Raw genomic sequence first — 57,671 nt, 5'->3', positions numbered from 1 at the left:
GCAATCGACTGAAACACCAGATCGACCGGCGCACCTTTTTCGATGGCGGCAATCGTGTTCGTGACATGGGTCAGCACACACGATTGCGTCGGCACCTGATAGCGCAGGCGGAAATCGTCGATCATCAGCAACAGCTTGGTGATCGCGGCGAGATTGTCGCTGGCGGGGTTGATGCCGATCATCGCGTCGCCGCAGCCGTACATCAGGCCGTCGAGCATTGACGCGGCGATACCTTTGACGTCGTCGGTTGGATGATTCGGTTGCAGGCGCACCGACATGCGGCCGGGCAAGCCAACCGTATTGCGAAACCGTGTGATCACCGGACGTTTGCGCGCCGCCGTGATCAGATCCTGATTGCGCATCAGCTTCGAGACCGCAGCAACCATCTCCGGTGTGAGCCCGGCGGTAATACGCGTGAGCGCATCCGCATCGGTCGTGCTGCTCAGCAGCCAGTTGCGGAAATCGCCCACCGTGAGATGCGAGATCTCAGCGAACGCTTCCGGCGAGTGATCGTCGATCACCAAACGCGTGACCTCGTCGCTTTCGTACGGAATTAGCGCTTCGTTGAGAAACGTGCGCAAAGGCACCTGCGCGAGCGCCATCTTGGCCGCGACGCGCTCTTCTTCGCTCGCCGCCGCGACGCCCGCGAGCTGGTCGCCTGAACGTTGCGGGCTGGCTTTCGCCATTAACGTTTTCAGATCGGCGAAACGATACGTGCGGCTGCCGATTGTCTCGGTGTAGCTCATTTTACGACTCCATCGCCGCTGCTTGCGCAGCGGCTCGTTCCGTCACTCTTCGAGCAAAGCGTCTGCCGGTGCTGCTTCGCGTTGATGGCGCGTCAACAGGAAGTAGACGTAGCCGAGCGCGAGGAAGATCGCGAACACGACGGCCACCACAAAATTGAAGTAGATCATCGTTGCCAGACAAATCACCGCGGCCACCAGTGCGAACGCCGGAAAGAACGGAAACAGCGGTGCGCGGAACGGGCGCTCCATGTTCGGGTCCGAGCGACGCAGCTTGAACAGCGACAACATGCTGATGATATACATCACGATAGCGCCAAATACGGACATCGTCACGATGTTCGCCGTCAGCGTCTGCCCGCCAAACTGGATCAGCTCGTCGCTATAGATCGCGGCGATACCCACCACCCCACCCGCGATGATCGCGCGATGCGGTGTTTTGAAGCGCGGATGCACCTTGGAGAGCCACTCCGGCAGATAACCCGCGCGGGCCAGCGCGAAGATCTGACGCGAGTATCCGAGGATGATGCCGTGAAACGACGCGACGAGCCCGAACAGGCCGAGCCACACCAGCATATGCATCCAGCCGCTATGCTCGCCGACGATGAATTTCATGGCCTGCGGCAACGGATCGTTGATGTTCGCCAATTTGGTCCAGTCGCCAGCGGCGCCTGCGAACACCATCACGCCGACGGCGAGCACCACCAGCGTGAGAATACCGGTGATGTAGGCGATCGGAATCGAACGCTTCGGATTCTTGGCTTCTTCGGCGGCCATCGCCACGCCTTCAATCGCGAGGAAAAACCAGATGGCGAAAGGAATCGCCGCGAACATGCCGTGGAACGAGCCCATGCTGAAGGTGTCCGCGCCGGACCAGCCGCCTTTCGTGAAGTTCGACCACTGAAAACCGGGTGACACCACGCCCATGAACACCAGCAATTCGAAGATCGCAAGCAGCGTCACGCACAACTCGAAGGCCGCGGCAATCTGCACGCCGACGATATTCAACGCCATAAAGACGAGATACGCGCCCATCGCCGCGTGTTTGGGTTCGAGACCTGGAAACTGCACGTGCAGATACGCGCCGATCGCGAGTGCAATCGCGGGTGGTGCGAAGACAAATTCGACTAACGTCGCCGCGCCCGCCAGATAACCGCCGGTTGGGCCAAAAGCGTGGCGCGCATAGGCGAACGGGCCGCCCGCATGCGGAATCGACGTGGTGAGTTCGGTGAAACTAAAAATGAAGGTGGTGTACATCGCGGCAATAAAAACCGCCGTGATGACGAAGCCAAGCGTGCCGGCGCTCGCCCAGCCATAGCTCCAGCCGAAATACTCGCCGGAGATGACCAGACCGACCGCGATCCCCCACAGTTGCCACGTACCGAGCGTTTGCGTCAACTCATGATGCGTGACCTTACCGACGTGCTGACTTTTGGACTCTGATTTCATCGGGCGCTCCTGATGTTGCCGCTTGCTCGACGCCGCAAGGTTTTGCGGTGCATGAGCGGACAGGCTTCAGCCGATGGTAGTGAGCCATTATTCGAGGTGTTATCGAAATTCGGCAAAGTTCAAGCGCGATTGTGTCAGTGGACGCTTAACTCCGTTTGCGTGCGGTGTGTGAAGTTCGCAGGATTTGGTAAATGGGAACGTGATACTTTGGTTCGCATCCTTACGCAATCTTCTCCTGGTTAGCCACTTAATATGAACCCAGCAGACAACCGCGCGCGCTACGAAACTCGGCTGGGCCGCGTGCTGGACCATATTTACGATCATCTCGACGAACCGCTGGATATCGATCGTTTAGCGGAAATTGCCTGCATGTCGCCGTATCACTGGCATCGCATCTATCAGGCGATGTATGGCGAGACAGTGGCGACGACCGTACGTCGCTTGAGGCTGCATCGGGCGGCGGGATATCTGGCGAATGGTGCAATGCCGATCGCGGAGATTGCCGTGCGCTCGGGTTACAGCAGTTTGCAGTCTTTCTCTCGCACCTTTCGCGCGGCGTTCGGCGTTCCGCCGGCGCTGTATCGCAAGCAAGGCACACATAGCCGGTTTCGTCCGGCGCTTTCTGGAGACGATCAAATGACGATGCGTGAAGTGGTGATTCGTCACGTGGAGCCGATGGAGGTTTTGTCGGTGGATCACGTGGGACCGTATATGCAGATCGGCAAGGCGTTCGATGGGTTATTCGGCTGGTTGGCGAAACACAATTTGCTGGCGGGGCAGATGCGCATGATCGGGATTTACTACGACGATCCGGATGTTGTTGCGGAGAATGAGTTGCGGTCGAAGGCAGGGGTGTTGTTGCCGCATCCGGTTCAGGCTTCGGTGACCGTGAGTCCGCCGGTTTCGGTGGTGCACGTGAAAGGCGGTGAGTACGCGGCGTTGCGCCACAAGGGGCCGTATAGCGATATGCGTGCGGCTTATGAGTGGCTGTATGGGACGTGGCTAGTGCAGTCGGGGCGCGAGGCTGCGGATGCGCCGGTGTTCGAGGAGTATCTGAATAGCCCTAAGGAGACTGCACCTGCTGATCTGTTGACCGAGATTTGTTTGCCGTTGGTTTGATGGCTTTGGCCTGGTTCTGTTTGTTTTGCCTGCTTTGTGCGTGTTTATGCAGCGGGCTTTCCGGATGCCTCTCTGGTTTTTATAGTCTTTGTATATGTATACGTAGTAATAGTTAACAAGCACCGCGCCTAGTTGTGGATAACTTGAATCTTCGTTTACGGATCAAGGGACTGTGGAATCGATAACCCTGCGGAGCGCGGGCGGACAGGGGCAAGGAGCCAGGGACAACTTTCGGCTGACCTGGCGTGATCGCGGATTTATCAAAGTTTCGCCCACAAGGTGTCAGATGGCTTGTACAAAAGTTGTCCAGAGGGGGCTGTGGATAAGTGAGTGACTTATCCAGTGCTCAATCTGCGAGTTCGTACGACGTGCTGCGGCCCGGCTGCCGCTGATTTTTTCGACACCCCGAGTGCGACGCTGATCCCACTCATTCTCCCCTGCAGGCACCAATCATCCGCCGCAGAAAACGCGGAGAATAGTGCGCTATTCGCCGCTTGAGACAGTGCGCTCCTCACGAACGACTGATTTCTCGAACGGATCGGGTTGAGTAAGGCAAAAGCGGTTGGGGCCGCGCTGCAAGACACGTAATAGCTGCGGCAAAGTCAAATCAGAATAGGTTGTCGCACTTATCGGATACCGCCTGTGCAATGGTGAGACCGTATCCTCGCCTATTGCCGATTTTGCTGCTGCCCGTCGCTGACTGTGAGTTATCGTGCCTTCTGGATCAATCAGGTGCCTCGGCAACACTTTATTGCAGAATTGATTCGTACTGCAGATGCGTTGACAACACTTAGCCGCGTCGCTTATCTTCGACCCGCGGGTCGGCTGGTCAAGCTTGCCAAGGTACGGGCAGTATTCGTTCCAGGCACTACGGGGCTACCCCGTGGATCAGAAAGACCTCCGCAGTTCGTCGCATGAGCGTCAGTTGCGCGTTGCGCAAAGGAGCTCACGCAGCACAAGACGCGTTGACTGGCCGCCCCGCCCCTCTCTTTGCTCTATGCCCTTATCTTCTCTGCAATTCGTCACCTACGCGATCGCCGATGCCATGTTGGCCGGACCGCCCGACGCCGTCGCGATAATCGAGCGGATGACGCTCGTATTGGGTGAACGCTCGGATTGGATGAATGGATTGTCGCGTGGGGTCGAGAAGCGATTTGGCGCGCGTTGGGACAGCGTCGACAGTAAAGAATTGTCGAAGGTCGTGGCTGAGAACACGGGTTTTGTTTCGGCATGGAGGAGTGAAAGCCGGCCGAGGGTTGTTCGTATGTTGCCTCGCCCTCCTGTTCAGCGGCCGCCTCCACCCTGGTTGCATGACGTGGCGCTACCGCAGTTGCCGACGCTCGGCGATCTGGCCGCGTGGCTGGAAATCGAGTCAAACGAACTGGACTGGTTTGCCGATCGCTGGCGTGTGCAAGCGCAGAGTGCGGCGACACCGCTTCATCACTATTCGTACAAGGCGATCGAGAAACGCGACGGTCGGTGTCGGATCATCGAAGTGCCGAAATCGCGCTTGCGGGCTTTGCAGAGAAAAGTGCTGCATGGCTTACTCGATCGAATTCCTGCTCACGATGCGGTGCATGGTTTTCGACGTGGACGGAATACGGTTACGTTCGCGGCGCCTCATGCTGGGAAGGCGCTTGTGATTCGCTTCGATCTGACGGATTTCTTTGCGTCGGTGCATGAGGGACGTGTTTACTCCACGATACGTGCTTTGGGTTATCCCTTGGAGGTTTCCCGAGCGCTGACTGCGTTGTGTACCAATCGTGTGCCGAGTGGCAGGTTGCTGGCGCCGGATGTGCGCGACAAGATCGATTGGTTGGAGCGGCAGCGGTATCGGAGCCGGCATTTGCCGCAAGGGGCGCCGACTTCCCCGGCGTTGGCGAATTTGTGTGCGTTTCGGTTGGATCTGAGGTTGGCTGGGTTGGCGCGTTCGTTAGGTGCGACGTACACGCGGTATGCCGATGATCTGGCGTTTTCCGGTGGTGACGATCTCGCGCGGATGGCTCAGCGGGTTGAAATTCGCGTGGCGGCGATTGCTATTGAAGAAGGGTTTGCGGTTAATTTAAGGAAGACGCGGGTGATGCGGCGGGGGGCGAGGCAGCATCTGGCTGGGGTGGTGGTGAACAGTCATCCGAATCTTGCGCGGACTGAGTTTGATGCTTTGAAGGCGGTGCTGACGAATTGCGTTCGACTTGGAGCGGCTTCACAGAATCGCGACAATTATTCCGACTATCGAGCTCATCTCATGGGTCGCGTCGCGCACGCTGCGATGCTGAATGCGACGAGAGGCACCAAGCTGAAAGCGATTTTCGAGCGGATCGTGTGGGATGAAGATAGCGATGCCGGAGCAGAACCACGCATGTGAGGTCCGATCGCCGCGATCCTTGCGATGTTGAACGCTTCGACCGCTACCCGTGGAGTCTGTCTGTTCCTGTTCCTGCTCCCGCTCGTCGCGACGATCGCAACTGCCGTCGGGCTATTCGCTAGCGGCGTTCACGGCCACGCGCTACCAATCGTTCCCATCGGCGCCGTGCTCAGCAACTGGTTGTGTTTCAGGGTGATGGCGTGGTTGCGCCTTCGTCCTTAACGGCGTGGCCGCTTCGACTGATTCCCTCCGCGTCGCCCACGCGCTCGCTCGGCGGTATTCGCGAGATCAAACGTCCATAAACTGACTCGCCGTCAACGTCGTTCCCAGAAAATTCGCCACGCTGGTCATAACACTGAGCAATTCGAAGGCGACCTCGGCAGTCCATCGCTCGCCGAAATAAAATGTGACTTCTTCGACGTTGCGGCGCCAGGCATGAATTCCCGGCTCTGCTCGTAGTACGCAAACGGCCGACACCTGGAAATATCCCGACGAGCGTGCCGGGATCGCTGATTCGACTACGAAGCCCAAGAGGGACGCGCGTCGAAAGCGGAAACTTTCGTGATGCCACCGGAAGCCAGCCCACTCGGCATCGCGCGAGCGGAACGCGAAAAAATGCGCAGGGTCGTCAATTGGCGGAACCCATCGCCGGCTAGCGAATGTGGCAAATTCGGCTTCGGTCGTCATCGACGCGGGTGAGAGGGTGTGTCCGACTTCGATATCGGTTATTTCGCCAAACACGTTCTTTAAGCCTGAGAATATTTCGTCGTTGAGACGTCCGCCGAAAGCCCTTACTTCGTCTGAAGTCGTCGCCTTGATGCGAGGGCGAAGCCCGATGTGCTCGAACACCGCCTGGTCTCCCAGCAGCCCATAAAGGCGGTTGTCGTCGGGGGGATCGTCAACACGGCGCAGGCCTAGTGGATAAGGCAGATCCTCGGTCGGCATGCGCCTGTCGGTCGTACGGGTAGGCGGCTGATCTTGCGGCGCGGTCGGGTCAGAGCTCATCGGTATGTCTTCATACGTGCCCCAGAAGTTACACCTGGTCGTTAGGGTTGTAACTCCAGATCACGCGCCCCCAATCAGTCATTTCTGTGTCGGGGAATTTTTGCCCAGCTTCGAAATAACGTCGGCCTTGTTCGCTCCCTAAGGCAGGGCTCATCCACCAGCCGCTTTGAGGCACGAGTTCCCCCGGATTACCTTTCAGTCTGGACGAAGAGGATGGAAGCACGGGAGCATTCGTGTCCGGAACCAGGGAGCACCACTCAATGCAATCCTGCTTCCCTGTGTTGCTCATGGCAACCACTCGCCGCGCCTCCGGGGTATCGTCAAACTTCGTTCGTATCACAGAGCCTTGATGCACATCCCCAAAGGTGCCGCCACGAAAGCGCGCCCCGTTGAGCTTCACCCTTCGGAAATCCATACCACGCAAGTCGCAATTGTCGAAGGAGGCATCGGTCAGATTCCCTTCGCTCACCTGCGACGCTCTTAAATCGCAATCAACGAATCTGACACCTGAGAAGTTGCAACGTTGCGCAACGTTCCAGCTGAAGTCCCCTTTTTCGATCAGCGCATCAGAAAAATCGCTACCCGCTATCTTCGACTGATTCAAATTGCCACCTCGCATCACGATATGCGAGAAATTGCAATTTTCTATCTGTGCATGATCAATATGGGACCTATTGAACTCCGAACGGGAGAAATCGATTTGCTCGCCAAAGATCGGTATCATCTGCACCGAATGAAATTTACAGCCTCTAAACGATGCACTCGTCAAAATCGACCACTGAAAATGGGCTTCATTGAATTCGCAGTGGTCAAAATTTGCGAAATCAAGGAGACTGCTTCCTAGGTCCAGATTCTTTAGATCTTTCCCGGATATTCTGATCCCTCGCAAGTCATTTGCTAGCTTCTTGTCAAATGGATGGATGATGGCGTCGCACGTATCCATCCACTGTTCCTGCGGCAAAACACTCTCGAGTGCCTCAAGGACTGCCTTATATTTCCCGTCACTCCATCGCGTGTGCAATTTTTGCAACTCAATATCATCAGGCGACATACTGACCCCTTAACAAACCTTAGTTACCTGTCCAGTTCAACGGCTTTCAGGCGGCCACGACTATCTGTGATGACCTCAAACACTTTATTCACCTGTTCGGGCTTGATTCTGCCCGGCACCGCAATCTCTATTTCCCCATGAACCGCGTTGCCACCAAAGCTGCCATCAGGTTTCAGAACGCGGCCTTCAAGCGCAGCATTGACGTCATAGCCTTTCACATTTTGCAGCTGAATCACAAAGCCGCCTTCGTCTGCCCACAACATTGCGCCGGCCTCCCTATCTTGCGTCAGCATCACCTCCGTTGTCCCGCGAAAAGCTCGATCAGGCGCGTTCGCAGCATGCTGAATCAAATCAATATTGTCGCCTCTTCCGGGCAAACCTTCGGCATAAATCTTCGCCGCGACTTCCTTGGCCGGCGTCTCCGCACCGACCCCCAACGTGGTCCTGTCCGCGCCATGGAATAGTCTCTCGTAAAGAACCGGTTTGACTTTTAACCCATTCACCAACGCATAGTCTTCGCCTGGGCTATGCACTTCCTCGATTTTCACATTCGGCCGTCCGTCCGGCGCCGGCGGCACATCTGGTTTGTCTTTTCGCGCCGAAGCACCACCGCTCGTCGCGTGTCCATCAGCGCCAGCGTTGCCTGCCCCTTCATGCTTGCGAATGGCCGCGCCGGGCGTGTCATTGATTTCCTGCCTGAGCGGCGCGACAGGCGGAGGCTTATTCGCCGTCACCCCTGCGGAAACCATGTGGCTCTCCTTCGGTGCCTCCTGCATCAGCAATTTGTCGAGCCGCTGCTGCAATTCCGCCACCGCCCTCGGGATCTGTTTGACCCCTTCCTGCTGCACCGCGTAAAACCGCTGCTCCCACATCGACAGTTTGTTGATCAAGTTTTGAACCGACTCCAGATGATCCGCAATCCTGACGCTGAGTATCCGGGCGTTCATCAGCTTACCTCGGACTTGCTGCACGATGCCGATCAGCTTGCCCGTAGTCTGCTCAAGGATTTCCAGCAGTGACTTTTCGTATTTGGCAAACTTCACGTCCTCCAGAAACTGAAGGATGTTGCCTTTGACGAATTTATTGAGGAAGCGAACCATCTCGGCCAGCTTCCCCGATTCCTCGATCAGCATCAGCATCGAAGCGCGCAACGTGGCGGCTAGTTCGTCCCCCATGATGCCGGTGACAATCGCTCCGACACCCGCTGCTGCCGCGCCGGCAGCGGCCATTACCAGCGGCAATGCCAGTGCGATCAGGCATGCGCACAGCAAAATCCATTCGGAAACCTGTTCGCGCCGTTCAGGATGCGTGGCAAGGCGAATGATGATGGCAACCGCGTCGCGCGCACTGGTGAAGATGATGACGCCCGGCACGAAGTTCGCCAGCATCTCTGCCACGATCACTGAGAATGGACGGTCGGGAACGAACTCACCAAACAGGAGATCCTTCAGCCAATTGAGGCTGGCGGCCGCATCGCCGACAACTTCTTCCCAGATCCTATCCAATAGGCCGTTGCTCGATGAATCGCTCATGCTGTTGTATTCGGATCGCTATCGTTAGAGTTGGAATCGTTGACCACAGGCTTGGGCGTGACATTGATCCCCATGAACTGATTCCAGTCGGAGTCCGCTTTGATACCCACTTCAGACGTGGGCGGATTCTTGTCCGTCAGATATTGGACTTTCGCGCTGGCGCCTGTCGGCACGCCACTGATCTTCGCGTAGCCGTCGGCATCCAGTGCACCTGTTTTCACGCTGCCATCGCTCAAGGTCGTTTTATATTCGACGCCGGGACTAGCGCGCCCGTATGGATCGACCAAACGAAATTCCAGGTCCGTTGGAGCCGGCTCGCCTTGCGGTAAATGTGGCATGACGACGTTCGTGCTAGCCGGCCCGGCGAAGGCATGCTCTGCGCCCTTGACATCGATCTTTCCCGGCGCATGAATTTCGATGTTGCCGCCCTTCAAACGGATATACGCGCCTCCCGACGTGAGGAGGATTTCGTCTTTTGCCATCGCTTCAATGTTTTCTGTTGCGGCGACGAGTTTGATGCTCTTTTGGCTCGTCACTTCGATAGCGTCCAATTGCGCCAGAACCTCGACTTTGCCTTTCGCTGCAAACAACTTCATACCGGCGTTCTGGACAAACAGGCTGATCTTTTCGGTAACGCTCGCAATCAGCGACTTACCGGTCGCGATATAGGTACTCTGACCGCTTACGAGGTTCGTCTGTGCATCGCTAGCAAGGTGAACGGATTTCTGCGTGGACAATGCGATACCGGAAGGGCTGCCCATTAGGATGATGGGCTCCTTGAACGCATTTGCGTTTCCAGTTCCGCCACCGGCCGTGTTTCCGCCCGAGGCGTTTCCGGAAATACTATTCTGTGTCGCGTCGGTGAATGCCTTCAGCGAATCGTAGCCATCTTTGAGACTTTCGGCCTGATGCGTGGTGCTGGCACCGGACATCGCTTCAAGCACGCTTTCTGAATTGACCAGTTGCGATCTCGCCACGCGCGCATCTAGCGGCTGGCTGGCCGCAGGATAGGTTGTGACATACAGACCGCGACCTGCACGGAGGGCACCAAATGCGTCAGACTTCAGATCGAAGCCGCTGCCCAGATAGCTTCCTCTGGCGTTCCCAGATTGGTCGATCAGGTAGCCTAAATGCAATTGCGCGTTGGTACTGGTTGAATTGAGTTGAACGCGATTCTGACCCGTCGCGTCATCCATCACCATCTGGTTGTAGCCGCTGCCTTGATATTCCTTCGACTTGTATCCCGAAAGCAGGCCAGTGGAATGCCAGTGAGGTTGCGTTTGGCTGTTGTAGACACGGCCCGTTACAAGCGGCCTGTCGCAATCGCCGTCAGCCCAGCTAATCAGGACCTCTTCTCCGACTCTCGGTACGTGTACGCCGCCGTAGCCGCCACCCGTATCGGACATGGCGACCCGCACCCAGCACGACGCTTTTTCATCGCCCTCATTGACTCGGTCCCAATGAAAACGCACCTTGATACGATTGAGCTGGTCGGTATAGACCTCTTCGTTTGCCGGTCCGACAACAATTGCCGACTGCAAATGCATTTCCGGCTTGTGATGTTCAAACGGGCTGCGAAAAGGCACGATCTTGCGCTGTGCTTCGATTTCAACAAGGAAGAAGCCTTCGCTGCCATCTGCGGACGCAACGTTCAACGCGCTTGTTGTACTTGCGTGATTCGCTTTGATCGTTGCCAGTCTGTCTTTCAGACTGTGCGGGAAATCTGTCGACAGGCTCGACACCGGCAGATTGTTTTCTATGGACCACGAGGTTTCAATAACAGCGAACTGTCGGTTCTGGTCACTATCCGTGGGGTGATCAACCAGTTCAAACCATTGCCCGGCATCCGCCTGCCTCACGCCGCCTGCGCCGAAGAAGCGCTTTGCGCGCGATTCCCACTCTTCCATCCGGATTCCCGACAGCGCAACACCACGGTCTTGATCGCCGTAGGTGTAGGCGCCGGTGTATTCGTACACTTCGGCTTGTTGCGGCAGGTTTCCTTGAGTGGCAAGCGTGGGGATGTTGGTGCCCTTCGGATTCGCTGGATCAGTGGGGGCCTTGTAATCGAAAGTACGGGTAGTCAGCGTCGTGCTTTGCAGGGTTCGCGTACCCGACCACTGAACCAGGGCATCGGTTTCGCTGTTTGTGCCAGCTCGATAGAACTGCACTGTCTGCGGCGAAAGCGGCGGGAAGGTATCCAGACTATCTGTCACGACAAACGTGTGAGATTTACCGTCGCTAGCCTGCTCGACGTATCCGAACAACCCTTCGCTTTCCATCAGCCGATGAACGAAATTCCAGTCGTCCTCATACTGCATGCAGAACGAACGTGAGGGCAGAGGTTTACTTAAAGCAAAACGAAATGCGCCTTGGGCCTGGGGATGCATGTTGAAAACATCCGTCAGAATTTCGTCAGCTGGTCTGTCTTGCCAGATTCGCGCATCCTTGCGAAACCGCAGGAAATGCACCCACGACGCAAAGCCGATCTGGTAGCTTGTGAGCGCGCTATCCGACCCGAGCCGGCGAGCCGTGTGCACGTAGCCGTGATGGGGCAGGTAGGATTGGTCCGTCTGCTGGATCCACAACGTGACTGACTGGGCAATCAGTGTCTTGAGTTCTATTGTGCCGGACGTAGAAACAACATCAGCGATGAACTCGTAATGACGGCCAATTCGTGAACAGCCGACAATCCGCTGGGGGAGCAAAACATTATTCCCCAACGGACTATCCAGTTTCAGGAGGCGATCAGTCTGGGCGAGTCCACCCGCAATTACGCCGATTATGTCCTGCGCTTCCATACGGCCTCATCTTGTTAGCTGATCGAGCTACCACCGTTCGCGCGGTTCTACAAAAATTCATGTCAATCAGTCAGCCAATACTAATACGCATCGCACTTGTCGGAATTTAAAATATATATGTGACAGGCATATAAATAGTGTTGCAAGCGAGTTCCCAGGCCATCTTTTTCACCCAATCTGGACTAGGGAAGAACGCCGCATCGTCTAATGACTTGATGGACGGCGCTTGATCGACGCAGAAATTGCTTTCCCGATCTCATCGATTTCCTCGGCTGATACAGGAGGCTTGCCCTTGGCATTTGTTGCCGTGCGTTCGACCAGAAGAAGCAGATCGGGGGTATCGACAGATGAATTCGGATCACCTTGGACGGTCGCCAGATAACCAAAATCGGTCGCCCCGTCGTCGCGCGTGATGGTGGCGGATGTCGCGACGCCTTCCCGCCCGTCCAACGTCACAGAATGATAAGGCACCACCCCGTGCAGCTTGATCTGCTTACCTATGCCGTAATCGTAGCCCCAAACGAATTCGTTCTTTTGCCGTGAGGTGAGCTTTGGGTCGGTTGATTGTGTTTTGGCATCAAGCAGAAAAACCGTGACGTCAGGGTGATCGATCAGGCGGAATGTGACGCCAACCTGCCTGTTCGAATCCTTGTCGTTGTCTGCGATGAAAGCGTACGGCAAGCAAACACCGGCGCCGGTTGGAATTTCATACAGTGCACGACTTGAGAAATTCCCGCTGATTTTGCCGAAATTCCGCTTGGCATCGGTGAGGTCAGGGTATCCCGTATCGGTATAGGAATAAATGCGCCCGGCTTTGTAGACCACGAAACCAAGTGACTTCTTACCAATCCATGCGGTCGCCCCGGCAAGCCCGATCGGATACGAACCGAAACCGTTCGCATCCTGGGAATCCGTATCTGCCGTCAATTTTTTAAACGGCGTAACATACCCCTCGTAAAAATCACGCGTTACGTCGTTGGTGATGACGAAACCACCGTCGTAGATAAAACGCGAATGTTGGGCACGTTGGCCATCGCTGAATCGAATGGGGTCTTTGACGCCCCCATGCAAACTCTCGCGGGTAGAAAGGGCAACGTCAACCTCGCCAGGGAGCGCCAGATCGTATCGACCCACGCATTCAGTCCTGGTAAGAGAGATCGGACTTTGAGCGACGGCACTCGACGACAAGCACAACAGGCACGCAAGAAAAGCGCCGCGCTCACACCAATTACGTAAATTCACGAAACCTCACCTTTCGAATTGTCCGCGTCATTGTTGAGCGCGACCGGCTTCTGCGAAATGTCGTCTGCCTTTTGAGGGACGGTATTTTCCGCCACGAGCGACGTCGGGAATCCCACGTTGTTGTTTTCTCCCTTTGTCCATTCGATAGGCAACGTCACGATGTAACCTTGGACATCCGACAACTTCTCGGCGGCTCCCTTGGTGTGCTGCGGCCCAGCCCAGAATGCGGCATCAAAGGGCATTGGGCCATTCTGCCGGCGGGTTACCGTGTCCCATCGTGGCCAGATGGAGGCAGGTTCAGAACTGGCAGGGCCGGTCACGGTTCTATTGCGCGGAATGAAATCAAAAGCCGCTTCATAAAGGTCGCGATTCTTATTTGCTACGGTCTGAATAGCCTTCCAACTTGCGGGATTACCTGGCTGGTCGATCGCAATCTGAAGTGACGAAGCGGGTCGCACGCCGCCCGTGATTCCGAATATCTTCGACCAGACATCCCGTCGCAATTTGCGAGCAAAATCACGAGTGACTTTAACGCTGCCCGTGCCCTCGATATCGTGTCGATGCGTCGCCGTGTCAGACACAAGCATAGCGATCTCAGAGTCCCGCGAGCCCAGCATGCTTCGATCGTTGATATTCGCACTTCCAACAAGCGCAAACAGGTCATCAACGATCATCATTTTCGTGTGAATGTAAATTTGCTCGGTGATGTAGCGATCGCCTACTTTCGCCCAGTTGCGCAGGTTGAGCAGCGTCACGTACTCGTCGCAAGCTGAGATATCGATATCCTTGTATCGCACATCTTTCGCGTCGCTCAGGACTTTCTGCCAAGTGGGATCCTTCTTGTCTTTTAACGCTCTCGCCTTGAGAAATCTACGAATCCTGTTTAGCAGGCTGAAAGAACCGAACACCAGTGACTGCATCGTCCAATGGACCTGTGCCACGATGTTTTCGTTGTCCAATGTGCCCTCCGGATGTACCGGGAGCGTAATAATGACATGGAAGTGCTGCTTCGGACCTGCCATGATTGCCTTGCCTATCCGCTCGCCCAGCAGCTCGCAGATAAAATTCTTGGGGGCCTCGTCCGGGTGCGTCGAGATGGCGTGCGTGCTCTTTTCACCGGTGCCGAAGCCCTTGATTTTTTCCGCAGGACCTGACAACGGACCTTCTGCAGGGATATTCGGGGCCAGTGAATCCGGATCCGTTTGCGCTGAGCCAAATCCCGACACAAAAAACTGATTCTCGATATAGATGAACGACATCGACTTTGCAATCAGATTCCGCATAGCAATTGCGATATCGCACTGTTTTAGACCAGGCGCGGCTACCCCCTTCTTGGCAGCCGGATCCAGTTTTTCGTACTCAGCCTTGCGCATACCTAGCGGCGCACTTCTCAAGACCTGAACACCGCATTTATCCAAGTTTGCGTCCGGAACAGGTGTCTGCGGCAAAGGCAGAACTTCCGTCCCACCTTCGCTATTCCAGCGCATGACGAAATTGCGGGCGACGTCAGAGGCAGAAGGACCGTCAACGCGCAAATGCACATCCTGCCAAGGCATTCTCGGTTGCGTCTTCTCGTTCAACGTACTGTAATCCAACTGCAAACCCGCGGGACGTCTGACTCTGGACCAGTACGGCGTTTCGTCGCCGTACGCAACCTGAAAAGCACCAGCCTGAATTTTTGCTATGACGTCACTGTGATTGGACGAAATCAGTCCGCCAAATGTTGGATGGTCGTCGTACGCACCGGTTAGCAGATCGGGATCGACTACCTTGTCCTTGGAAACCTGACCCACGTGTTTGACACAACCGTTATAGCGATTCAGTGCTTCACGGCCCTTATCATTCGCGATGAGACTGTAACGTGCATCGTCGAACCGGCCATAGCAGAGATCCATGCCCCCCACATAGCCGATCTTTTCGTCGACAATCACGGTCTTCTGATGGTGACTGAAGAACCCGCTGTCTTCGTCGGCAAGCGATGACGCCAGTGTCACCCATACACACTTGCGACCGGCGAGATCGTTGATTGCTTCCAGGACCGATTTCGTTTGACCGTCATACGTCTGGATCGGCGGTGAATGTTTCCACGGCATCACATACACCTTGAGCTGTGGGTTCTTCTGCACCGCCAGCAATAGAAGATTGAACAGGCGCAAGCCCGGCTTAAGCTCCGCGTCCCAGTTAACCTGCCACCCGGTGATATAGACCGAGTGGCTCGCCCCCATTACCGAGGCCCATAGGTCTTCGAAATACGCCTCTCCCGTTGTGAACGGCGTAACCTGGTTTCCGTACCGAGGTGACGAAAAAACGTTGTATCCCCCTACCCAGATGTTTTCGGTCGAAACAGCCTGATATGGCACGCCGGTCTTATCGACAATCTGGTTGATGGTGATGGGGCTTCCGTCAAAGAGCTTGCCTGTCGGCGCCTCTCGCGCAATGGGTTCCTGCATCACGCGTCTCCCTTTAGTTTGCCCAGGATTGCACTGCCGCTATCGGCCTGGAGTTCCTGTTTTGCCCATTTCGTAAAACTCTGATCGATATCGTCCTGCTGAGCGACGAATGGCTGATCGCTATAGCCCATTGCATCGAGCGCTTCGTATAAACGGTCACGATCCGACCAATCATCCGATTCGCGGCTCAACGCCAACTGGCGCACTTGTCCCGGATACACAAGCCAGATCTGCCCCGGCGTGACGTTGTACGCGTCATGCAATGTCTTTTGGTCAGCGTCGGAGAGCGTCAGTTTTCCGTTCGTATCGCTCTTGCCTTGCAGAACAAAATCTGAGGACATTAGTGCTTCATCCGCGGTAGGCGCACTCACGATCCACCAATTGGTGTTGATATACGGATGCCCGCCTGGGCCGGCGGTATCGCTCAAAAGCATGTTAAAACGCACCGGCCCTTGCGTTTCCGGCTGCGGCCACTTCGGCATCGGAACGTTCATGCTCGCCGGGCCCGAGAACGCATGCTGGGTACCCTTCACGTCCACCTTTCCTGGTGCGTGGATTTCGATGTTGCCGCCAGACATTCGAATGTATGCGCCGCCAGAGGTCAGCAGGATTTCCTGTTTCGCTATCACCTGAAGCGAGTCTGTCGCCGAAAGCAATTTCAGCGTTTTCTGAGCGGTCAGTTCGATGTTGTCGGCGTGCGCCTGAATCTCGACCTTGCCCTTCGCGGCAAACAATTTCATGCCGGCATTCTGCACAAACAGACTGATTTTCTCAGTCACACCTGCGATGAACGATTTGCCCGTAGCGATGTGCGTGCTTTGCCCGCTTACGAGGTTGATATGTTGGCTTGCGGATATCTGCATGGATTTCTGCGTCGACATCGCGATCCCCGCCGGGCTGCCAAACAGCATGACCGGTTCCTTGAACGCGTTTGCATTGCCGGCGCCGCCACCTGCTGTGTTGCCACCGCTGCCTGTCGCGCCTGCCACGCTGTTTTGCGTTGCGTCGGTGAAAGTCTTCAAGGAATCTTGACCGTCCTTGAGACTTTCAGCCTGATGCGTTTCGCTCGCCTGCGATAGCGCTTCGATCACGCTTTCCGAATTCGCGAGCTGACCGCTTGCTTCGCGTACGTCGAGCGGCTGGCTCGATGCACCCGTGTTCGGATGCGTCGACACATACAACCCCTGCCCCGCTCTGAGCGCGCCATACGCATCCGACTGCAGATCGAAACCACTGCCCAGATACGACTCACGCGAATTGCCCGTTTGTGAAATCAGATACCCTAGATGCAACTGCGCATTCGTGCTGCTGCTATAAAGCTGCAGTCGATTCTGCCCCGTCGCATCATCCATCACCATCTGATTAAATCCGCTGCCCTGATACTCCTTCGACTTGTACCCCGACAGAATCCCGTTCGAATGCCAGTCCGGCTTCGTCGCGCCGTTGTAGACGCGCCCTGTTACCAGAGGTTTGTCGCAATCGCCGCCCGCCCAGTCGATTAGCACCTCTTCACCGATACGCGGTGTGTGCACCGCGCCATAGCTTCCGCCCGTATCGGACTGCGCCACACGCACCCAGCACGACGCGTTCTCGTCACCGGCATTGAGCCGGTCCCAATGCATCCGGACCTTGATACGATTCAGCTCGTCGGTGTACACCTCTTCGTTTTGCGGGCCGACGACCGTCGCCGTTTGCAAGCGCATGGTCGGCTTGTGATGCTCGAACGGGCTGCGGAACGGCACCGTCTTGCGCTGCGCCTCCACGCTCGCCATGAAGAAGCCTTCGCTGCCGTCGCTACCTTTGATCGTCAGTACTGCATTATCGGCACTGTGCTCTGAGCGGGCCCCGGCGATGACGGCTTTCAGGCTGTGCGGAAAATCCGTAGTGCCCGACGACACGGGCAGGTTGTTCTCGATCACCCACTCGACGCCGATCACCGCGAACTGCCGCTCCTGTTCGCCACCGGTGCTGTGGTGCGGATGATCGTCCATCTCGAACCAGCGACCCGCATCCAGGCGGCGCACTGCACCGACACCGTGAAAACGCTTCGCGCGCGACTCCCACTCTTCCATCCGGATCTTCGAGAGCTGGTCGCCGCGATCCTGTTTTCCGTACGTGTACGCGCCGGAGTATTCGTAGACTTCCGCCTGCTGAGGCAGATCGCCCTGCGTCGTGAGCGTCGGCACCGATGTGCCCTTCGGATTGTTCGACGTCGACGGCGACTTGTAATCGAACGTACGGGTGCTCAGCGTGGTGCTTTGCAACGTACGCGTGCCGCTCCACTGCACGAGCGCATCCGTTTCGCTGCTCGTTCCCGAGCGGTAGAAATTCACCGTTTGCGGGGAAAACGGCTGCAGGGAAGCAATATCATCGACGATAACCAGCGTGTGCGATTTGCCGTCGGCGGCCTGTTCAAAATAGCCGAACAGCCCTTCGGTTTCCATCAGCCGGTGACAGAAATTCCAGTCATCCTCGTATTGAACGCAGAAAGAGCGCTGCGGCAACGGATTACGCAATTCAAAGCGGAATGCGCCCTGCGCCTGGGGGTGCTGATTAAATACGTCGGTGAGAATTTCATCGGTGGCTTTATCCTGCCAGATGCGTGCATCTTTTCGGAATCGCAGAAAATGCATCCACGATACAAAACCGATCTGGTAACTGGTTATGGCGCTGTCTGAACCTAAACGCCGCGCGGTATGCACATAACCGTGATGCGATGCATACGACTGGTCGGTTTGCTGGATCCACAGGGTGACGGGCTGGGCGATCAGTGTTTTTAATTCGATGTTCGCGTTGGTGGAAACCGCGTCGAGCGTAAATTCGAAGTGACGGCCCAGGCGCGTATGACCCGTCAGCCGTTGCGGCAGCAGGACGTTGGCGCCGAGCGGCGTATCGAGTTTCAACAGCCGGTCGCTTTGTAAAGGCCCGCCGGTGATCGCTGCTATTAAGTCTTGCGCTCCCATACCGCCTCTTCTTTTGACACGCCCCGCGCGTAATGCGCAATTGTACAAAAGTCGGAAGAAAGATCGGGATTTTTAAGTTGGGACAAAAGTTAAATCGTGAAGCATTTTTGCGGCGATTATTTGGTTGATGGAAATTATTTCCACTCCCTTGCAATGCGCCGTGCGGGAAAAGTAAAAAGTACCCATTTCTGCGAGGCCTAGCGCATTGAATTTTATGCGCCATGGATTCATTGACGTCATTTTTCATGCAACTTGGGCGGCTCGACCGGTAGCTTGCACATCGTTCGACGGAGGCGAGGCCATGCACGTTTGGTCCGACTGTCGGTGCTCGAGAGCCCGCGAACCGCTGAATCGCGCCCAATACGACGGCCTCATCCGTCTGGTGGGCATTCTTACGAGCGTGAGAAACTGCCTTGACGCTCATGTGGTCCGTCCGAAGTTCAACACCTCCACAACCGACCATCAGTCGATACGATCTCGTGGCGCGGAAGGCGATAACGCCGAAACCGCAATGACGCCCTACCCTTATAAGGCGCCGCTTGCCGATGGAAACCGCCAGATCGAATTTATAATCCGTTTGCCATCAGTCCGGAGATTTATCGCATGCGTTTGTCTTTCACGAAAGGCTCCATCCTAGGAGCGATCCCGCTGGCCATACTGGCTTTTTTCTTTCCTGCGCGCGGCCAAACCGGCCAATCGCCGGAAGTCAAAGCGCTTGTTAAAAAATCGATTGCAGATATGGTCTTCGTGAAAGGTGGGACGTTCACGATGGGGGATTTCGGTCCACAAGTGACGCCAGAGAAACTCCCGTTCACGTCGCAGCAGGAAAACAAACCTGCTCATCCGGTGGCGCTCGATAGCTTTTCGATCGGCAAATACAAGGTCACTTACGCAGACCTCGATGTCTATACGACCGCTACCGGCAAGTCCTCGTGGCCGCAAGACAAAGCGGATCGGCCATACAAGGCTGCCGATAACCCAGCCGGTGTTCCCTGGCAGATGGCCAAAGACTATTGCGGGTGGCTTGGCAAGCAAAGCGGCGCGCCTATCGATCTGCCCACGGAAGCCCAATGGGAATATGCTGCCCGCTCGGGGGGCAGGCCAGTGATTTTCGGAACGAATAACGGCAAGTACGAAGCAGATCACAACCTGCCATCAGTCGATACGGTCGAACAAAAGTACACGCCCGACACGGCCGTTTCCCAATACATTTATCCGATCGGTAAATATCCACCGAACGCCTTGGGCCTTTACGACATTGGTGTCGATGGACGTGACTGGGTCAACGATTGGTTCGCACCCGACTACTATGAGCATTCGCCCGCTAAAAATCCCACTGGGCCTGCGAGCGGGACCATGAAAGTGATTCGGGGTGCGGAAGGTGACAACGCGGAAACCGCGATGACGGTTTACCGTTATAGGGCGCCGCCTGCCGGTTATGTCGTCAAGACCAAGGATGGCCGTACGCTGGGACCCACGGCCGTCACCTTGACCTTCCGTTGCGCGGTGCAGATGGCCGCCCCGCTCCGAGCGGCAAAGCTTTAGACCGTCCACTGCCCAGCCGCTTTATTGCCGTGGCTCCTTGTGGATCAATATACGATGCAGCGTTCGCGCCGGGTATGCCTGGCTTCACCCCGTCTCTGATAAGGCTCATTGCAATTGCAAACGGCTGAAACCGCCAAACCGAACTTATAATCCGTTTGTCCTCTGCCCGGAGATTTATCGCGTGCATTTGTCTTTCACGAAAGGCTCCATCCTCGGAGCGATCCCCCTGGCCATACTAGCTTTTTGCCTTCCTGCATGCAGCCAAACCGGCCAATCGCCCGAAGTCAAAGCGCTTGTTAAAAAATCGCTTGCCGATATGGTCTTCGTGAAGGGCGGAACCTTCAAGATGGGTGATTTCGGTCCCGAGGTATCACCGGAGAAGCTACCGTACACGTCGCAGGATGAAAACAAGCCGGGCCATCAGGTAACGCTCGATAGCTTTTCCATCAGCAAGTACAAGGTCACATACGCTGACTTCGACATTTACACAACTGCTACAGGAAAGCCTTCGTGGCCGCAGGACAAAATACCGCGCTCGTACCGAGTTTTAACTCATCCCGTCGGTGTGCCTTGGCAGATGGCGAAAGACTACTGTCAATGGTTGGGCAAAGAGAGCAACTTACCCGTCGATCTGCCCACTGAAGCGCAATGGGAATATGCCGCCCGCTCAGGTGGTAAGCCGGTTGTCTTTGCAACTGACAACGGCAAATACGAGCCCGATCGCAATTTCCCGAGCGCCGGTACGATCGCAGACAAACTCGCACCGGGCGTCGGAATTGTCCAGAGGTATCTGTATCCTGTTGGAAAGTACCCGGCAAATCCGCTCGGACTGTTCGATATGGGATTTGACGGACGCGACTGGATGAACGACTGGTTTAGCGCCGATTACTACGCGAACTCACCGGCGAAAAATCCCCAAGGGCCCGCGTCGGGTACAAAAAAGGTAATCCGCGGAGCCGAGGGCGGCAACGATGAAACCGCAATGACGATGTATCGCTACGGCACGGAGCCAGCGGGACATCCAATTCCCATGAACGGCGGAAAGACCGTGCCATCATCCTTTATCATCTACACGTTCCGCTGCGCGCTGCAAAGCCCTCAGCCGCAATAGCGACCTCGCGACGTCATGCCACCCGCACATCCGGCATATTTTGATAAAACGGGTGGGTGCCTGCCGCCATCTGGAACCCGTACTCGTGGGAGTCAACGGGCGAGACCGCGTAACCGGGAGTCGGTTCGGTCTTGAGCATCGCGGTCAGGCTGTCGTAATCGTTGTCCCGCGCTTGGACGTCTGGGGTCAGCGCGCCCGTTAGAGAAATCTGGCGAAATTCCCGCAGATGCATAACGTTCGCTTGACGAGAGTCACGACGAATCCCCGTTAGAACCTGTAATCATCCTGCTATCCGCCCGGAGATTGATCGCATGCATTTGCCACTGCCAAAGGTCTTTAAACTTACGACTGTTCCGCTTGCTGCATTCGCCTTTTCTGTCCCTGCGTGCGGCCAAACCGGTCAATCGCCCGAAGTGAAAACGCTCGTTAAAGAGTCGCTTGCCGATATGGTTTTCGTAAAAGGCGGAACCTTCATGATGGGAGACTTCGGTTCGCAAGTGACGTCGGAGAAACTCCCGTTCACGTCGCAGCAGGAAAACAAACCTGCTCATCCGGTGATGCTGGACAGTTTTTCGATCAGCAAGTACAAGGTCACTTATGCCGACATTGACATTTATACAGCGGCAACCGGCAAACCGTCCTGGCCGCAAGACAAAGCTGATCAGCCCTATAAAGTTGCCGGTAACCCTGCGGGCGTACCCTGGCAGATGGCAAAGGACTACTGCGAGTGGCTTGGCAAGCAAAGCGGCGTGCCTATCGATCTACCCACTGAAGCGCAATGGGAATATGCGGCGCGCTCCGGGGGTAAGCCTGTCGTCTTCGGTACTGACAACAGTAAGTACGAATCGGATCGTAACTTGCCTTCAATCAATACGATCAAGCACAAGTACACGCCGGCCTCTACGGTTTCCCAGTACCTCTATCTGGTCGGTAAATATCCGCCGAATCCACTGGGTCTTTACGACATAGGTCTGAACGGGAGGGATTGGGTCAATGACTGGTTCTCGCCCAGCTACTACGAACATTCACCCGAAAAAAATCCAACCGGCCCAACCAGTGGAACGACGAAGGTCATTCGCGGCGCGGAAGGCGATAACCAGGAGACCGCCATGACGGTTTACCGATATAACGCGCCACCACAAGGGTACGTCGTCAAACTCAAGAATGGGCGAACGCTGGGGCCTACGGCCGTGAACCTGACCTTCCGTTGCGCCATACAGAAATCCGATCACTCTTTTAAGTGACAGAATTTTAAGTCACCTACATGTCCGGTACTGCAGATACGAGGGATCAGTGTCCACGGTGGTTTTGCGATCGCGCCGTATGCCTGACGTTGCTCCCGCCAAAACAAAAGTTGTTGCAATTGCAAACACTGGAAATCGCCCGATCGAACTTAAAATATATTTGCCATCAGTCCGGAGATTTATCGCATGCGTTTGTCTTTCACGAAAGGCTCCATCCTCGGAGCGATCCCGCTGGCCATACTGGTTTTTTGCCTTCCTGCATGCAGCCAAACCGGTCAATCGCCCGAAGTCAAAGCGCTTGTTAAAAAATCGCTTGCCGATATGGTCTTCGTGAAGGGCGGAACCTTCAAGATGGGCGATTTCGGTCCCGAGGTATCACCGGAAAAGTTACCCTACACATCGCAGGATGAAAACAAGCCGGTCCATCAGGTAACGCTTGATGGCTTTTCCATCGGCAAGTACAAGGTCACATACGCCGACTTCGACATTTACACGGTTGCCACAGGGAAGCCGTCATGGCCGCCGGGCAAGTCACAGCGCTCGTACAGAGTTCCGACGCATCCCGTCGGTGTGCCTTGGCAGATGGCGAAGGATTACTGTCAATGGTTGGGTAAAGAGAGCAACTTACCCGTCGATCTGCCCACCGAAGCGCAGTGGGAATATGCTGCCCGCTCAGGTGGCAAGGACGTCGCCTTTGCCACTGACAACGGCAAATACGAGCCCGATCGTAACTTCCCCAGCAGTGACACGATCGCAGACAAACTTGCTCCGGACGTTGGACTTGTCCAGATGTATCTGTATCCGGTCGGCAAATATCCGGCAAATCCGCTCGGGCTGTTCGATATGGGATTTGACGGAAGTGACTGGGTGAACGACTGGTTCAGTGCCGATTACTACGCGAAGGCGCCGGCCAAAAATCCCCAGGGACCCGCGTCGGGTACGAAGAAGGTGATCCGCGGAGCCGAAGGCGGTAACGATGAAACCGCAATGACGATGTATCGCTACGGTACGGAGCCAGCGGGACATCCGATCCCCGTGAACGGCGGAATGACCATACCGTCAGCCTTTATCACCCTCACGTTCCGCTGCGAGCTTCAAAGCCCTCAGCCGCAATAGCGGCCTCGCGACGTCATTCCACCCGCACATCCGGCACGTTCTGATAGAGAGGGTGGGGTGCCCGCGGCAACCTGTGGCGCCATACAGGCCAAGGTCCTTGCGCTTTTCATCGCGATAATGTCCTGCGCACCCATACCGCTTCCTATTTATGCAATTTTTGCCCCAATGCGCCGTTCTCCTAATCGGCCACCAATACAGGCTTGCGATGTTCCTTCTCCAGCTTTCTAGGTAAGCTGACCATCACGAGATAAATGCGGACGAGCAGGCCAACAAACCAAAGCGACACTGGCATACCCAACACCGCCAAAGCGAACAACACGCCGTTTGTCCCAAAGTTTGACGACAGTAGTCGGCCGAGTATCAGATAGAACGGCGCGATACCGAAGGCGATATAAGAATAGATTTTTGGAAACGGCGAGCGCTCTTTATTGAGCCGCTCGAACAGTGCCATTCCGGCTTGGGTTCGATAACGAAAGTCAGATGCGTTCTCTTCGAAGGCCCGGTTGACGAAAGAGGTTTTCGTGATCGTATGCGTCACCGTTTTCCTCGACATGACTACCCAGTACAGCGTCAATGCAATCCCACCCAGTAGTCCCGGCCAACGCAGAACGGGTGACATTGGTGCAAACACGAAGTAGTAGAAGTAGGCAAATATGCCAAAGAAGAAATACGTGGCAAACGTCGTAATCGATAGTATCAGCCCGCATACCCACAGCAGATTCGAACGGCGGTACATTATCGAGATGGCGAATGGTACGAAGAAGCAAACCAGCGTAACAAGTAGTCCGATTTTCCATGGCCATCCGGATACCGCAAGATCGTCAGCATATGCCGCGTACGACACGCCGGCGCCCAGTAAAGGCAACAACAAATTCGCCGGTGCGGCTTTCTTCGTCATCTCCCAGATCGGGTCTTTCCGTTCTACTGGCAACATCGTGGGCGGTTTTGATTTCGGCATCGAGGGTCTCATTCCGGTGGAGGCGCTGGCACGACATGTACTTCACCCGATAGGCATCGTGGTCTTCGAGTATTCACTGTTCCAGGTATTTGGCCGCCGCATGTTCGGTAGACTTGCTGCGATTGAAGCCTAACCAATCAGAACGACGGATTTGCCCTACGAACACTCAAGCGTCAATGGCAGATGAATCATCAGCAGGCATTGCCTTACCAGTGGTCCGGCGACCCAAAGTGAGACAGGAAACATGATGATGGCACCGAGGTCTAGCTTCGCCTTCTCCGTTGCGCCGTACAGAAATCCGATCCTCTCTAAGTGACAAAACTTTAAGTCAGCTACATGTCCGGTACTGCGGATACAGGAGATCAGTATCCACGGTGGTTTTTCGATAGAGCCGTACGCCTGACTTTGCCCCCTCCAAAACAAAAGTTGTTGCAATTGCAAACACTGGAAATCGCCCAATTGAACTTATAATCTATTTGCCATCAGTCCGGAGATTTATCGCATGCGTTTGTCTTTCACGAAAGGCTCCATCCTCGGAGCGATCCCGCTGGCCATACTAGCTTTTTGCCTTCCCGCATGCAGCCAAACCGGCCAATCGCCCGAAGTCAAAGCGCTTGTTAAAACGTCGCTTGCCGATATGGTCTTCGTGAAGGGGGGAACCTTCAAGATGGGCGATTTCGGCCCAGAGGTATCACCGGAAAAGTTACCCTACACGTCGCAGGATGAAAACAAGCCGGTCCATCAGGTAACGCTTGATGGCTTTTCCATCGGCAAGTACAAGGTCACATACGCTGACTTCGACATTTACACAGCTGCCACAGGAAAGCCTTCATGGCCGCAGGACAAAATATCGCGCTCGTACAGAGTTTTAACTCATCCCGTCGGTGTGCCTTGGCAGATGGCGAAAGACTACTGTCAATGGTTGGGCAAAGAGAGCAACTTGCCTGTCGATCTGCCCACTGAAGCGCAATGGGAATACGCCGCCCGCTCAGGTGGTAAGCCGGTTGTCTTTGCAACTGACAACGGCAAATACGAGCCCGATCGCAATTTCCCGAGCGCCGGTACGATCGCAGACAAACTCGCACCGGGCGTCGGAATTGTCCAGAGGTATCTGTATCCCGTTGGAAAGTACCCGGCAAATCCGCTCGGACTGTTCGATATGGGATTTGACGGACGCGACTGGATGAACGACTGGTTTAGCGCCGATTACTACGCGAACTCACCGGCGAAAAATCCCCAAGGGCCCGCGTCGGGTACAAAAAAGGTAATCCGCGGAGCCGAGGGCGGCAACGATGAAACCGCAATGACGATGTATCGCTACGGCACGGAGCCAGCGGGACATCCAATCCCCATGAACGGCGGAAAGACCGTGCCATCATCCTTTATCATCTACACGTTCCGCTGCGCGCTGCAAAGCCCTCAGCCGCAATAGCGACCTCGCGACGTCATGCCACCCGCACATCCGGCATGTTTTGATAAAACGGGTGGGTGCCTGCTGCCATCTGGAATCCGTACTCGTGGGAGTCAACGGGCACAACCGCGTAACCGGGAGTCGGTTCGGTCTTGAGCATCGCGGTCAGGCTGTCGTAATAATTGTCCATCTCCTGGGCGTCTGGAGCTGGCGCGCCCGTTAGCGACATCTGGAGAAATTCCTTGAGGCGCTGTCGGCGTGTGACTAGGTCACCTTTCGCTCCGTTGGCGTCTATGTGCTGCACAACGTTGGCAAGATCATGCTTGGTGTGGGACCACTGCAGTATCTGTTTGACGGCGTCTTTGCGACGACCGTAATAGCGACCAAACGTGTGATTGGCCGGGTCGAGTCCGTCGGTGACAACCCAGTGGCGGGTCAGTTGAAAAATCATAATGCCCTTGGCCTCCGGCGTCGCATATTGAAGCATCCAGGGATTGCTTAGCACGCGGTTCATCAGCTGAACGCGCGCAGCTTCCTGCTCGTACGCGACGACCAACTGGGTGTACGCAGTCTGAATATCATCATACAGTTCGTCGACTGTCGAACTCAGATCCCTTAGTCCCTGGACGACCATCACCTGGATCTGCGTGAACGCGTCGAATGCTTCTTGGGCGACAAACTTCAGCCGCTGGAAATTCGCGTGATATAGCTGATAAAAGAACCACTTGAAGAACTCGGCGATGCGTAACGCATCCACCGACACTTCGATATCGCCCTTGACGCCTAGCCCCAAGCACAGTCCTGCCTTCGCCTTGATCCGGAAACGTCCCGCCGCGTAGCTGATATCGAGCATACAGGTCAAGCCCGCGCCCGCCATCGCAGTGACCGTATCGCCCACCTTGGCGAATGGTTTGTATTTGCCGCTAGGGCCCTTCTCTGCGGGCTCCATCCACTCAAGTGCTCCTTCAAGCGACAAGTCCGCACGTGCGCCGGCAAACACGTCGAGATCGGCATTCGCACTTGGATCGACCGGCTTGCCGCCCACCTTGATTTCGCGTTGCTTGGTGGTCGGGTTATCGACTGCGGCGCCGTACAGGCCCAGGTCCTTCCGCTTTTCGTCGCGATAGTCGACCACGACACCCAGTTGCGCAACCACGCTTGCACCGACCATCCCCGACAGCCCGAGTTCGCCTTTGAATCGGACTGCACCGAGCGGATAGGGCTTGCCGTTATCGCCATCCAGACTCCACATCCAGCCGGCGATGTCCGGATAATAGAAAGCACCAGAAACCTTACCCTCGGCAATAGCGAATTCGGCTTGCGCCGACGCCTTGATAGCCACGTGGCCCTTTTGCGGTGCCCACTCGGTGTCCAATCCCGCGCCTGCCAGATAGCGCATCAACTGCGCCTTGGCTTCGATACTGACGTTGTTGCCGAAGGCGGTCTGCTTAGGTTTCTCCGTTTCTTTCTTTTCGCCCTCACCACCCTCGCCGCGTTCAACCGGTTCTTCCGCGCCAGCACTGTAAGTGAGATCCTTGTTCCACTCTTCCGCCCATGCGAAAAGCGTCCCCGTCACGTGTTTCTCGACGATCTCGGAGGAGACTTTCGTTTTTTCGTATAACTGCGACTTGATCTTGCTCTCGCGGTTAATCAATACGCCTTCTTTCAGCTTGTCGACGTCGATCTTGTACTTGCCATTCGCATTCTTCTTGATGAAGCTTTTCGCACCGGTTTCTTTTTCTTCCTTGCGACCCTTCATGTCTTCGAAGGCGGCTGGGCCGAATTTATGCCAACCTGCCTTGATCTTGTTCGAGCGTACGTAATGCAGCTTGTACTTGGCGAATTTGACAGATTTCTTTCCGTCGCCATCGATATGAATAGGGATCAACTCGACCATGGTGAGGTCTTTGCTATCCAGCTTGCTGAGCGGTTCCAGTTCCTTTTTTAGCGCCTTGTGCGCGGTCTCGCGCTCTTTGAGCGCATTGTCGACGGCGGCCTTGTGCGACTCCCCGGCACGCGGATCGGACATGTGGTTCTGCACGTCCTCAGCGTATGCCTTCAGCACCACATCGAGCTTTTCATTGGCCTTGTGAAATTTGTCGACGCGGTCGTGCAGCAAATTGCATTCGCTTTGCAGACCGCTGACGTCCTCCGCCGGCACGAGAATGAATTCACCGGTCTCGGGCCGGAAGTAGAGCATGGGCGCCGGATCGTGCGGCACGTGCACGAGACTGTCGGGCGTCGTGTTAGTGGTGCCGTTGCCATCGGGTGCGTGGCTTGTGCTCGGAGCGTTCATGGATGTCGGTCTGCTTGAATGGGCAAAATGAATAGGCGCATCCACAGGACGCGCGTGTGCTCGTCGGCTAGAGTCAGGTGTCGAGAAACACTTTCAATGCGCTCGGTGTGCTCGTCATGATGCGCGAGGTCAGGCCTTGTTCATCGGTCATGCCCTCGAACACTTTGCCTTCCGCAGTCTCGACGCGGTAGCGCACGTAGGGAGCAGGGTCACCGGTGTGCTTGTCGTGAATCCTGAACTGCTCGTTGTAGGGCCCTTCGCCGGAGGGGAGTGCCGGTGGTTTGCTCGAAAGACTGGTCGGACCGGCGAAGGAATGGTCGCTGCCCTTGATATCGATTTTTCCAGGCGCATGGATTTCGATGTTTCCGTCTTTAATCCGGATGTACGCGCCGCCACTCGTCAAGAGGATGTCCTGTTTCGCTACCACCTCGACTTTCTCCGTCGCCGACAGCAACTTCAGGCTTTTTTGGGCGGTGACTTCAATGTTGTCAGACTGGGCCTGGATTTCGACTTTGCCCTTCGCCGCGAACAGTTTCATGCCGCCGTTCTGCACGAACAGACTGATTTTCTCCCCGACACTTGCCAGTAACGATTTGCCTGTCGCGATGTGCGTGCTCTGTCCGCTCACGAGGTTGATGTGCTGACCCGCTGCGATCTGAGCAGACTTCTGCGTCGACATCGCGATACCCGCCGGCGTCGCGAACAGCATGATCGGCTCTTTAAATGCGTTCGCGCTACCCGTACCGCCGCCAGCTGTGTTGCCCCCGCTGCTTGCGGCTCCTGTCACGCTGTTTTGCGTTGCGTCGGTGAAGGACTTCAGCGAGTCATGGCCGTCCTTGAGGCTTTCGGCCTGATGTGTTTCGCTCGCCTGGCTTAGCGACTCGATCACGCTTTCGGAATTGACCAGCTGGCTGCTCGCGTTTCGAACGTCGAGCGGCTGGCTCGATGCGCCCGTGGTCGGATGCGTCGATACATACATGCCTTGTGCTGCGCGGACTGCGCCATATGCGTCCGACTTCAGATCGAAACCGCTGCCCAGATAGGCGCCGCGCGAGTTGCCGGTCTGCGCAATCAGATAACCCAGATGAAGCTGCGAGTTCGCGCTGCTGCTGTACATCTGCACGCGGTTCTGGCCGGTCGCATCGTCCATCACCATCTGGTTGTAGCCGCTGCCCTGATATTCCTTCGACTTGTAGCCAGACAGGATCCCGTTCGAATGCCAGTCGGGTGTCTTCGCGCCGTTGTAGACGCGCCCGGTGACGATCGGCTTGTCGCAGTCGCCATCGAGGAACGAGACGACGACCTCTTCGCCGATGCGCGGTACGTGCACGCCGCCGTGTCCGCCACCGGCATTCGATTGGGATACACGCATCCAGCATGAGGCGTTTTCGTCGCCAGGATTCAGGCGGTCCCAGTGCATCTGGACTTTGACCCGGTTCAATGAATCCGTGAAAACCTCTTCGTTCTGCGGCCCGACCACGGTCGCGGTCTGCATGTTCATTTCGGGCTTGTGATGCTCGAACGGACTGCGGAACGAAATGGCCTTGCGTTGCGCTTCGACGGTCGCCATGAAGAAGCCTTCGCTGCCGTCTGCGGCCTTGCTGACCAGTGTCTGATTTGCGCCCTGTGCGGCGCGAGCCGCGGCCACGGCTGCGTTCAGGCTGTGCGGGAAGTCCGTCGTGCCGCCAGAGACGGGCAGGTTGTTTTCTACGACCCAGTTCACGGCGATCACCGCGAACTGCCGGTCCTGCTGGCTACCTGTGCTGTGGTCTGAGTGGTCGACGAGTTCGAACCAGCGGCCCGTATCGATGCGTCGTACCGCGCCTACGCCGTGGAAACGCTTTGCGCGCGATTCCCATTCCTCCATCCGCACTTTCGCGAGCTGGTCGCCACGATCCTGCTTGCCGTAGGTGTACGCGCCCGTGTACTCGTACACCTCGGCCTGTTGCGGCAGATCACCCTGCGTGCCCAACGTCGGGATCGTCGTGCCCTTCGGGTTCGCGGATGATGACGGTGCCTTGTAGTCGAACGTGCGGGTGGTGAGGGTCGTGCTCTGCAGTGTGCGCGTGCCGCTCCACTGCACGAAGGCATCGGTCTCGCTGTTGGTGCCCGAGCGGTAGAAATCCACCGTTTGCGGCGATAGCGGCTGCAGGCTGGCGATATCGTCGGTGATCACCAGCGTGTGCGATTTGCCGTCGGTGGCCTGCTCGAAGTAACCGAACAGCCCTTCCGTTTCCATCAGCCGGTGGCAGAAATTCCAGTCGTCTTCGTACTGGACGCAGAACGAGCGCTGCGGCAGCGTATTACGCAAGGCAAAGCGGAATGCCCCCTGCGCCTGGGGATGCATATTGAATACATCGGTGAGAATTTCATCAGCCGGTTTGTCCTGCCAGATGCGTGCGTCTTTTCTGAAGCGCAGAAAATGCATCCACGACACAAAACCGATCTGATAACTGGTTATGGCGCTGTCGGAGCCCAAACGGCGGGCGGTGTGGACATAACCGTGGCGCGGGGCGTAGGACTGGTCGGTTTGCTGCATCCACAGCGTGACGGGCTGGGCAATCAGCGTCTTGAGCTCGATACCGTCGTTGGTTGAAACGGCGTCGAGCGTGAATTCGTAATCCCGCCCGAGCCGCGACTGACCCACCAGCCTTTGTGGCAGAAGGACATTGGCGCCCAATGGCGTGTCCAGTTTAAGCAGGCGGTCGCTTTGCGCCAGCCCCCCTTTGATTGCCGCGATAATGTCCTGCGCGCCCATACCGCCTCTTATTTATGCAATTTGCGCCCCCGCGCTATCGCGCGATAATACAAAACATTACGGACTTATTGCAATCGCATATTCAAAAACAAATGTTAAATCGGAATTTGTTTCGGTTTGATTCGAGGTGCATATGGATTCGGTAAAAATAACATGCGCGTCCATAAATGCTGCAGCAAAAATACTTCTTGGCTATTTAGGGCGTCTCGCTGCGGGTTAAGCCGGCGACAGAGGCACGGGTTAATCGTTAGGCGTCGACGGACATCGTCTGCTGCGAGGACACCAGTTTCGGTGGCGGATGGCAGCCGCAGATACATAGGTCGTCGCTCAACGCGGCATGGCGTCCGTCCGGCGCGGTCATGACCTGGCGTGGTCCGTCGCACTGGATTTTTCCCGTTGTGTTGCAAGCGGGGCACGCGACCGGATCCCCTTCATGGGCGACGTCTTTATCGCTCAATTGAATGGTGGTCGGCACGGCCTGAACGACGCCGTTAGCTGTCGTCTTGTCGCCGTTTAGAATCAAGTATCGTTTCATCAGGTATCTCAGGTTTGAAGTAGTGGTTCAGACTTCGAGGTTATTACGGATCAGAAAGTCGCGCAAACACTGTGGGCAGACCCGCGTGGCTCCTTCCAGCAGTGCTTCCCCTTGTTCCCCCCGCTCCAACCGATCGGTCGACGATGCCAAATCTAGTCCCGGCCCAAACCGCTTATGCAAATAGTCGGCTTCAAACCAGAAGACATTTTCATGCTTGTCAGATTCCAAGATGGTTTTGATTAATGGACTGCTTGGAAGCGTGCCACCTGACTCAACTGCGTTAGCAATCTGCGATGAAGATCTCTTCGGACGTACAAAGCCATGTATCGGGCAGGGAAGAACGTCTTCTGACACATTGACGTCTTTCGCGATGAGCGACGTATCGAAAGCGCTCTCCCGCGAGGTGACCTGCAGGGGCTGCTCGTCCGAGCGCACCAACAATTCGTCGAGACAGCGTGGACAGACGAGAACCAAGGACCTCTCGATTGCGGCTATTGCCGGAAAGTCCTTCAGATGGGCAGTCTTTCCTGCGTGAGTGATGAGGTATGCATACTCGGCCAGTTCGGCCCGGTGCATCCAGACCTCCCTGCTGCGCTTCGGTCTGTCGAACGACATCTTGACTAGTTGACCGGCTGCAAACTGTCCCCTCGTTCGGATGCGGGCATCGACATCCTTTGATGATTCGATGAACCCCTGGAAACCGTGACGGGGACGCAGTCTGGGTGAACTCATCGTTCAAACCTCCAGCATGCCATATTGATTCATTTTATCGACTCTCGCGTTTTGTCGCTGACTCTAGCCGAATTGCCGTACTTGTCCTTGATCACGAATCGGTCGAGGTTGTATGGCGTGTAGTTGAATCCTTCGATGCTTAGGCCACCGTAGGTGGGCTCGGAGGAAAATACATCACAGCCGGAAAGTACGGCGAGTGTGAAAAGGAACAGGACCTGGCGTTTCATTTGTCTTTCGCGTGTGCCTGCTGATTTCAACGATAGCCGTGATTACCTCCGGTGCACCTTGGCCATCCGGATCGAGTTGCATCTGATTATCCATGCGGTGCCCTGATCGGCGATTTCGCTCGGATTGCGCGCCGCAGAGGGATTAGTCGCAAACAGATCGTCCAAGGGATGTGGCTACATGGTCGGTTACTGCTGGTTTATACGACTCAAGACGCGCTCTGGGACGCGAGCAGATTTCCCCTGATCGCCCATTTGCTTTGCATATCGTTGATACATTTCTTTTGCCTGAGGAATCATTTTATCCTGCCAATATGCGTCCGCAAGGTTAAGCTTCGCAACTACCCGATCAGGATATTTTTCAACAATGCGTTGCAAAAGCGGCGCCGAATCGTCGGCGCGGCCATTCTCAATCAAATAAAAAGCAATATCATTTACATCCTGAACACTGACGACATCAAGATTGTCCGCGAGTTCAAGGGGAACATAAAATGGCATGTTCGCTATGTACTGCTTCAGAGTCGCTTTGTCACGTTGCGCATTCTTAAACATTACAATTTCGTCTGAAATGTCATTTTTTAGCGCAGACTTTTCTTCATACCGATATGGCCCATCATTTCCGATCCGTGGGCATCCCACCACTCTTGCAACTTGACGGGAACCGAATAGGTCACCCGACGGAATATCCGGTTTTTCGCCGGTAACCTCCCGTATAAGGCACCAGTCTTCAATTTTTTTATTCCATTCGTAAATATGAATGAAAACTTGGCCTCCACGGCTCGAGCACGAGCCGTCAATTGCAATTTGCCCCTTTGCGGATAGCTGATAGATGGCCATCGAACTGCATTCGTCAAATTTTTCTTGATGATATTTTCGGTCCGAATTGGAAATATCGTCATGATAGACGATATTAATTCCAGCTGAATCGGCTGAATAAGAAAATCGACCAGCAGTTGTCTTGCTGGCGTCAGCCGATGCAACGGCAACTTCTATCGGAAATGCAAATTCAGGCAATGTTAGAAAAACACACGCCCCGACGATTAACGCTGTAATTAGCCTGAATTTCATAGATGAAACTAGCTCCCTGAACTGCTTAGTTGTTGAAGCTGCTGTTGGGCATAATTAAACACGCAGACGTTCGCGCCGATCCCATACCACTTCTTGTCTTTCGGTTGCCCGCGAGAATCGAGAGGATGTCCGTCTTGCGCATCTAATTCGAGGTAGCGAGTGTAGCCTGCTTGCGCCTCAGCACGATTTTTTGTTTTACCGGGTTTGTGTAGCCCGGGATCATTCCACAAGCCCCAGGCAAACGATGCGCGTTTTTCATTGTAGGCCCTGCTTTCTTTAAATTTGTACTCCCCTGATCGATTCAGTTTCATGCAAGACTGAATTCCCAAGACATCGATCGCCCGGTTTAAATAAGCTAAGCGATCGTCATAATGCGTATAGCCGCCGTTGATCGTGCGAGTGATCCAGATGAAATCGTCTTCGTCACTCGGGCCAAGAAGATGCGAGTGTATTGCGTAAAACCACGCAGCAGAACGAAGGGCATGAGGCGACTGCTCGAGTTTTCTCATAGCGGCAGGTCCGGAAGTCACGTCTTCTCCGGAATAATCTTGGTAGGCTTGGTAATTAGGTTGAAAAGTTATTTGGATCAAGCCACGTCCGCGCCAGGGGTCGTAGTCGAAGTGTTCACCCTGCTCCAGGGTGAACGCAAATTCCCCGCTTTCTTGAAGCATCTGTGCGATAAAGTGCGCTTTCGACGTACAGGATTTAATATTGAAGTCTTTAAATGCTTGATTTAATGAGTCAATATAAGAATTGAGATTCTGATTTGTTGCGTGAGTTGCGATGCGCTTCAGTTGTGCAACGGTCAAATCGGCATCGCAAGCACACGTCGCTCCAGTGAAATTGCCAACAATTCCAATTGGATGCAAGTGAAATACCGTCGCTTCAGGAGGAAAGTGGTCGACCGCTCCCGCCACGCCATGCCAGATGCGCAGTTGGTCAATCCGCTTCATCTCGGCCTGCCAAACCGGCAAACCCGCATGCATCTGGGGATTTAGCGCTTCCCACTTACTCATCGCGCCACCCCATTCGCTTTCATAGCGCACGATCAGGTGGTCGATACGATCGGACAACCATGGCTTGCGCAGCGCCAGTTGCAATTCGTGAGAAGTTATTTTTCCATCGCGCTGTTCCTGTCCGTCGATTGCGTCTTCCAGCTTCTTAAGAACGGCATCCGATCTCGCGCTATCGAATGATGTTTGGAAGGTGGCAATCTCATCGGGCGCGCCGTGATCAGCTATGAAGAGCGCACGTTGGAACATCTCCGAGACAGACGCCGTGTGATCTAGCACGTCGAAACCCGGCCAGTCCCACATACTTTTCAGCTCTACGAGCGCGTGTCCATGATCGCAGGCCCAGCCATCTGCTGCTGCATCGCTCTCATCGGCAACTTGCGCTGCGTACCATGTATTTCCAGCCCCGTCCGAGCAACGCTGCTTGCTAGTGATTGATACCACGCGCTGATAGCCCGCTGTCGGTCCAGTCGGTGATTGCAGGCTGAGTGGGAAACTTGTCCAGGCTGAACGCGTACCTGTCGCAGCAAGATCGCTTCGTTTGATCCATAGCGGCGTGCTTGGCGGATGGGGATGTGCCGGCGAACTCACTTGCTGGACCTTGCACCAAACACCTTCAGACGGCGAATCGGCAGTCGGCTTGATATTGATGCCGGCGTCAATGGAACTGTCCTCTGCACGAGGCAACGCGAGTTTCGCGCCTTTTGAAATCAGCAGCAGGGTGCGATCCTTTGCCGGCAGATGTTGTGCACGTTCACGACTGCGGGAGATGAAGGCACTGATGTCCTCGCCCGTGAACACTTCCAAATGCAACAACGGCCGTTCACCCAAGACAGGCGGCAACGGGCCACGCGCCCGGGCCTCGGCTAGTCGCTGATACTCACCAAGATAAGCGACTAACTCCCCGGCTGCTACCTTATGGGGCTTCGGCAACACATATATCTGATCCAACGCACTTGGCTTGGACTCGCTGTCCATTTCTGGCAAGAAAACCCAGCCCACTGACGCGCCCGCGGTTGGCGATTGTCCGGCATGGTAGCTCTGCACTGCCCCTTCCACGACACTTGAAATTTTCCCCCATTTACCATGCGTGGTCGCTATTTCAACCTTCGTCCCGCGAGGAAGCCAGCCTAGGATCGAACCGTTTGGTGAATGGGTTGATCGGATCCGCAAGCCTGGTTGAGCAGATGCGTCATGACCCGGCGACGATAACTGAAGGTCGGTTGATTTTGTCCCGACCACATACTGCTTTGTCGCACCGTAATACGCAGGCAGAGTTTTTTCGGCGGTGTGTTGCTGCGGATCAGCCTTGTAGCCGGCCCAAGCCAGCGTATGCATGTACAGGCTGAAAAATGTCAAAACATCTTGAGGGTTGTTTGTACCCGTTGTCTGCGGATTTGTCACCGGTGATGCCCGCAGGCGTCGCGAACAACATGATCGGTTCCTTGAATGCGTTCGCGCTGCCGGCGCCCCCACCTGCCGTATTACCGCCGCTGCTTGCCGCGTCTGAGACACTGTTCTGCGTCGCATCAGTGAATGCCTTCAGCGAATCATGACCATCTTTCAGGCTTTCGGCCTGATGTGTTTCGCTCGCCTGGCTGAGCGACTCAATCACGCTTTCCGAATTGACCAGTTGGCTGCTTGCGTTACGGACGTCGAGCGGCTGGCTCGATGCGCCCGTGGTCGGATGCGTCGATACGTACATGCCTTGTGCTGCGCGGACTGCGCCGTACGCATCCGACTTCAGATCGAAGCCGCTGCCCAGGTACGCGCCGCGTGAGTTGCTGGTTTGCTCAATCAGATAGCCAAGGTGTAACTGTGCATTCGTGCTCGTGCTGTAAAGCTGCACGCGGTTCTGCCCAGTCGCATCGTCCATCACCATCTGGTTGTAGCCGCTGCCCTGATATTCCTTCGACTTGTAGCCAGACAGGATCCCGTTCGAATGCCAGGCGGGTGTCTTCGCGCCGTTATAGGCTCGCCCGGTGACGATCGGCTTGTCGCAGTCACCATCGAGGAACGACACGATCACCTCTTCGCCTATTCGGACGCGCGCATCAACCTGGCGAGCGCATCGACCTTGGGCGGGTAAGGCTCAATCTGACCACCGCGCTCCCAGTATTTCGAGTTCCTGTAGAAATAGCTGGCCAGATAATTGAATCGATTGACCACGCGTTCGAGTGCCTGACCTTTGCGCCAGACATAACGGTGGCCGCGCGCGAGTTCGTCGAGCCCCTTGTCGTAAAAACTCAGGATTTCATAGATGGTCTTAAGGTGGTCCGCCTCCATCGCTTCCGGATCGGTCGACGGCCATGTTTTGACTGCCGTTTCGTATGCGGAGGCAAAGACCTTGAACGCGTTTTGTTTTGCTTTCCAAAGCGACAAGCTGGTCAGGCGCTGAAGCAACCAGAAAATCTCGCGCCGCGTGACGTCATCTTGCACGTTGTATTGATTCACGCCGCTTCGCTATGCTTCCGTGGACATCATTTGCTGCGAAGCCACCAATCGAGGTGGCGGATGGCACCCGCAAATACATAGGTCCTCACTTAGTGCTGCATGCCTTCCGTCCAGAGCGGTCATGATCTGACGCGGCCCGTCGCGCTGGATTTTCCCTAACGTATTACAGGCCGGACACGCGACTTCGTCGCCTTCATGAGCAAAGTCTTTGTCGCTCAATTGGATCGGAGTCGGCGCCGCTCGAACGACTCCGTTAGCTGTCGTCTTGTCGTCGTTCAAAATTAGAAATCGTTTCACGGAGTCTCTTTGGCTTTTGATTCTGCGGTTAATCTGGTTTGACCAGATGCCACGTCACCCAATGTACCGTTTGCTCGCCCAAGTTGCTCCGAACCATCAAGTCAGGCATCACATTACCTGCCGCAATCTGGATTGGAGCCGCCTCGTAATCCTTCGCTACCCAGAGCCCCGATACTGGACACTCCTCGCCGGTCCTAACTTCTAAAGCGACGTCGTTTACCTTCGGCGGCTTTTGAGCACCAACATCTGTGGCAAGGAAATACCCTGACTCATCGGCAACGATGCCATCCTTGTAACGATCGTCCTTCCAAAGCAGTCTCCAGTGCGTACCTACCTGTTCCACTCTTGAGGTCGCCTCGTTGTATTCAGCGATTCTAGGTGCTTGGGTTTCACTGACGAGATAGTTAAAACAACCGCTATTCATCACTTCTCTCCCACCCAGCGGAATGATACCTAGCAGCCGATCTTGATGGATTTTCACCGGCTCCCATATTCCGTCTACGGGCACTGATTGGCCGGACTGAATAAGTATGTCTGTACCTACAGGAACATCCGGCAACAATGGCGGAAAAACCGGATACGGGAGTTCATAGAAGCCGTAGTTGTAAGCACTCGGATTCAGAAGGTTGCCCGGATTTGACCAGTAGGCGCCTAAGTGAGACGAGGCATAGTCAATTTCGAGTGGGCTCTGATCACCTTGATACCGTGACGCCAGCATAAGTTGGTTCAACGCCTCTATCCTGGGTGGATAGGGCTCCAGTTGCATACCTCGCTCCCAGTATGCCGGATGACGATAGAAGTTAGTCAGTATCACACCGCTTTCACGCTTGGCCTCAAAGAGCGGCTGCCCGATACGCCAGACGAAGCGATACCCTTTCTGCAACTCGTCCAGCCCCTTATTGTAAGCGCTCAGGATGCCATAGATGCGCGGAAGGTTGTCGGCTTCGACTTGCTCGGGCTGGCTCTTTGGCCAAGTTTTTACTGCATCCTCATAGGCCCGCGTAAATATCTCCCATGCGTCGCGCTTTCTTTCCCATAACGTGTAGCTAGTTAAACGTTTGAGTAGCCAGAACACTTCCCTTCTGGTCCCCGCGTCATTCATGTCGTATTGCTTGATTATGTCGTTCATTGGCCATGTCCCTGATCGGCATTGCTCGGTGGAGTCGCCGCTGCCGCCTTGGATTTCGTTACCTTTGACTGGATTTCGTCGGCCGCGAGTTTTCGCGTATGAGCGCCTTCGGCTGCAGCGTCGTCCAGTTTGCTGTAACCGTAAACATCCTCAACGTTCGTCCAGTTGGTCGGACGAAATTCGACACGGATGCCGTTGTACTCGATGGGCTCGAATGCCTCACCAGCTTTGACTTTTTCGCCCATCTTGGAAATGTCGGAGCTCAATCCGCCGAGATCGATAAAGAGTTGCCTGCCACCACCTTCGAGATACTGATTTGGAAGCTTACTTCCGAACTGTTCAGCAATCTGCCCGGCCCATCCTTTCGCTGTGGACATGGCATTTTCAAGGTCGGAGGGGAAATGAAGAATCGCAATGAAGCCGTTCCCGTTCCACTCGTCCAGTACCGCCGAGTGAATGCGCCACTCCTCGGCGGTCTTGGGAATCGAGCCCATGCCCCAGAACATCCCCCCGGCGAAACTTTCGCTCGCATGGGTGGAAGCCTTGCCGAATGCCCTGTATAAAGTTTTTCCTGCCAATGCGCTCGCATCGAGCGCCTCGATTTCGCCGTGAAAGGAAGCTACGGTCTGATATACCTTTACCCCGGGGAAAGCAGGATTATCCTCTGTCTGTTTCATAAGAAGATTCGGCCAGCCGCCTTTGACCTTAGCCTGATACTTTGCCTTTATCTTCGCTTCAACGGGCCCGCCGTCCGCCAGACATTCAGCAGCCGGATACCTCCCTTGCCGGATTTCCCGCGCAAGCCGTCGTTCTTCAAGATACGCTTCCGCTTCGTGGCGCACCTTCGGCATGCCGCCCGTAGCAATTTCGTGAATTTCGCCGCGGTAGACCATGTTCTGCAGCGTTTTGAGCTTCGCCTCGAATTCCCGCAACGCCTTGGGGACCATCTACCGACTTTCCACGATATGTAGCACAGTGCCATCTATTTCTCTCACTTCAATACGGACATCCCTAGTAGAAAGCGCCGCCAGAAACACCACTAGATCTTTGGTTTCGATGACGTCGTAATACGCGACGCGCTCGGCTCCGATTTGTGCCGGAATTTGCGCTCTCAATGAGCCATCCGCATTCGCGATATACGCGCGATTTCCCGAAGGTTCGTACGGCGCCTCGACGACCGTGATGCCGCTTGCATCGCGAAGAAGTCTTCCGATCACACCAGCCGGGTTGCGGATGCTGTGATGAATGCCGGCCGACTGCCAAGTGAGTTCAACGGGTGTCAATTCTGCAACGGTTAACCGCAGAGGATTGTTCTCCCTGTCGTAACCCGGGTTGCGTTCGACGATCCGAAGATCCATGACCTTCGCTGCGGTACTCATTTAATTGCTCGCTGTATGCAAAGACGATAAGCCCAGATTGCTACAACTTCCGTTTCTTCAACGTGTAGGCAAACAGTGCGTATTCGGTGTTTGTATCGGGATCGAAATAGCCGCCTTGGGCCGCTCCGTCGTTCAGGTCGTCCCATGATTTTCCGAAATCTTTGCTGATGAATGTGAAGTCAACTGGCGCGCCGTCGCCCGTGGCATCTGTGGCGTAGACCAGCAGCACGCCTTGCTTACCTGCGCTGAGGCCATCAAGCATCAAGCGTTCATCAAACGTATGCAACTGCTGCACATTGGGTAGTTGGGCGTTCCCCCAAACCGAGAGCGCGCCTGTGCGGCGCCCCTTGTCGCTTGGATCGTCCCAATTGCGCGGCGCACCCAACCGGGACAACGCATAGAGCGAATAGCCTCCGGTCGCTTCCGGCGACGATTGCAGGTCGACTACCGTTTGGTTCGGCAGCACGACATCCTGCTCAAAGTCCTGTTGGTCCCAAGCTATCCGGTAGATAAGACTCGATGTTTTGACGCCGCCCAATTGTTCAACATAGTAAGCGACCCGCAGGACGCCATCAGGGCCAAGATTCACCGCGTCAAACGTTTTGCGGGGCTTGCCGACATCGGCGAGCGGCGGCACTTTAACTTCGTGCCACGACTGGCCGCCATTGGCAGTGCGCCATACGTGAGGTCCCCATCCGATTGCATAACCACGCTGCGAATCAAGAAACAGCAACTGTCCAATGTTGTGGTCTTCCGGCCAGCTCAATTGTGTCCAGTTCTGGCCGCCGTCGCTGGAACGCCAGAGTTTGGTGATTTGCGGTACCAGTTCGTTCGGTGCGTCGGGCGTCTTGTAATCCATCCATCCTGTGCTGACATACAGCGTGCCCCAGTCTTTCGAATACCACCAGGCGGCATCCTGACCGCGTTGCTGGAAAGTGCGTGTTAGCCCAGCGTCGATAGGTCCCCGCAAGAAGTTTACGGTTGACCGGTTGAGGCGCTCACCGGAGTCATTCATCCATGCTTCGGTCGGCTCTGCCACCTCCGGGTTCTTCAATTGATCGGCCGGCTTAAACGTGATTTCTGGACCGGCAAGCTTGAGACTGATCACTTGGGTTCCACGAATACGAAAATCCCCACCGCCGTAGGGTTTGTCAGCTTTGGCGAAAGACGTCGTGACCGTTTCCCAACCGGTCGCCAGGTTCTGGTAGCCGTAGGTTAAAACAGCCAGCAAGGAAAGGCCGCCAAGTAGTTTCTTCCAACGTTTTGATTTTTGCATGTCATTTTGCCAACGGGCGTCTAAGCGCCTCGCCAGCCGGAACATCGATGTCGATGCGATGCGCGATCAGCACTTGCTCAGGACTCGACCGAACGGAATTCCAGTGCAGGCGAAAGGCGCGGTTGGCTTGCGTCAGCGACGGGAAGCAAAAGCGCTCTACATCCAGACGGGAGAAAGATTTATCGTCGAGTCCGCTGTATGCAAAAACGATAAGCCCAGATTGCTACAATTTTCGCTTCTTCAACGTGTAGGCAAACAATGCGTACTGGGTGTTCGTATCGGGATCGAAATAGCCGCCCTGCGCCGCTCCGTCATCGAGCTCTTTCCAAGATTTGCCGGCATCAGTGCTAATAAAAGTGAGGTCTGCCGGTGCACCGTCACCCGTCGCATCAGTCGCATAGACCAGCAACAAGCCTTGCTTACCCGCGCTCAGGCCATCAAGCGTCAAGCGTTCGTCAAAGGTATGCAACTGCTGGACCGTTGGCCGCTGGCGATTCTCCCATGTTGAGAGAGCGCCTGTGCGGTGCCCCTTGTCGCTCGGGTCATCCCAATTGCGCGGTGCACCCAGCCGGGATAACGCATAGGCTGAATAGCCCCCGGTCGTTTCCGGGGACGATTGCAGGTCGACTACCGTTTGGTTCGGCAGCACGACATCCTGCTCAAAGTCCTGTTGGGCCCAAGACATCCGGTAGATAAGACTCGACGTCTTGACGTCGCCCAACTGGTCGACGTAGTAGGCAACACGCAGGATGCCATCGGGGCCAAGATTTACCGCATCAAATGTTTTGCGGGGCTTGCCGGCATCGGCGAGCGGCGGCACTTTAATTTCCTGCCATGACTGACCGCCGTCGGCGGTACGCCATACGTGAGGCCCCCATCCGATCGCATAGCCACGTTGCGGATCAAGAAACAGCAACTGTCCGATGTTGTGGTCTTCTTGCCAACTCAATTGCGTCCAGTTCTGGCCGCCGTCGCTGGAACGCCAGAGTTTCGTAGTTTGCGGTGCCAGTTCGTTCGATGCGTCGGGCGCCTTGTAGTCCATCCATCCAGTGCTGACATACACCGTGCGCCAGTCCTTCGAATACCACCAGGCGGCATCCTGACCACGCTGCTGGAAGGTCCGCGTCAAGCCACCATTGAACGTCCCTTTCAGGAAAGCTACCGTGCGTCGATTTAGCCGTTCGGAAGAGTCATCCATCCATGCTTCAGTGAACTCCGCAACATCGGGATCTTTGAGCTCACTTGCCGGTTTGAACTTCAGTTCCGGTCCTGAAGTCTTGAGGCTGATGATGTCGTTGCCACGAACACGAAATGCCCCACCACCGTATGGTTTGTCATCTTTGGCAAAAGTGGTCGTGACCGTTTCCCAACCTGTCGTCAGGCGTTGGTATCCATAGGTCAAAACAGCCAGTGAGGTAAGGCCGGCTAATAGCATGTTCGAGCGTTTCGATTTCTGCATGTCAATTTACCAGCAGGCGACCGAGAGCCTTGGTGGCTGGATCATCGATTTCGATGCGATGTGAGATCAACACTTGGCCAAGGCTCGACTAAGTTGATCCCCAGCGCAGGCGGAAGGGGCGACTGATACAAGGAGGCAAAGACGTGCGCCCTCCCCCAGACGGAAGAACGGCTTATCGTCGAACTCACTGCACGCAAAGACGATAAGCCCCGATGACTACAATTTTCGCTTCTTCAGTGTGTAGGCAAACAGTGCGTACTGGGTGTTCGTATCGGGATCGAAGTAGCCACCTTGAGCCGCTCCGTCATTCAGGTCGTCCCAAGATTTTCCGAAATCTTTGCTGATGAATGTGAGATCAAGTGGCGCGCCATCCCCCGACGCATCGGTCGCATAGACCAGCAGCACACCTTGCTTGCCTGCGCTGAGACCATCAAGCATCAAGCGGTTGTCAAACGTGTGCAATTGCTGCACATTGGGTCGCTGGCTATTCCCCCATGTTGAGAGCGCGCCTGTGCGATGCCCCTTGTCGCTCGGATCATCCAAATTGCGCGGCGCACCCAGCCGGGATAACGCATAGAGCGAATAGCCGCCGGTTGTTTCCGGAGACGATTGCAGGTCGACCACCGTTTGGTTCGGTAGCACGATATCCTGCTCAAAGTCCTGTTGATCCCAAGCCATCCGATAGATAAGACTCGACGTCCTGACTTCGCCCAATTGTTCGACATAGTAGGCAACGCGCAACACACCATCTGGGCCAAGATTTACCGCGTCAAACCTTTTGCGGGCCTTGCCAACATCGGCGAGCGGAGGCACCTTGATTTTGTGCCACGACTGGCCGCCATCGGCAGTGCGCCATACGTGAGGTCCCCAGCCGATTGCATAGCCACGCTGCGAATCAAGAAACAGCAACTGTCCGATGTTGTGGTCTTCCTGCCAGCTCAATTGCGCCCAGTTCTGACCGCCATCGTTGGAGCGCCAGAGTTTCGTAATTTGTGGTGCGAACCCGTTCGATGGACGAGGCGCTTTGTAATCCATCCATCCCGTACTGACATACACCGTGCGCCAGTCTTTCGAATACCACCAGGCGGCATCCTGACCGCGCTGCTGGAACGTGCGCGTCAAACCGCCGTTGAGCGTCCCGCGCAAAAAATTCACAGTTCCGCGATTCAGCAATTCGGCCGTATCGTTCATCCAAGCTTCGGTCGGCTCTGCAACCTGCGGATCTTTCAGTTGATCAGCGGGCTTGAAGGTGATCACTGGATCTGCGAGCTTAAGACTTATGACTTGGCTATCCTGAATCCGAAAAGCGCCGCCGCCATAGGGTTTGTCATCTTTCGAAAAAGTGGTCGTGATTGTTTCCCAACCCGTCTTCATGCTCTGGTATCCATAGGTTACGGCGGCCAGCAGCGCAAGCCCGCCAATTAAAGCCTTCCAACGTTTCGTTTTTTGCATATCACTTCGTCAACAGACGGCCGAGAGCTTTGCCGACAGGATCATCCATGTCTGAGTGGTTAATCATATTCGGCAGAACCACTTTGCCACTGTCGACTGCCTGCCCCCACGTTCGGCCGTCGCCCCACTCCTGGATGTTCGGTTGCGCCGAGATTTTTACCAGATCCGAAATTGGAAGATCCGCTAGACCTCCATCCAGATAAGCTAGGGGATGTGTCTTGAATGCGAAAGATTTGAATTTATCGTCATCAAGTTCAAGCCCGTACTGTTGCGCCGGCAAGCTGAAGCTACCGTTTCCTGGTTTCTGACTCCTCATTTGAATCTCGTCGCCCACCATGTTTTGCATTAACCCCTTCTCCATGTTCTTCTGAAGATACCACCGGGCACTCCGCAACCAAGCTTGCCCATCCGGGCTCAATTTCGGATACAACTTCGCTCCGTAGTTAGAGCAATAGTAGTACCCGTAACTGACGTAATACGAAGGCGGCTTATGCCCGCACCCGATATGCCGCATCATGAAATTGCCATGACGCGACCAATCGGAATCGGTGCTTTCAGGTGCGATCAACTGCTCGCGCCGATGCAGCAAACGACGTGCGACCTCCTTATCTTTCCACGGGTCCCACGACGTTGCGAAAGCCTTCACCGTCTCCCATGCGCTTGAGACGCTGACTTTCTCTACCGTTTCAAGATACTCACCGTGCAGTGGCTGGTAGTAGTACGGACATTTTCCGATAATCGAAGCAGCCGCAGGCGGCACTATCTTGTTGCAAGTGCTTAGCGCAACCTTCGGGCGGACCTGATACCCGCTGGGTGTCAGCATTGACGTCCCCGTTCCCAAGACGGAGTCCTGCGTGTCAGCCATCAATGGTTCTCCAGAAATTTAATCACCACATCTTTCGGCACGTGACTTTGTGTGAGTCCTGTTTCACCCAGCTCGTTCGTGACACCTTGTGAAATCAGCGTGCCATCAGAGAACATCTGAAACTTCGTATTGGCCGCGGGGATATCCGTGCCGGCCCAATGTGCGATAAACGCTTGGTCGTAGTTACCTTCCGACCCGGGCATGGCAGGCAGCGCGGTGGACATTTGTGTTGGCCCCGCAAACGAATGCTGGCTACCCTTGATATCAACCTTGCCCGGCGCATGAATCTCGATGTTGCCGTCCTTGACGCGTATATAGGCGCCCCCCGCCGTCAGCAGGATTTCCTGCTTTGCCGCCGCCTCGATCTTTTCCGTTGCCGAAAGCAGCTTCAACGTCTTCTGCGACGTGAATTCGATGTTATCCGAGTGCGCCTGGATTTCTACCTTGCCCTTGGCCGCGAAGAGTTTCATCCCGGCATTCTGCACGAACAGGCTCAGCCTCTCCGCGACGCTCGCGATTAGCGATTTACCGGTCGCGATGTGCGCGCTCTGACCGCTCACGAAGGTAATGTGCTGGTCCGCGGATACGTGGGCCGATTTCTGCGTGGACAGGGCGATGCCGGACGGACTGGCGAAGAGCATGACGGGCTCCTTGAACGCATTGGCATTGCCCGTTCCACCGCCCGCTGTCTTGCCACCCGACGAGCCCGAAACACTGTTCTGGGTAGCATCGGTGAAGGACTTTAATGCATCGTGTCCGTCCTTGAGACTTTCAGCCTGATGCGTGGTGCTCGCGTCGGACATCGCTTCCAACACGCTTTCCGAATTCACTAGTTGCGAGTTCGCCTCGCGCACGTCAAGTTGCTGGCTCGTTGCTGATTTCGCATGCGTGGAAACATACATGCCTTGACCAGCACGCACCGCGCCGAATGCATCGGACTTCAGATCAAAGCCGTTGCCCAGATATGACCCGCGTGTGTTGTCAGTCTGAGCGATGAGATAACCCAGGTGCAAATGCGCATTCGTACTCGTGGAATACAGTTGAATGCGGTTCTGGCCCGTCGAGTCATCCATCACCATCTGGTTGTAGCCGCTGCCCTGATATTCCTTGGACTTGTACCCGGACAGCAGGCCGTTGGAATGCCAGTGTGGTTGCGTCGCACCGTTATAAACCCGACCCGTTACGAGCGGTCTGTCGCAATCGCCGTCTACCCAGCTGATCAGGACCTCTTCGCCGACTCTCGGCACATGCACGCCGCCGTATCCGCCGCCCGTATCGGACATGGCGACGCGGACCCAGCATGAAGCTTTTTCATCGCCGCTATTAAGCCGGTCCCAGTGGAAGCGCACCTTGATGCGGTTCAACGAATCTGTGTAGACATCTTCGTTAGCCGGGCCGACGACGATTGCTGACTGCACGTGCATCGCCGGCTTCCGATGCGCCAACGGACTGCGATACGGCACCGCTTTGCGTTGCGCCTCAATTTCAACGAGGAAAAAGCCCTCGCTGCCATCGGCATGTGTGACGGTCAGCGCGTTGGCCTGCGTCGTGTGATCTGCCCGGATCGTTTTCAGTTCGCTTTGCAGGCTGTGCGGAAAATCGGTGGCCTGACTGGACACCGGGAGGTTGTTTTCAATGAACCATGCTGCCTCGATAACGGCGAACTGCCGATTCTGCTCGCTATCCGAGGCGTGAGCGGGGTGGTCATTCAGCTCAAACCAGCGACCGGCATCCGCACCGCGCACGCCACCTGCGCCAAAGAACCGCTTTGCCCGCGATTCCCATTCTTCCATGCGGATTTTCGAAAGGGCATCGCCCCGGTTCTGGCTGCCATAAGTGTAGGCGCCGGAGTATTCATAGACTTCGGCCTGCTGAGGCAGATTTCCCTGTGTGGGAAGTGTGGGGATGTTCGTGCCCTTCGGATTGGCGGGCGAGCCTGGTGCCTTGTAATCGAAGGTGCGGGTCGTGAGCGTCGTGCTTTGCAATGTCCGGGTTCCTGACCACTGAACCAAGGCATCCGTTTCGCTGTTCGTGCCCGCGCGATAGAAATCGACGGTCTGGGGCGAAACAGGCTGGAACGTGTCGAGATTGTCCGCGACGATGAACGTATGCGAATTGCCGTCGCTGGCCTGCTCGAAGTATCCGAACAGCCCTTCGCTTTCCATCAGTCGATGAGCAAAATTCCAGTCGTCCTCATATTGCACGCAGAACGATCGCTGGGGCAGCGGCTTGCTCAGGGCAAAGCGAAATGCGCCTTGAGCCTGTGGATGCATGTTGAAGACATCGGTCAGGATCTCGTCAGTCGGTTTGTCCTGCCAGATTCGCGCATCCTTGCGGAAACGCAGGAAATGCATCCACGATGCAAACGCGATCTGGTAGCTGGTCAGCCCGCTATCCGACCCAAGGCGACGGGCGGTGTGCACATAACCGTGGTGGGGCTGATACGACTTGTCAGTCTGCTGAATCCACAGCGTCACGGGCTGGGCAATCAGCGTCTTGAGTTCAACTGTGTCGGTTGTGGAAACGACGTCGACGGTGAATTCGTAATGACGACCGATTCGGGAATGACCGATGACACGTTGGGGCACTAGAGCGTTATTTCCCTGCGGAGCATCGAGTTTCAGCAGGCGGTCACTTTGGACGAGTCCTCCGGTTATTGCCGCGATTATGTCCTGCGCTCCCATACTGCCTCTTTCTGTTTACTTTTCACGCGCCCCCGCGTAATCGCGTGATTTTACAAAACATTTATGGGGTGAGGCAAATTGGATTATTGAAGAATGTTAAATGTTTCTTATATAGGTGCTCTTATATGCATTAAGCATTTTTTGGTGAGTTTTATTGAGGCTTGGTTGGGTCTGCTTTGGGTGGAACGTTGGACGATGCGGGGCGTCGGTCGGGCTTCGACATGCTCGATCTCGTGCGAGGTCTGCAGGCAAATAAATGAGGCGCGCATCCGCGATGACAACAGGTTGCCAACTCTTAATTGGCTGCTACGGTGACGATAAACCGACTGCGCCATTAGGCAAAATTGCTAGTTTCTTCCAAGGCAGGTTGTTTCTCTCGCCAGTTTGGGAGCGTTAGACGCATTGGGGTATCCGGCGCCCCTGTGCAACGACAACGCGCCCACGTCCTTGGGCCAACGCAACTTGCGTCATCTGCGACGCGAAGCCTCATACCAGCGTAGCCAGCCAAATTACGCACCCATCAAACCGCCTGCTCTTATATCATCACCTTTTATTGAGATAAGGACGACGCGGCCCATTCGAACAGGGACGCCTCTCGTGCCCTATTTCACCGCAAGACCAATCCGATTAGTTATCCCCAGCCGTCTGGGGGAGCCATCACCCGAAGAGATTTTGAGATGCAAAGTGACCTTGCTAGCTTGCGCGACCTCGTTCGTCAGTTTGCGGATGAGCGCGACTGGGACAAATTTCACACGCCAAAGAATCTGGCGACGGCGTTAAGCGTCGAGGCGAGTGAGCTGCTGGAGCCATTTCAATGGCTGACCACTGGCAACAAGAACGAACTGGATGAGAGCAAACAAGCCGCCATTCGTCACGAAATGGCGGACGTATTGCTCTACCTCGTCCGCCTCGCAGACAAGCTTGATGTCGACCTCTACCAAGCCTGTTTGGAAAAAATGGAGGTCAATCGCGCGAAATATCCCGCTGAAAAAGTCCGGGGAGATTCGCGTAAGTACTCCGACTACCAAGACTGAGAATCAAACCAAAACTAAAACGAAAATCAAAGACCAATGCGACTGTACGCAAACCATTGCAAGACATTCATCGAGGACTGCGAGCGCAACCAGATCGCAGAGAAACTACGTACGAGCTTCCAGCTATACGCCAAAAATCCGTCACCTAGTGAATTCCAATCCTGGCAAAACTCCCTGCGCGCGCTCGCACTCATTTTTTCGCGCGCAGGGTTGACCAACCAGGGCGTCATGCTCGAATTTCAACTGCCGACGAACTCGAAGCGTATCGACTGCTTGTTATGCGGCTTCGCGAAAGATGGAACGCCGACGGCCGTCGCGATCGAGCTGAAGCAATGGCAGACATGCGAGGAGTCGGCGGGGGACAACGAAGTCTCGACGTTCATCAATGGCTGCGTCCGCGACGTACTGCATCCCTCTGCTCAGGTAGCACGATACGCGTCCTATCTTCGGGACAATCATGAGGCTTGCTACGCGGACGAGACTCCGATTGAAGTCGCTGCTTGCGCCTATTTACACAACTACCATTCGCATCCAGCTGATCCGCTGCGGGCGCCTAAATTCTCGGCGTTGCTGGAGATGGCACCGACGTTCAGCGCCGACGACATAGACGAGTTCGTCAAGTTTCTGGTGGATCGGGTTGGAGGTGGCGACGGTCTGGAAGTGCTGCGTCGCATGGAAGAAAATCGCTATCGCCCTAGCAAGAAGCTGATGGACTATGTGGCGTCCGTGATCAAGAACAACCCGGAGTACACGCTGCTTGACGAGCAGCAGGTGGCATTCGACGCCGTGATGACCGCTGCGCGTCGCGGGGTGCATGACCGTCAGAAGCAGATCATCATCATCAAGGGTGGCCCAGGCACCGGCAAGTCTGTGCTGGCGATCAACCTCGTGGCGAGTTTGTTATCAAGTCACTACTCGACGCACTACGTGACCGGCTCCAAAGCGTTCACTGAAACGCTGCGGAAGATCATTGGTTCACGAGGTCAGGAGCTGTTTACGTACACGAACGGCTACGTAGACGCGCAGGCTGATTCGGTGGATGTGCTGGTCACTGACGAAGCACATCGTATCCGGGACGTGAGCAGCAATCGCTTCACGCCGGCGAACAAGAAATCCGGCCTGAAGCAACTGGAGGAATTGATCGCCGCCGCACGTGTTTCGGTATTTTTCATTGACGATCATCAGGTCGTACGCCCGGGGGAAATCGGCTCCGTCGCCTACATTCGGGAGTACGCGGAGAAGCACAAGTGTGCGGTGTACGAATCTGAACTCGAGACACAGTTCCGCTGCAACGGCTCAGATGCGTTTGTTCGCTGGATAAACACGATGTTGGGCATTGATGACCGTCCGCGCTTCGAATGGAACGATCACGACGCTTTCGATTTCCGGATTTTTCAGTCTCCGGAGGCGTTGGAAAACGCGATCAAGGATAAGGTGCAAGCGGGCGCAACTGGCCGGTTGGCGGCCGGCTTCTGTTGGCCTTGGTCAGATCCTAACAAGGACGGTACGCTTCAGGCCGACGTCGTGCTCGGAAACTTCAGCCGTCCGTGGAACGCAAGGCCCGATTCGGGGCGGCTTGCTGCAGGCATTCCGAAATCGTCGCTTTGGGCGTATCACCCGAACGGGATTAACCAGGTCGGATGCGTGTATACCGCCCAAGGTTTTGAGTTCGACTACGCCGGGATCATCTTCGGACAGGACCTGCGCTTCGATCCATCTCAAGACGCGTGGGTCGGGGATAAGACAAAGTCGCACGACTCGACTGTGAAGAAATCGAAGGACGACTTCACACGTTTGGTCAAGAACACATATCGCGTCCTGCTCTCTCGCGGTATGAAAGGCTGCTACGTCTGCTTCGCGGATGCTGAAACCGAGGATTACTTCAGAAGCCACGTTGCTGGGGCATTGCAGTAAGTATCGTTTTGCGGGGGGACGCGCTGGATCGGTTCGTCTCCCCAGCGCCGATAACGCCTCGCGCACGCTTACCTGGTAGTTCGCGGGCTTCCCTCTCCGACAGGCACGCGCACGCGTCGCTCGGGCGTCGACATGCTCGATCTCACGCGACGTCTATCAGGGCGAGTCTGTCTCAAATCTAGCGATGAAATGTGCCCACGGCTTTGTTGTTCATCGAGCGTTCGACGCAGTTGCACAACCCCCGACAATACGCGAAAATACATCGGATGCCTAACAACATTGCGCGACAATCACGACGTTTTACGTTTGTAAAGCATCACTGAGCGATTGGCTCGTTTAAGAGTAGAAGAGGACGCGAAAGCGCCGAGCCGAGCATCAAGGAGAACGAGAAAGGAGATGAAGCGCGGGACGCATGGGCTGCCACCCAAACGACCCGCTGACCACAACCAGCTCAGTAGAGGAGTTGATCATGGCTAACGCCAATCATAAAGCAGTTGCGCCCGTAACCCAACGCATCTTGACCATTTCGTCACAAAGACGCCCGCGACCGATGAAAACGTTCGCGCCGGATCATGTCAAATTTTTTCCAGACTTGCCGCCCGCACCTTGGATTCGGCTTTCGGGGAGGTGGTTGGAGGAGGCGGGGTTTGAGATTAGCGGAAGGATTCGGGTCGAGGTGGAAAGAGGGAAGTTGACTATTAGCCCGGCATAACGGCTGCGATGCCGATGCCGATGCCGATGCCGATGCCGTACCTAATTAAACATGATGGTGTCGGCCTAAAGTTCGATGTAACCGGGCCAAGAACGGTAGGACTTTCAAAGCTGATGCTGTTTTCTCGCAAAAGAGACGTAGGTGTAGAGAAACCGTGCAAAGCCCGCGTGGGCCATTTCCCCGACTCCTGAAAAATGGCCCAACTGCTCGACGCTCTGGCGCAAATAACTGTAGTCGGGAGCATTCGTTTAGCGGCAGATTTATTTCTGTAATGGAAGCGAACGGTACACGGCACAACACTAGAACGTTCTCGCGTCGATCAACTCAAGGGCAGCGCATGATCTCGCAGTGATGTCGAACGCTGATCTTGACTCCCGTCTGTTGTTGTTAGTCAGGTGAAGGTGCCGGTAGGCCACTTCTCGCGAACGCGGCGATTGTAGTAAGCATAGGGCAGGCGCCGCTAACACATCCATATGGAATACGCAATACGCCACCGGGCGATGTCTTTTTAGCAACAGCCTAGTTTCCCAGATAATATTATGCGATTGGGCTGCGCGAGCGAGGCGGGGCGACGTTCTATGCTGCGGCCGGTTAGGAAATGGCACGCAATTCATGCGGAAAGAGACGTCAACCGTTACGCCGACGAAACAGCCTCGACGAATTTACAGCCGCGTCACCGATCAGCATCGGGCCGTGGCTCGGTATAGACAATGACAGCTAAAGACACCCAGATAGAAACGCAAATTACGCAAAATGCCGCTATTAGCGAGCTCGCGGCTACGGGAGAGAAAGACGAGGTATTTCGGCTTCCAAGAACCGGGAACTGCGCGTATCGCACCCACGGGGGCGCCTACTATGTGGGTGATTCCAAGAAGGTGCTGAGGTCCAAGCCATTCAAGAAGCTACAGGGCAAGGTCCAACTGATACTTACGTCCCCGCCATATCCTCTCAACGAAAAGAAGAGTTATGGCAATTTGACCGGGGAAGAATACCTGAAATGGGTGGAGTCGCTCGCGACTGTATTTTCTGACTTACTCAGCGATGACGGCTCCATTGTCATCGAGCTCGGAAACAGCTGGGAACCGAATCGGCCTGTGCAAAGTCTGCTGGCCCTAGAAGCGCTACTGGCGTTCACCAAAGCTCAGGGCGCGGGCCTGAGGCTGATCCAGCAGTTCGTTTGCTATAACCCGTCCCGGCTACCATCGCCCGCGTCATGGGTCACCGTCCGGCCTTTGCGCGCAGTCGACAGCTTTACCCATGTGTGGTGGCTCGCAAAGACAGACTACCCGAAGGCGGACAACCGGAAGGTTCTGCGCCCATACAGTGACGCGATGAAGCGCCTTCTCAAGCGTGGCTCATACAACTCTGGAACACGTCCTTCAGAGCACCACGTCAGCGACAAAGGCTTTCTCAATGATCGCGGGGGGTCGATCCCACACAACTTCTTTGAACTCGAGCCAATGCAACCGGATAGGCCCGTTCGGCTTCCGAACTCCTTTTCGCTTTCCAATACCGCGTCAACGGATTTCTTCCATCGAGCCTGCCGTGAACGCGAGATTGTGCCCCACCCCGCCCGCATGCCAGCGGGGCTCGCATCGTTCTTTATCGAATATCTGACAGACCGAGGCGACCTGGTTCTCGACCCGTTCGGAGGCAGTAACACCACGGGTTACGCGGCAGCACTGTCGAGCCGCAGATGGGTTGCCATCGATGCACAGAAAGACTACGTAGAGCAATCGAAGCTCCGCTTCCTTGACCCGTTTCTCAGCGAGACCGCGCCATGAGCATCACCGATAACATCACGAAAGTCGATTTCTTCAAACGCAAGCAGGAAGCTGGTAAGTGGGAGTGGGACGCAGGCAAATTCGTAGGGCGTCCGTTCAAGATTTCATACACCGATACCTCGGTACTCGTTGCCGATGCTTGGAAAGAGAGAGCGCAAGGTATTCCCCAGGGTTGCTTCCTGCTCGCTTACTATGACTGCGACCCTGACAAGCTGGCGCTACACGAGGCTGTCTTGCTTCGCGTCATTGAGCCCGCCGAGTTGCCGACCGACAGGGATGTTGTCAGCTCAATGGTCGAGTACTATAAGGACACGATCCGCACTGGATCGGACAAGCAAAGCCAGCTGGACCAGTACTCACGCTACGAGTTTGGATTTAGCGGGGTGAAATGCAGCGTCTTGGGATGCTTCTATCTAGATGAGACCGGAAAGTTGCTGTTTGGTGCCGACTTGGAGAACTTCTATAGCGCACACAACTACTCGGTCATTAAGCCAAATGATGAGCTACTGACGGTCATCGTCAACTACCGCGACAAGGGCGTCCCCGGCGGGGCCGGCGACATCCGAATCGGCAAGGTCCGCTACAGCTCGAGCAGGCGCTTTGCATCAATTCAAGCAGACGTGCCCGTGTATGTGAAGGCGAAGGACTTCGCGGGGAAGCGAACTGCGTTGTTCGGCATGACGCGAACGGGTAAGTCCAACAGCATAAAGAAAATTATCCAAGCTAATGAGCAGATGAGCGCGCTGGCTCCAATGCTGTTGGACTCATCAAAGGAGTCGCCCGAGGAATCTCTTGAACCATTTAAAGGTGATGCCCCCAAATACCCAATTGGCCAAATCATCTTTGACATGAATGGAGAATATGCGAACAAGAATCTCCAGGACGAAGGCACGGCAATCTTTGAGATTTACAAGGACAAGACTGAGCGGTATTCGATCGTCGAGAAACCTGGCTTCAAGGTCATGAAAGTCAACTTCTACAACGAAGTTGAGTCTGGCCTTGAGCTAATGAAATCGTACCCCAGCGTGGCCGACGATATGACGAAGTTCATGGTGGGATTCCGTTCGGTGTTCTTGGACAAGCCGGAGAACTACGGCTCGGATATCTCGGCGAAAACGCGCTACGACAGAAGGGTTGCTGTCTACCACTGCATTCTCTATCGGGCGCTCTTCAAAGAGCCCGCCGGCTTGAAGGTCAAGTGGGAGGCTTCAGCTGAAATCTGTGGCGAGGTCAATAAAGCTCTGAAACCGTCCGCTGGCCTATCTCTCGAGGACGCGTGCAATTGGTGGGAACAGCTGTGGAAGATCTACGACTCGTCCCCTGCAGCCCAGGATTACAAGAAAACAAAAGGGCGGGAATGGGCTGACGACGACCTGAAGGCACTGCTTGTAATGTTGACTAGGTGTCGAACGTCAGGTGGTACGCCCGACTGTAATGGCTACAGGAACCTTCGCCCAGTTGCGACGCAGCACACCCCGCTGACGAAAACCGCCTTTGAGCAGGACATCTTGCAAGCATTGAGGGCCGGAAAGATTGTCATTGCTGACCTCTCCAGCGGCGACGAGGAATTGCAACGCATGTATTCCGAACGAATCACTCGTAAGGTGTTTCGGGACGCGATGGACAGGTTCACCTCTGCAAGGCCAAATAACTTTATCCAGTTCTACTTCGAAGAGGCCCATAACCTTTTTCCGAAAAAAGAAGACAAGGACCTGAGCCAAATCTACAACCGCCTTGCCAAGGAAGGCGCCAAGCTTCACATTGGCCTCGTTTACGCCACGCAAGAGGTTAGCTCCATTAGCGGCAACATCCTGAAGGCCACTCAAAATTGGTTCATATCCCACCTGAACAATGAGGACGAGATCAAGGAGTTGAGGAAATACTATGATTTCAGCGACTTTAGCGACAGCCTCGTACGCTTCAGCCAGGATACCGACAAAGGGTTCGTGAGGGTAAAAACGTACTCGAACGCGTTTGTCGTGCCGGTACAAATTGATAAGTTTTCTGCGCCTAAGGCAGACGCCAAATGAGCTACTCCTCGTCCGGACCGAAGCCCTATGAACGCGCGAGCAAATCATCACATCACCATGTAATCAATGATGTGACTGTGTCAGAAGCGCTGAAAGCCCTCTACGTGCCACCGAGGGGTGATACGAGTGAAGTCAAGAAATATCTAATCGAGTTTGAACCGACTGCGTCGCCAATACAACACGTTGTCGCCATTGATGGCGGCTACACGGAGGTGCCAATTCGCGAAGGGTTTCCGTCGGCAGCGATTCATTTCTTCCAGTTCGGTGCACTTCACTTTCGAATTGAGGACCTGGTGAAGCTTGAGCATTCTCAGCACGTTGCGCCAGAGGATATGCAAAAGCTTAAGAACATTGACCGTCTCAAGCTGCCACTTGCAACGGCCGGAGCTCGTCGGAAAGACTGTGCATCGCTAAAGGAGTCTGTTCGAAAGACGCTCTATGAATTTTTCGCGGGCGAAAACCTCGGTGAGGACGTCAGTCTCCTAGATACGTTAGCGTGGTTCGTTTTCAGGCGATATAAGAGTGCGCGTACGCCGCAGGACCAGAAGTGGGAAGTGAGCAGCAGTCCTTTCGACGTGCCGGGAACTGTCCTGTTCCAAGAGGCTAACATGTCGGGTGGCTACACGTTCCAGTGTCCTGAAACTGGCGGGACGTTGTATCTCACTGATGCGTTCCGCCTGCATGAGAGGATCGAGGAGGAAACGGGCGCGGCAGGTGTGGCTGGCTACATCGCGGGGGTTGTTGAGCACTTGGTATTGATCCATGTCGTGCGGAACTTGCTCAAGAAGAATGCAGCGGCGCTAAAGCAGGTTCTCTTTATCATGGACCGCCCAACCGGTTGGTTCGGGGTAACCGCACCGATGCACAAGCTAATGTTGGAGTTGAACAATTGGCTGTTTGACAACCATAATTTCTTTGCAGCTGGGCTTGAAAAGAGCGGTGCCTTTGTCGAGCATGCCGCGCTGATTCGGGAACACATCCCCGCCGGTAGCATACTGCTTCTTAACGATGCTTACATCTACAAATACATCTCGCCCGGTGAGGAGAACACCTCGCGGGCGTATGCCGAAACGTCGTACTACGGACACAAGGTGATATTCCGCTCTCGCCAAGGGCAGATGTATGTCGTGTCAATGCCCGTGAGAGGACTGAAAAAAATGCCATCTGCGGCTGACATCCCAAATCTCAACCTCGTTCTCACTCATATCGAACAATTGCACTGCGACATGTACGAGAACGCTCTGCTACCGGTTGCTCTCGCCAACAAACTTGTAAGTCTCTCTGCGCATCCAAGTTCACAGATATTGAAGGCCTTCGCCAAATCTACGGTCAATTAGAGAGTACAACTAGTTCTACCTAGTCGACTCAAAGGGCTTGCTTTTTTTTGATGAGTTTCTGATCTCATTCGGTATGCAGGTGAGTCGTGTTCCCGCCAAAAGCACCGCGCGACTTGGTTGCCTAAGCTTGCAGATTGGCTTATGCGATGACCACCGCTTGCAATCAGCTCGGTCGCGAGGATCGAGCTGATTGCTTGATTGCCTCTAGTAAAGCTACGCACATACATTCGTTGCGGGATGCCATAAGCGTAAAAATAGGAAAAGACAATGAAATATGATTCTAAGCGTGCCGTCGAGCTACTTCGCAAAGGGACGGGAAACCCAAATGCAGAATTCCGAGACGGTCAAGAAAACGCGATTCGACATATTGTAGAAGGCAACGGTCGGCTGCTCGTTATCCAAAAAACGGGTTGGGGAAAAAGCTCAGTTTATTTCATCGCTACTAAGCTCCTGCGTGAGGCCGGAAGTGGACCGGCCTTGCTGATCTCACCTTTGCTGGCTTTGATGCGGAATCAGATTAGCGCGGCCGAACGAATGGGGTTAGCAGCAGTTACTGTAAATTCTGATAACCAGGAGAAATGGGGCGACATCGAGAGTCGAATTGTCAACGACGAGATTGATATCTTATTGGTTTCGCCCGAACGGCTTGCAAACGAGCGATTTGTAACAGAAGTATTGACGCCTATCGCCGCGCGAACTTCATTACTCGTCGTCGACGAAGCGCATTGCATCTCCGACTGGGGGCACGATTTCCGTCCGCATTACCGCTTGCTGGAGCGAATCGTCAAAAATCTGCCACAAAATCTCCGGGTGCTCGCCACAACGGCAACCGCAAATAAGCGGGTCATGCGTGATTTATTGGAAATTTTAGGCCCCAACATTGAAGTTTCCCGGGGAGATTTGAACCGGGTCTCGCTTTATTTGCAGTCGATCAAGTTGCCCTCTCAAGCCGAACGTCTTGCATGGCTCGCTGAACAGGTGCCTAAGCTAAAGGGTAGTGGGATTATCTACGTGCTTACGAAGCGGGACGCCCACCAGGTTACGAGCTGGCTCCAAGCATGTGGACTCAATGTCGCTGCATACACGGGTGAGACGGGAGCTGCCCGTGAAGAACTTGAAGAGGCCCTCTTGGCTAAC

Annotated in this window: 41 protein-coding genes and 3 pseudogenes (2 of these 44 cut by a window edge); 15 read left to right on the top strand and 29 right to left on the bottom strand. The window is 55.2% G+C overall.

The features are described from left to right. Together PQR40_RS11360 and eat are read right to left on the bottom strand one after the other, a co-directional pair. A protein-coding gene (locus tag PQR40_RS11360) for an ethanolamine ammonia-lyase subunit EutB (protein WP_408509023.1) crosses the window boundary here: on the bottom strand, positions 1-746 show its 5' portion. Its footprint begins 649 nt before the window's first position; 746 of the gene's 1,395 nt are visible here — the first part of the coding sequence; it begins with the start codon at positions 744-746; its stop codon lies beyond the left edge, outside the window. A 42-nt stretch (positions 747-788) separates the two neighbouring features. Further along, positions 789-2,192 carry an ethanolamine permease gene (gene eat, locus PQR40_RS11355; RefSeq protein ID WP_408509022.1) on the bottom strand — a complete coding sequence of 468 codons (1,404 nt, stop codon included), beginning with the start codon at positions 2,190-2,192 and terminating at the stop codon, positions 789-791. Positions 2,193-2,444: 252 nt separating this feature from the next. On the opposite strand from eat, the gene PQR40_RS11350 reads away from it, so the two are divergent. Then, positions 2,445-3,311 (top strand): AraC family transcriptional regulator, encoded by an 867-nt coding sequence (locus tag PQR40_RS11350; RefSeq protein WP_408509021.1) that lies wholly within the window; start codon positions 2,445-2,447, stop codon positions 3,309-3,311. Positions 3,312-4,194: 883 nt separating this feature from the next. Next, complete coding sequence (locus tag PQR40_RS11345; protein WP_408337295.1) at positions 4,195-5,676, top strand: reverse transcriptase family protein; 1,482 nt, start codon at positions 4,195-4,197, stop codon at positions 5,674-5,676. Positions 5,677-5,964: 288 nt separating this feature from the next. Here the strand turns inward: PQR40_RS11345 and PQR40_RS11340 are convergent, their stop codons facing one another. The 7 genes from PQR40_RS11340 to tssI (PQR40_RS11310) all read right to left on the bottom strand — a co-directional run bounded on the left by PQR40_RS11340 (position 5,965) and on the right by tssI (PQR40_RS11310) (position 18,717). After that, a complete protein-coding gene (locus tag PQR40_RS11340; RefSeq protein WP_408509020.1) occupies positions 5,965-6,681 on the bottom strand; it encodes a hypothetical protein in 717 nt (238 codons plus the stop codon). Between the two features lie 28 nt (positions 6,682-6,709). Further along, positions 6,710-7,732 (bottom strand): pentapeptide repeat-containing protein, encoded by a 1,023-nt coding sequence (locus PQR40_RS11335; protein ID WP_408509019.1) that lies wholly within the window; start codon positions 7,730-7,732, stop codon positions 6,710-6,712. Positions 7,733-7,755: 23 nt separating this feature from the next. Further along, positions 7,756-9,264, bottom strand: a complete 1,509-nt coding sequence (locus tag PQR40_RS11330) for a hypothetical protein (RefSeq protein ID WP_408509018.1) — start codon at positions 9,262-9,264, stop codon at positions 7,756-7,758. Then, positions 9,261-12,062: a type VI secretion system Vgr family protein gene (tssI, locus tag PQR40_RS11325; protein ID WP_408509017.1), complete on the bottom strand. Its 2,802-nt coding sequence runs from the start codon at positions 12,060-12,062 to the stop codon at positions 9,261-9,263. Before tssI (PQR40_RS11325) ends, PQR40_RS11330 begins: the two co-directional genes overlap by 4 nt. A 204-nt stretch (positions 12,063-12,266) precedes the next feature. Next, the gene (locus tag PQR40_RS11320) at positions 12,267-13,196 is read right to left on the bottom strand and encodes a T6SS immunity protein Tli4 family protein (RefSeq protein WP_408509016.1); all 930 of its coding nucleotides are present in this window, start codon (positions 13,194-13,196) and stop codon (positions 12,267-12,269) included. A gap of 104 nt (positions 13,197-13,300) precedes the next feature. After that, positions 13,301-15,754, bottom strand: a complete 2,454-nt coding sequence (locus PQR40_RS11315) for a phospholipase D-like domain-containing protein (RefSeq protein WP_408509015.1) — start codon at positions 15,752-15,754, stop codon at positions 13,301-13,303. Then, positions 15,754-18,717, bottom strand: a complete 2,964-nt coding sequence (gene tssI / locus PQR40_RS11310) for a type VI secretion system Vgr family protein (RefSeq protein ID WP_408509014.1) — start codon at positions 18,715-18,717, stop codon at positions 15,754-15,756. The genes PQR40_RS11315 and tssI (PQR40_RS11310) overlap by 1 nt, the downstream gene beginning before the upstream one ends. A gap of 603 nt (positions 18,718-19,320) precedes the next feature. Here tssI (PQR40_RS11310) and PQR40_RS11305 point away from each other — a divergent pair. Together PQR40_RS11305 and PQR40_RS11300 are read left to right on the top strand one after the other, a co-directional pair. Then, complete coding sequence (locus tag PQR40_RS11305) at positions 19,321-20,262, top strand: formylglycine-generating enzyme family protein (RefSeq protein ID WP_408509013.1); 942 nt, start codon at positions 19,321-19,323, stop codon at positions 20,260-20,262. Positions 20,263-20,443: 181 nt separating this feature from the next. Continuing rightward, positions 20,444-21,373, top strand: a complete 930-nt coding sequence (locus PQR40_RS11300) for a formylglycine-generating enzyme family protein (RefSeq protein ID WP_408509012.1) — start codon at positions 20,444-20,446, stop codon at positions 21,371-21,373. A 13-nt stretch (positions 21,374-21,386) separates the two neighbouring features. Here PQR40_RS11300 and PQR40_RS11295 read toward each other — a convergent pair whose 3' ends face one another. Continuing rightward, positions 21,387-21,605, bottom strand: a complete 219-nt coding sequence (locus PQR40_RS11295) for a hypothetical protein (protein ID WP_408509011.1) — start codon at positions 21,603-21,605, stop codon at positions 21,387-21,389. Positions 21,606-21,684: 79 nt separating this feature from the next. On the opposite strand from PQR40_RS11295, the gene PQR40_RS11290 reads away from it, so the two are divergent. Together PQR40_RS11290 and PQR40_RS11285 are read left to right on the top strand one after the other, a co-directional pair. Further along, complete coding sequence (locus PQR40_RS11290; RefSeq protein ID WP_408509010.1) at positions 21,685-22,617, top strand: formylglycine-generating enzyme family protein; 933 nt, start codon at positions 21,685-21,687, stop codon at positions 22,615-22,617. Between the two features lie 186 nt (positions 22,618-22,803). After that, positions 22,804-23,733: a formylglycine-generating enzyme family protein gene (locus tag PQR40_RS11285; protein ID WP_408509009.1), complete on the top strand. Its 930-nt coding sequence runs from the start codon at positions 22,804-22,806 to the stop codon at positions 23,731-23,733. Between the two features lie 178 nt (positions 23,734-23,911). Here the strand turns inward: PQR40_RS11285 and PQR40_RS11280 are convergent, their stop codons facing one another. Next, positions 23,912-24,271, bottom strand: a complete 360-nt coding sequence (locus tag PQR40_RS11280; RefSeq protein WP_408509008.1) for a hypothetical protein — start codon at positions 24,269-24,271, stop codon at positions 23,912-23,914. A gap of 115 nt (positions 24,272-24,386) precedes the next feature. On the opposite strand from PQR40_RS11280, the gene PQR40_RS11275 reads away from it, so the two are divergent. Both PQR40_RS11275 and PQR40_RS11270 read left to right on the top strand, forming a co-directional pair. Continuing rightward, complete coding sequence (locus tag PQR40_RS11275; protein ID WP_408239333.1) at positions 24,387-24,824, top strand: hypothetical protein; 438 nt, start codon at positions 24,387-24,389, stop codon at positions 24,822-24,824. Positions 24,825-25,193: 369 nt separating this feature from the next. Beyond that, positions 25,194-26,123 carry a formylglycine-generating enzyme family protein gene (locus tag PQR40_RS11270; RefSeq protein WP_408509007.1) on the top strand — a complete coding sequence of 310 codons (930 nt, stop codon included), beginning with the start codon at positions 25,194-25,196 and terminating at the stop codon, positions 26,121-26,123. A gap of 13 nt (positions 26,124-26,136) precedes the next feature. Here PQR40_RS11270 and PQR40_RS11265 read toward each other — a convergent pair whose 3' ends face one another. The 18 genes and pseudogenes from PQR40_RS11265 to tssI (PQR40_RS11180) form a co-directional block, all read right to left on the bottom strand. Continuing rightward, positions 26,137-28,398, bottom strand: coding sequence for a hypothetical protein (locus PQR40_RS11265; RefSeq protein WP_408509006.1), 2,262 nt, complete (start codon positions 28,396-28,398; stop codon positions 26,137-26,139). A 73-nt stretch (positions 28,399-28,471) separates the two neighbouring features. Further along, entirely contained in the window at positions 28,472-31,156 is a 2,685-nt protein-coding gene (tssI, locus tag PQR40_RS11260; RefSeq protein ID WP_408509005.1) for a type VI secretion system Vgr family protein, read from the bottom strand. A gap of 247 nt (positions 31,157-31,403) precedes the next feature. Next, positions 31,404-31,691, bottom strand: coding sequence for a PAAR domain-containing protein (locus PQR40_RS11255; protein WP_408239344.1), 288 nt, complete (start codon positions 31,689-31,691; stop codon positions 31,404-31,406). Between the two features lie 27 nt (positions 31,692-31,718). Further along, the gene (locus PQR40_RS11250; protein ID WP_408509004.1) at positions 31,719-32,423 is read right to left on the bottom strand and encodes a hypothetical protein; all 705 of its coding nucleotides are present in this window, start codon (positions 32,421-32,423) and stop codon (positions 31,719-31,721) included. Positions 32,424-32,488: 65 nt separating this feature from the next. Continuing rightward, positions 32,489-32,650: pseudogene (locus PQR40_RS11245) on the bottom strand (DUF3304 domain-containing protein); the annotation flags it as partial. Between the two features lie 186 nt (positions 32,651-32,836). Continuing rightward, a complete protein-coding gene (locus tag PQR40_RS11240) occupies positions 32,837-33,715 on the bottom strand; it encodes a tetratricopeptide repeat protein (protein WP_408393404.1) in 879 nt (292 codons plus the stop codon). Positions 33,716-33,723: 8 nt separating this feature from the next. After that, the gene (locus PQR40_RS11235; protein WP_408509003.1) at positions 33,724-36,132 is read right to left on the bottom strand and encodes a hypothetical protein; all 2,409 of its coding nucleotides are present in this window, start codon (positions 36,130-36,132) and stop codon (positions 33,724-33,726) included. Positions 36,133-36,136: 4 nt separating this feature from the next. After that, a pseudogene (locus PQR40_RS11230) lies at positions 36,137-36,772 on the bottom strand (type VI secretion system Vgr family protein); the annotation flags it as partial. Next, positions 36,769-37,182, bottom strand: a pseudogene (locus PQR40_RS11225) (Imm71 family immunity protein); the annotation flags it as partial. The pseudogenes PQR40_RS11225 and PQR40_RS11230, both read right to left, overlap by 4 nt. A 9-nt stretch (positions 37,183-37,191) precedes the next feature. Further along, entirely contained in the window at positions 37,192-37,479 is a 288-nt protein-coding gene (locus tag PQR40_RS11220) for a PAAR domain-containing protein (protein ID WP_408509002.1), read from the bottom strand. A gap of 28 nt (positions 37,480-37,507) precedes the next feature. Further along, entirely contained in the window at positions 37,508-38,608 is a 1,101-nt protein-coding gene (locus PQR40_RS11215) for an Imm72 family immunity protein (protein WP_408509001.1), read from the bottom strand. After that, positions 38,605-39,555 carry a hypothetical protein gene (locus PQR40_RS11210; RefSeq protein WP_408509000.1) on the bottom strand — a complete coding sequence of 317 codons (951 nt, stop codon included), beginning with the start codon at positions 39,553-39,555 and terminating at the stop codon, positions 38,605-38,607. Before PQR40_RS11210 ends, PQR40_RS11215 begins: the two co-directional genes overlap by 4 nt. Next, positions 39,556-39,987: a hypothetical protein gene (locus tag PQR40_RS11205; protein ID WP_408508999.1), complete on the bottom strand. Its 432-nt coding sequence runs from the start codon at positions 39,985-39,987 to the stop codon at positions 39,556-39,558. Between the two features lie 40 nt (positions 39,988-40,027). Beyond that, entirely contained in the window at positions 40,028-41,185 is a 1,158-nt protein-coding gene (locus PQR40_RS11200; RefSeq protein WP_408509050.1) for a glycosyl hydrolase, read from the bottom strand. Between the two features lie 301 nt (positions 41,186-41,486). After that, entirely contained in the window at positions 41,487-42,644 is a 1,158-nt protein-coding gene (locus PQR40_RS11195) for a glycosyl hydrolase (RefSeq protein ID WP_408393443.1), read from the bottom strand. 294 nt (positions 42,645-42,938) lie between these two features. Beyond that, positions 42,939-44,096, bottom strand: coding sequence for a glycosyl hydrolase (locus PQR40_RS11190; RefSeq protein WP_408393441.1), 1,158 nt, complete (start codon positions 44,094-44,096; stop codon positions 42,939-42,941). A gap of 79 nt (positions 44,097-44,175) precedes the next feature. After that, positions 44,176-45,039 carry an immunoglobulin domain-containing protein gene (locus PQR40_RS11185; protein ID WP_408508998.1) on the bottom strand — a complete coding sequence of 288 codons (864 nt, stop codon included), beginning with the start codon at positions 45,037-45,039 and terminating at the stop codon, positions 44,176-44,178. Continuing rightward, positions 45,039-47,723: a type VI secretion system Vgr family protein gene (gene tssI / locus PQR40_RS11180; RefSeq protein ID WP_408508997.1), complete on the bottom strand. Its 2,685-nt coding sequence runs from the start codon at positions 47,721-47,723 to the stop codon at positions 45,039-45,041. Before tssI (PQR40_RS11180) ends, PQR40_RS11185 begins: the two co-directional genes overlap by 1 nt. A 677-nt stretch (positions 47,724-48,400) precedes the next feature. Between tssI (PQR40_RS11180) and PQR40_RS11175 the strand changes: the two genes are divergently transcribed. The 7 genes from PQR40_RS11175 to PQR40_RS11145 all read left to right on the top strand — a co-directional run. Next, positions 48,401-48,757 (top strand): nucleotide pyrophosphohydrolase, encoded by a 357-nt coding sequence (locus PQR40_RS11175; RefSeq protein ID WP_408508996.1) that lies wholly within the window; start codon positions 48,401-48,403, stop codon positions 48,755-48,757. Between the two features lie 36 nt (positions 48,758-48,793). Beyond that, positions 48,794-50,671, top strand: a complete 1,878-nt coding sequence (locus tag PQR40_RS11170) for a DUF2075 domain-containing protein (RefSeq protein ID WP_408508995.1) — start codon at positions 48,794-48,796, stop codon at positions 50,669-50,671. 412 nt (positions 50,672-51,083) lie between these two features. Then, positions 51,084-51,383 carry a SymE family type I addiction module toxin gene (locus tag PQR40_RS11165; protein ID WP_408508994.1) on the top strand — a complete coding sequence of 100 codons (300 nt, stop codon included), beginning with the start codon at positions 51,084-51,086 and terminating at the stop codon, positions 51,381-51,383. A 710-nt stretch (positions 51,384-52,093) separates the two neighbouring features. Continuing rightward, entirely contained in the window at positions 52,094-53,167 is a 1,074-nt protein-coding gene (locus tag PQR40_RS11160; protein WP_408508993.1) for a DNA-methyltransferase, read from the top strand. Beyond that, the gene (locus tag PQR40_RS11155; RefSeq protein ID WP_408508992.1) at positions 53,164-55,197 is read left to right on the top strand and encodes an ATP-binding protein; all 2,034 of its coding nucleotides are present in this window, start codon (positions 53,164-53,166) and stop codon (positions 55,195-55,197) included. Before PQR40_RS11160 ends, PQR40_RS11155 begins: the two co-directional genes overlap by 4 nt. Beyond that, entirely contained in the window at positions 55,194-56,534 is a 1,341-nt protein-coding gene (locus PQR40_RS11150) for a DNA double-strand break repair nuclease NurA (protein ID WP_408508991.1), read from the top strand. Before PQR40_RS11155 ends, PQR40_RS11150 begins: the two co-directional genes overlap by 4 nt. 267 nt (positions 56,535-56,801) lie before the next feature. Beyond that, positions 56,802-57,671, top strand: partial view of a RecQ family ATP-dependent DNA helicase gene (locus PQR40_RS11145; RefSeq protein ID WP_408508990.1) — the 5' end (the start) only. The gene runs 1,209 nt beyond the window's last position; only the first 870 of its 2,079 coding nucleotides appear in the window; the start codon lies at positions 56,802-56,804; its stop codon lies off the right edge, out of view.

The sequence above is a fragment of the Paraburkholderia sediminicola genome, from assembly GCF_046026855.1.
In the GTDB taxonomy this organism is placed as follows: Bacteria; Pseudomonadota; Gammaproteobacteria; order Burkholderiales; family Burkholderiaceae; genus Paraburkholderia; species Paraburkholderia sediminicola_A.
Note: the sequence above shows the minus strand (reverse complement) of the source record. Positions and strands in the feature narration are given on the sequence as shown.

Excerpts from the sequence above, each read along its gene's own strand:
- eat (WP_408509022.1), bottom strand. The coding sequence starts at position 2,192 with ATGAAATCAGAGTCCAAAAGTCAGCACGTCGGTAAGGTCACGCATCAT.
- PQR40_RS11350 (WP_408509021.1), top strand. The coding sequence starts at position 2,445 with ATGAACCCAGCAGACAACCGCGCGCGCTACGAAACTCGGCTGGGCCGC.
- PQR40_RS11340 (WP_408509020.1), bottom strand. The coding sequence starts at position 6,681 with ATGAGCTCTGACCCGACCGCGCCGCAAGATCAGCCGCCTACCCGTACG.
- PQR40_RS11335 (WP_408509019.1), bottom strand. The coding sequence starts at position 7,732 with ATGTCGCCTGATGATATTGAGTTGCAAAAATTGCACACGCGATGGAGT.
- PQR40_RS11330 (WP_408509018.1), bottom strand. The coding sequence starts at position 9,264 with ATGAGCGATTCATCGAGCAACGGCCTATTGGATAGGATCTGGGAAGAA.
- tssI (WP_408509017.1), bottom strand. The coding sequence starts at position 12,062 with ATGGAAGCGCAGGACATAATCGGCGTAATTGCGGGTGGACTCGCCCAG.
- PQR40_RS11315 (WP_408509015.1), bottom strand. The coding sequence starts at position 15,754 with ATGCAGGAACCCATTGCGCGAGAGGCGCCGACAGGCAAGCTCTTTGAC.
- tssI (WP_408509014.1), bottom strand. The coding sequence starts at position 18,717 with ATGGGAGCGCAAGACTTAATAGCAGCGATCACCGGCGGGCCTTTACAA.
- PQR40_RS11305 (WP_408509013.1), top strand. The coding sequence starts at position 19,321 with ATGCGTTTGTCTTTCACGAAAGGCTCCATCCTAGGAGCGATCCCGCTG.
- PQR40_RS11295 (WP_408509011.1), bottom strand. The coding sequence starts at position 21,605 with ATGCATCTGCGGGAATTTCGCCAGATTTCTCTAACGGGCGCGCTGACC.
- PQR40_RS11290 (WP_408509010.1), top strand. The coding sequence starts at position 21,685 with ATGCATTTGCCACTGCCAAAGGTCTTTAAACTTACGACTGTTCCGCTT.
- PQR40_RS11285 (WP_408509009.1), top strand. The coding sequence starts at position 22,804 with ATGCGTTTGTCTTTCACGAAAGGCTCCATCCTCGGAGCGATCCCGCTG.
- PQR40_RS11275 (WP_408239333.1), top strand. The coding sequence starts at position 24,387 with ATGCCAAAGAAGAAATACGTGGCAAACGTCGTAATCGATAGTATCAGC.
- PQR40_RS11270 (WP_408509007.1), top strand. The coding sequence starts at position 25,194 with ATGCGTTTGTCTTTCACGAAAGGCTCCATCCTCGGAGCGATCCCGCTG.
- PQR40_RS11265 (WP_408509006.1), bottom strand. The coding sequence starts at position 28,398 with ATGAACGCTCCGAGCACAAGCCACGCACCCGATGGCAACGGCACCACT.
- tssI (WP_408509005.1), bottom strand. The coding sequence starts at position 31,156 with ATGGGCGCGCAGGACATTATCGCGGCAATCAAAGGGGGGCTGGCGCAA.
- PQR40_RS11255 (WP_408239344.1), bottom strand. The coding sequence starts at position 31,691 with ATGAAACGATACTTGATTCTAAACGGCGACAAGACGACAGCTAACGGC.
- PQR40_RS11250 (WP_408509004.1), bottom strand. The coding sequence starts at position 32,423 with ATGAGTTCACCCAGACTGCGTCCCCGTCACGGTTTCCAGGGGTTCATC.
- PQR40_RS11240 (WP_408393404.1), bottom strand. The coding sequence starts at position 33,715 with ATGAAATTCAGGCTAATTACAGCGTTAATCGTCGGGGCGTGTGTTTTT.
- PQR40_RS11215 (WP_408509001.1), bottom strand. The coding sequence starts at position 38,608 with ATGAACGACATAATCAAGCAATACGACATGAATGACGCGGGGACCAGA.
- PQR40_RS11210 (WP_408509000.1), bottom strand. The coding sequence starts at position 39,555 with ATGGTCCCCAAGGCGTTGCGGGAATTCGAGGCGAAGCTCAAAACGCTG.
- PQR40_RS11205 (WP_408508999.1), bottom strand. The coding sequence starts at position 39,987 with ATGAGTACCGCAGCGAAGGTCATGGATCTTCGGATCGTCGAACGCAAC.
- PQR40_RS11190 (WP_408393441.1), bottom strand. The coding sequence starts at position 44,096 with ATGAAGACGGGTTGGGAAACAATCACGACCACTTTTTCGAAAGATGAC.
- PQR40_RS11185 (WP_408508998.1), bottom strand. The coding sequence starts at position 45,039 with ATGGCTGACACGCAGGACTCCGTCTTGGGAACGGGGACGTCAATGCTG.
- tssI (WP_408508997.1), bottom strand. The coding sequence starts at position 47,723 with ATGGGAGCGCAGGACATAATCGCGGCAATAACCGGAGGACTCGTCCAA.
- PQR40_RS11175 (WP_408508996.1), top strand. The coding sequence starts at position 48,401 with ATGCAAAGTGACCTTGCTAGCTTGCGCGACCTCGTTCGTCAGTTTGCG.
- PQR40_RS11170 (WP_408508995.1), top strand. The coding sequence starts at position 48,794 with ATGCGACTGTACGCAAACCATTGCAAGACATTCATCGAGGACTGCGAG.
- PQR40_RS11165 (WP_408508994.1), top strand. The coding sequence starts at position 51,084 with ATGGGCTGCCACCCAAACGACCCGCTGACCACAACCAGCTCAGTAGAG.
- PQR40_RS11160 (WP_408508993.1), top strand. The coding sequence starts at position 52,094 with ATGACAGCTAAAGACACCCAGATAGAAACGCAAATTACGCAAAATGCC.
- PQR40_RS11155 (WP_408508992.1), top strand. The coding sequence starts at position 53,164 with ATGAGCATCACCGATAACATCACGAAAGTCGATTTCTTCAAACGCAAG.
- PQR40_RS11150 (WP_408508991.1), top strand. The coding sequence starts at position 55,194 with ATGAGCTACTCCTCGTCCGGACCGAAGCCCTATGAACGCGCGAGCAAA.